The 57,671-nt window shown below is 71.3% G+C and carries 42 protein-coding genes, 2 tRNA genes and 2 pseudogenes (1 of these 46 only partly in view); 28 read left to right on the forward strand and 18 right to left on the reverse strand.

The features are described from left to right. Positions 1-8: 8 nt before the first annotated feature. Positions 9-2,582: an aminopeptidase N gene (gene pepN / locus AC0KTA_RS24750; RefSeq protein WP_481050419.1), complete on the reverse strand. Its 2,574-nt coding sequence runs from the start codon at positions 2,580-2,582 to the stop codon at positions 9-11. A gap of 221 nt (positions 2,583-2,803) precedes the next feature. On the opposite strand from pepN (AC0KTA_RS24750), the gene AC0KTA_RS24755 reads away from it, so the two are divergent. From AC0KTA_RS24755 to AC0KTA_RS24785, 7 genes are all read left to right on the forward strand, one after another. Then, positions 2,804-3,835: an ABC transporter substrate-binding protein gene (locus tag AC0KTA_RS24755; protein ID WP_481050420.1), complete on the forward strand. Its 1,032-nt coding sequence runs from the start codon at positions 2,804-2,806 to the stop codon at positions 3,833-3,835. 118 nt (positions 3,836-3,953) lie between these two features. Beyond that, positions 3,954-4,862 carry an ABC transporter permease gene (locus tag AC0KTA_RS24760; RefSeq protein WP_481050421.1) on the forward strand — a complete coding sequence of 303 codons (909 nt, stop codon included), beginning with the start codon at positions 3,954-3,956 and terminating at the stop codon, positions 4,860-4,862. Continuing rightward, positions 4,859-5,659, forward strand: a complete 801-nt coding sequence (locus tag AC0KTA_RS24765) for an ABC transporter permease (RefSeq protein ID WP_481050422.1) — start codon at positions 4,859-4,861, stop codon at positions 5,657-5,659. Before AC0KTA_RS24760 ends, AC0KTA_RS24765 begins: the two co-directional genes overlap by 4 nt. A gap of 185 nt (positions 5,660-5,844) precedes the next feature. Continuing rightward, a complete protein-coding gene (locus AC0KTA_RS24770) occupies positions 5,845-6,639 on the forward strand; it encodes an ABC transporter ATP-binding protein (protein WP_481050423.1) in 795 nt (264 codons plus the stop codon). After that, positions 6,636-7,940 carry a flavin-dependent oxidoreductase gene (locus tag AC0KTA_RS24775; RefSeq protein WP_481050424.1) on the forward strand — a complete coding sequence of 435 codons (1,305 nt, stop codon included), beginning with the start codon at positions 6,636-6,638 and terminating at the stop codon, positions 7,938-7,940. The genes AC0KTA_RS24770 and AC0KTA_RS24775 overlap by 4 nt, the downstream gene beginning before the upstream one ends. A 443-nt stretch (positions 7,941-8,383) precedes the next feature. Then, positions 8,384-9,436 carry an LLM class flavin-dependent oxidoreductase gene (locus AC0KTA_RS24780; RefSeq protein ID WP_481050425.1) on the forward strand — a complete coding sequence of 351 codons (1,053 nt, stop codon included), beginning with the start codon at positions 8,384-8,386 and terminating at the stop codon, positions 9,434-9,436. 103 nt (positions 9,437-9,539) lie between these two features. Then, positions 9,540-10,046 (forward strand): DUF1203 domain-containing protein, encoded by a 507-nt coding sequence (locus AC0KTA_RS24785; RefSeq protein WP_481050426.1) that lies wholly within the window; start codon positions 9,540-9,542, stop codon positions 10,044-10,046. A 55-nt stretch (positions 10,047-10,101) separates the two neighbouring features. Here AC0KTA_RS24785 and AC0KTA_RS24790 read toward each other — a convergent pair whose 3' ends face one another. Beyond that, on the reverse strand, positions 10,102-10,998 hold the full coding sequence (locus AC0KTA_RS24790; RefSeq protein WP_481050427.1) for a LysR family transcriptional regulator: 897 nt from the start codon (positions 10,996-10,998) through the stop codon (positions 10,102-10,104). Between the two features lie 111 nt (positions 10,999-11,109). Between AC0KTA_RS24790 and AC0KTA_RS24795 the strand changes: the two genes are divergently transcribed. Next, positions 11,110-12,294: an MFS transporter gene (locus tag AC0KTA_RS24795; protein WP_481050428.1), complete on the forward strand. Its 1,185-nt coding sequence runs from the start codon at positions 11,110-11,112 to the stop codon at positions 12,292-12,294. 96 nt (positions 12,295-12,390) lie between these two features. On the opposite strand, the gene AC0KTA_RS24800 is transcribed toward AC0KTA_RS24795, so the two are convergent. Continuing rightward, the gene (locus AC0KTA_RS24800; protein ID WP_481050429.1) at positions 12,391-12,597 is read right to left on the reverse strand and encodes a hypothetical protein; all 207 of its coding nucleotides are present in this window, start codon (positions 12,595-12,597) and stop codon (positions 12,391-12,393) included. A gap of 174 nt (positions 12,598-12,771) precedes the next feature. After that, the gene (locus AC0KTA_RS24805; protein ID WP_481050430.1) at positions 12,772-13,791 is read right to left on the reverse strand and encodes an aspartate-semialdehyde dehydrogenase; all 1,020 of its coding nucleotides are present in this window, start codon (positions 13,789-13,791) and stop codon (positions 12,772-12,774) included. A gap of 207 nt (positions 13,792-13,998) precedes the next feature. On the opposite strand from AC0KTA_RS24805, the gene AC0KTA_RS24810 reads away from it, so the two are divergent. From AC0KTA_RS24810 to AC0KTA_RS24820, 3 genes are all read left to right on the forward strand, one after another. Further along, positions 13,999-14,529 (forward strand): RNA polymerase sigma factor, encoded by a 531-nt coding sequence (locus AC0KTA_RS24810; RefSeq protein ID WP_481050431.1) that lies wholly within the window; start codon positions 13,999-14,001, stop codon positions 14,527-14,529. Next, the gene (locus AC0KTA_RS24815) at positions 14,526-15,338 is read left to right on the forward strand and encodes a hypothetical protein (RefSeq protein WP_481050432.1); all 813 of its coding nucleotides are present in this window, start codon (positions 14,526-14,528) and stop codon (positions 15,336-15,338) included. Before AC0KTA_RS24810 ends, AC0KTA_RS24815 begins: the two co-directional genes overlap by 4 nt. Positions 15,339-15,621: 283 nt before the next feature. Continuing rightward, positions 15,622-17,127 (forward strand): M28 family metallopeptidase, encoded by a 1,506-nt coding sequence (locus tag AC0KTA_RS24820; protein ID WP_481050433.1) that lies wholly within the window; start codon positions 15,622-15,624, stop codon positions 17,125-17,127. An 82-nt stretch (positions 17,128-17,209) separates the two neighbouring features. On the opposite strand, the gene AC0KTA_RS24825 is transcribed toward AC0KTA_RS24820, so the two are convergent. Both AC0KTA_RS24825 and AC0KTA_RS24830 read right to left on the reverse strand, forming a co-directional pair. Continuing rightward, positions 17,210-20,563 carry a S8 family serine peptidase gene (locus tag AC0KTA_RS24825; protein ID WP_481050434.1) on the reverse strand — a complete coding sequence of 1,118 codons (3,354 nt, stop codon included), beginning with the start codon at positions 20,561-20,563 and terminating at the stop codon, positions 17,210-17,212. A gap of 219 nt (positions 20,564-20,782) precedes the next feature. Beyond that, complete coding sequence (locus tag AC0KTA_RS24830; RefSeq protein ID WP_481050435.1) at positions 20,783-21,364, reverse strand: CGNR zinc finger domain-containing protein; 582 nt, start codon at positions 21,362-21,364, stop codon at positions 20,783-20,785. Between the two features lie 110 nt (positions 21,365-21,474). Here AC0KTA_RS24830 and AC0KTA_RS24835 point away from each other — a divergent pair, with 110 nt between their 5' ends. Further along, positions 21,475-21,921, forward strand: a complete 447-nt coding sequence (locus AC0KTA_RS24835; RefSeq protein ID WP_481050436.1) for an NUDIX hydrolase — start codon at positions 21,475-21,477, stop codon at positions 21,919-21,921. A 32-nt stretch (positions 21,922-21,953) separates the two neighbouring features. Here AC0KTA_RS24835 and AC0KTA_RS24840 read toward each other — a convergent pair whose 3' ends face one another. From AC0KTA_RS24840 to AC0KTA_RS24850, 3 genes are all read right to left on the reverse strand, one after another. Further along, entirely contained in the window at positions 21,954-23,159 is a 1,206-nt protein-coding gene (locus AC0KTA_RS24840; protein WP_481056549.1) for a serine hydrolase domain-containing protein, read from the reverse strand. A gap of 113 nt (positions 23,160-23,272) precedes the next feature. Continuing rightward, positions 23,273-25,069: a TIGR03767 family metallophosphoesterase gene (locus AC0KTA_RS24845; RefSeq protein ID WP_481050437.1), complete on the reverse strand. Its 1,797-nt coding sequence runs from the start codon at positions 25,067-25,069 to the stop codon at positions 23,273-23,275. Positions 25,070-25,478: 409 nt separating this feature from the next. Next, positions 25,479-26,561, reverse strand: a complete 1,083-nt coding sequence (locus AC0KTA_RS24850) for a hypothetical protein (RefSeq protein ID WP_481050438.1) — start codon at positions 26,559-26,561, stop codon at positions 25,479-25,481. Between the two features lie 319 nt (positions 26,562-26,880). Here AC0KTA_RS24850 and AC0KTA_RS24855 point away from each other — a divergent pair, with 319 nt between their 5' ends. Beyond that, positions 26,881-27,957 (forward strand): S1 family peptidase, encoded by a 1,077-nt coding sequence (locus AC0KTA_RS24855; RefSeq protein WP_481050439.1) that lies wholly within the window; start codon positions 26,881-26,883, stop codon positions 27,955-27,957. A 229-nt stretch (positions 27,958-28,186) separates the two neighbouring features. On the opposite strand, the gene pepN (AC0KTA_RS24860) is transcribed toward AC0KTA_RS24855, so the two are convergent. Beyond that, on the reverse strand, positions 28,187-30,802 hold the full coding sequence (pepN, locus tag AC0KTA_RS24860) for an aminopeptidase N (RefSeq protein ID WP_481050440.1): 2,616 nt from the start codon (positions 30,800-30,802) through the stop codon (positions 28,187-28,189). 175 nt (positions 30,803-30,977) lie between these two features. On the opposite strand from pepN (AC0KTA_RS24860), the gene AC0KTA_RS24865 reads away from it, so the two are divergent. Next, on the forward strand, positions 30,978-31,631 hold the full coding sequence (locus AC0KTA_RS24865) for a mycothiol-dependent nitroreductase Rv2466c family protein (RefSeq protein ID WP_481050441.1): 654 nt from the start codon (positions 30,978-30,980) through the stop codon (positions 31,629-31,631). Positions 31,632-31,835: 204 nt separating this feature from the next. Here the strand turns inward: AC0KTA_RS24865 and AC0KTA_RS24870 are convergent, their stop codons facing one another. The 3 genes from AC0KTA_RS24870 to AC0KTA_RS24880 all read right to left on the reverse strand — a co-directional run bounded on the left by AC0KTA_RS24870 (position 31,836) and on the right by AC0KTA_RS24880 (position 35,632). Next, entirely contained in the window at positions 31,836-32,486 is a 651-nt protein-coding gene (locus AC0KTA_RS24870; RefSeq protein ID WP_481050442.1) for a superoxide dismutase, read from the reverse strand. 233 nt (positions 32,487-32,719) lie between these two features. Then, complete coding sequence (locus tag AC0KTA_RS24875; RefSeq protein ID WP_481050443.1) at positions 32,720-34,111, reverse strand: amino acid permease; 1,392 nt, start codon at positions 34,109-34,111, stop codon at positions 32,720-32,722. A 204-nt stretch (positions 34,112-34,315) separates the two neighbouring features. Beyond that, complete coding sequence (locus tag AC0KTA_RS24880; protein ID WP_481056550.1) at positions 34,316-35,632, reverse strand: amino acid permease; 1,317 nt, start codon at positions 35,630-35,632, stop codon at positions 34,316-34,318. A 452-nt stretch (positions 35,633-36,084) separates the two neighbouring features. Here AC0KTA_RS24880 and AC0KTA_RS24885 point away from each other — a divergent pair, with 452 nt between their 5' ends. Further along, on the forward strand, positions 36,085-36,675 hold the full coding sequence (locus AC0KTA_RS24885) for a biotin transporter BioY (protein ID WP_481050444.1): 591 nt from the start codon (positions 36,085-36,087) through the stop codon (positions 36,673-36,675). Between the two features lie 24 nt (positions 36,676-36,699). Here AC0KTA_RS24885 and AC0KTA_RS24890 read toward each other — a convergent pair whose 3' ends face one another. Both AC0KTA_RS24890 and AC0KTA_RS24895 read right to left on the reverse strand, forming a co-directional pair. Next, entirely contained in the window at positions 36,700-38,046 is a 1,347-nt protein-coding gene (locus tag AC0KTA_RS24890) for an FAD-binding oxidoreductase (protein WP_481050445.1), read from the reverse strand. A gap of 197 nt (positions 38,047-38,243) precedes the next feature. Continuing rightward, positions 38,244-39,713: an amino acid permease gene (locus AC0KTA_RS24895; protein ID WP_481050446.1), complete on the reverse strand. Its 1,470-nt coding sequence runs from the start codon at positions 39,711-39,713 to the stop codon at positions 38,244-38,246. Between the two features lie 226 nt (positions 39,714-39,939). On the opposite strand from AC0KTA_RS24895, the gene AC0KTA_RS24900 reads away from it, so the two are divergent. Together AC0KTA_RS24900 and AC0KTA_RS24905 are read left to right on the forward strand one after the other, a co-directional pair. After that, a complete protein-coding gene (locus tag AC0KTA_RS24900; RefSeq protein WP_481050447.1) occupies positions 39,940-40,428 on the forward strand; it encodes a ribose-5-phosphate isomerase in 489 nt (162 codons plus the stop codon). Positions 40,429-40,677: 249 nt separating this feature from the next. Continuing rightward, positions 40,678-41,490 (forward strand): annotated as a pseudogene (locus tag AC0KTA_RS24905) (Fpg/Nei family DNA glycosylase); the annotation flags it as partial. A gap of 72 nt (positions 41,491-41,562) precedes the next feature. On the opposite strand, the gene AC0KTA_RS24910 reads toward AC0KTA_RS24905, so the two are convergent. Continuing rightward, positions 41,563-42,798 carry a GNAT family N-acetyltransferase gene (locus AC0KTA_RS24910; protein WP_481050448.1) on the reverse strand — a complete coding sequence of 412 codons (1,236 nt, stop codon included), beginning with the start codon at positions 42,796-42,798 and terminating at the stop codon, positions 41,563-41,565. A gap of 165 nt (positions 42,799-42,963) precedes the next feature. Here AC0KTA_RS24910 and AC0KTA_RS24915 point away from each other — a divergent pair, with 165 nt between their 5' ends. The 4 genes and pseudogenes from AC0KTA_RS24915 to AC0KTA_RS24930 all read left to right on the forward strand — a co-directional run. Then, the gene (locus AC0KTA_RS24915; protein ID WP_481050449.1) at positions 42,964-44,148 is read left to right on the forward strand and encodes a PP2C family protein-serine/threonine phosphatase; all 1,185 of its coding nucleotides are present in this window, start codon (positions 42,964-42,966) and stop codon (positions 44,146-44,148) included. Between the two features lie 342 nt (positions 44,149-44,490). Next, the gene (locus tag AC0KTA_RS24920; RefSeq protein WP_481050450.1) at positions 44,491-45,330 is read left to right on the forward strand and encodes an ABC transporter ATP-binding protein; all 840 of its coding nucleotides are present in this window, start codon (positions 44,491-44,493) and stop codon (positions 45,328-45,330) included. After that, positions 45,327-47,822, forward strand: a complete 2,496-nt coding sequence (locus AC0KTA_RS24925) for an ABC transporter permease (RefSeq protein ID WP_481050451.1) — start codon at positions 45,327-45,329, stop codon at positions 47,820-47,822. The genes AC0KTA_RS24920 and AC0KTA_RS24925 overlap by 4 nt, the downstream gene beginning before the upstream one ends. Further along, positions 47,819-47,941: pseudogene (locus tag AC0KTA_RS24930) on the forward strand (HD domain-containing protein); the annotation flags it as partial. The gene AC0KTA_RS24925 and the pseudogene AC0KTA_RS24930, both read left to right, overlap by 4 nt. Positions 47,942-48,294: 353 nt before the next feature. Here the strand turns inward: AC0KTA_RS24930 and AC0KTA_RS24935 are convergent. Further along, complete coding sequence (locus AC0KTA_RS24935) at positions 48,295-49,602, reverse strand: acyltransferase family protein (protein ID WP_481050452.1); 1,308 nt, start codon at positions 49,600-49,602, stop codon at positions 48,295-48,297. 723 nt (positions 49,603-50,325) lie between these two features. Here AC0KTA_RS24935 and AC0KTA_RS24940 point away from each other — a divergent pair. Together AC0KTA_RS24940 and AC0KTA_RS24945 are read left to right on the forward strand one after the other, a co-directional pair. Further along, entirely contained in the window at positions 50,326-50,520 is a 195-nt protein-coding gene (locus AC0KTA_RS24940; protein WP_037661913.1) for a hypothetical protein, read from the forward strand. Between the two features lie 37 nt (positions 50,521-50,557). Then, positions 50,558-52,669 (forward strand): protein kinase domain-containing protein, encoded by a 2,112-nt coding sequence (locus AC0KTA_RS24945; RefSeq protein ID WP_481056551.1) that lies wholly within the window; start codon positions 50,558-50,560, stop codon positions 52,667-52,669. A 79-nt stretch (positions 52,670-52,748) separates the two neighbouring features. Here AC0KTA_RS24945 and AC0KTA_RS24950 read toward each other — a convergent pair. After that, a tRNA-Gly gene (locus AC0KTA_RS24950) sits at positions 52,749-52,819 on the reverse strand. A gap of 151 nt (positions 52,820-52,970) precedes the next feature. Here AC0KTA_RS24950 and AC0KTA_RS24955 point away from each other — a divergent pair. The 5 genes from AC0KTA_RS24955 to clpX all read left to right on the forward strand — a co-directional run. Continuing rightward, positions 52,971-53,047 (forward strand) — tRNA-Pro (locus tag AC0KTA_RS24955). Positions 53,048-53,231: 184 nt separating this feature from the next. Then, complete coding sequence (gene tig / locus AC0KTA_RS24960) at positions 53,232-54,632, forward strand: trigger factor (protein WP_481050453.1); 1,401 nt, start codon at positions 53,232-53,234, stop codon at positions 54,630-54,632. Positions 54,633-55,145: 513 nt separating this feature from the next. Next, on the forward strand, positions 55,146-55,751 hold the full coding sequence (locus tag AC0KTA_RS24965) for an ATP-dependent Clp protease proteolytic subunit (protein WP_481050454.1): 606 nt from the start codon (positions 55,146-55,148) through the stop codon (positions 55,749-55,751). Positions 55,752-55,805: 54 nt separating this feature from the next. Continuing rightward, a complete protein-coding gene (locus tag AC0KTA_RS24970; RefSeq protein WP_481050455.1) occupies positions 55,806-56,477 on the forward strand; it encodes an ATP-dependent Clp protease proteolytic subunit in 672 nt (223 codons plus the stop codon). Positions 56,478-56,682: 205 nt separating this feature from the next. Beyond that, positions 56,683-57,671: the 5' portion of an ATP-dependent Clp protease ATP-binding subunit ClpX gene (gene clpX / locus AC0KTA_RS24975; RefSeq protein ID WP_164325049.1), read on the forward strand. It continues 298 nt past the right edge of the window; the window shows 989 of its 1,287 coding nt (coding positions 1-989); it begins with the start codon at positions 56,683-56,685; the stop codon falls past the right edge of the window.

Here is a 57,671-nt window from a genome sequence, read left to right on the forward strand (position 1 = left end):
AGAAGGGGCTACGCGTCGGCGGCCTGGGCCCGCAGGGCCCGCTCCACCCCGGCGCGCGACTCAGTGATGAGTCGCCGCAACGCCGCGGTGGGCTCCGCCGACTTGAGCCACGCGTCCGTGGTGTCCAGGGTGCCCTGGGACACCTGGAGCGCGGGGTACAGCCCGACCACGACCTGCTGGGCCATCTCGTGGGAGCGGGACTCCCAGACACCCTTCACGGCGTCGAAGTACTTCTGCGTGTAGGGCGCGAGCAACTCCCGCTGGTCGGTCTGGACGAAGCCGGAGATCACCGCCTCCTGCACCGCGTTGGGCAGCTTGTCGGACTCCACGACCGACGCCCACGCCTCGGCCTTGGCGGCGGCAGCCGGACGCGCGGCCCGCGCGGCGGCGGCGTGCCGCTCACCCGCGGCCGTCTTGTCCCGCTCGAACTCCGCGGTGATCCCCGCCTCGTCGAGCCGCCCGGTCGCCGCGAGCCGCGCCACGAACGCCCACCGGAGCTCGGTGTCCACGGCGAGGCCCGAGATGGACTCCGAGCCATCAAGCAGGCCCTCGAGCAGCGCAAGCTCGGCCTCCGTGCGGGCCGTCGCCGCGAACGCCCGCGCCCACGCGAGCTGGTGGTCGCTGCCGGGCTCGGCCGCCCGCAGGTGCGCGAGCGTGGCCTCGGTCCAGCGCGTCAGCGCCGCCTCGCGGCGGGCCGGGGCCGCGTACAGGTCGAGGGCCAGCTTCACCTGACGGTGCAGCGACTGGACGACGCCGATGTCGGACTCCTTGCCGATGCCGGAGAGGACGAGGGACAGATAGTCCCGCGTCGGCAGCTCCGCGTCGCGGGTCATGTCCCACGCCGACGCCCAGCACAGCGCCCGCGGCAGCGAGGCCTCGAAGTCGCCGAGGTGCTCGGTCACGAAGGCGAGCGACTCCGCGTCCAGGCGGACCTTGGCGTACGACAGGTCGTCGTCGTTGAGCAGGATCACCGCGGGACGGGCGCGGCCCACCAGCTCCTCCACCGCGGTGAGTTCGCCGTCCACGTCCAGCTCGACGCGGTCGGTGCGCACCAGCTTGCCGGTCGCGTCGTCGAGGTTGTAGAGGCCGATGGCGATGCGGTGGGGACGGAGAGTGGGCTCGCCCTTCGCGCCCGCGGGCAGCGCCGGGGCCTCCTGCTTCACGGCGAACGACGTGATCGTGCCGGACGAGTCCACGTCCACCACCGGCCGCAGCACGTTGATGCCCGCCGTCTCCAGCCACTTCTTCGACCAGGTCTTCAGGTCCCGGCCGCTGGTCTCCTCCAGGGCGCCGAGCAGATCGCTCAGCCGCGTGTTCCCGTACGCGTGCCGCTTGAAGTACGCCTGCACACCGCTGAAGAACTCGTCCATGCCGACGTACGCGACGAGCTGCTTCAGGACGCTGGCGCCCTTGGCGTAGGTGATGCCGTCGAAGTTGACCAGCACGTCGTCCAGGTCGCGGATGTCCGCCATGATCGGGTGCGTGGACGGCAGTTGGTCCTGCCGGTACGCCCACGTCTTCATGGAGTTCGCGAACGTCGTCCAGGAGTGCGGCCAGCGCGAGCCGGGGGCGTACGCCTGGCAGGCGATGGACGTGTAGGTCGCGAACGACTCGTTCAGCCAGAGGTCGTTCCACCACTCCATCGTCACGAGGTCGCCGAACCACATGTGCGCGAGCTCGTGCAGGATCGTCTCCGCGCGTGTCTCGTACGCGGCGTCGGTGACCTTGGAGCGGAACACGTACTGGTCGCGGATCGTCACCGCGCCCGCGTTCTCCATCGCGCCCGCGTTGAACTCCGGCACGAAGAGCTGGTCGTACTTCTCGAACGGGTAGGCGTAGTCGAACTTCTCCTGGAACCAGGCGAAGCCCTGCCGGGTGACGTCGAAGATCGCGTCCGCGTCCAGGTACTCCGCGAGCGAGGGACGGCAGTAGATGCCGAGCGGCACGCTCTGCCCGTCCTTGTCGTACGAGGAGTGCACCGAGTGGTACGGGCCGACGATCAGGGCCGTGATGTACGTCGAGATGCGCGGCGTCGGCGCGAAGGCCCACACGTTCTTCTGCGGGCCGCCCGGCTCCGGCGTCGGCGAGTTGGAGATCACCGTCCAGCCCTCGGGCGCCGTCACGGTGAACCGGAACGTGGCCTTCAGGTCCGGCTGCTCGAACGAGGCGAAGACGCGGCGCGCGTCCGGGACCTCGAACTGCGTGTAGAGGTAGGCCTGCTCGTCGACCGGGTCGACGAAGCGGTGCAGGCCCTCGCCGGTGTTGGTGTACTCGCAGTCCGCGACGACCTTCAGCTCGTTCGCGCCCTCGTGCAGATGCTTCAGGGCGATCCGGGAGTCACGGAAGACGGCCGCCACGTCGAGGGCGTGCCCGTTCAGGACGACCTCGTGGACGGCGGGGGCGATCAGATCGATGAAGGTCTCGGCGTTCGCCTCGGCGGAGTCGAAACGGACCGTGGTCACCGACCGGTACGTCCCTCCCTCCTGCGCTCCGGAGAGGTCGAGATCGATCTCGTACGAGTCAACGGTGAGCAGCTTCGCCCGCTGCTGCGCCTCTTCGCGGGTCAGATTGGTGCCGGGCACGCGGTCATCTCCTCGGTACGACTTGCGAAGTTTTTGCGATGTTTCCGGCCATCCTTCCATGCGCCGCCGCGGCCCGCTCCGGGCCATTGTTCTCAGGTCGTGCGGCCGTTAGCATCCGCGCGTCGGCTCAGGTCAGGGAGCGCCCTGCAGCGGCTTTGGGCGGGCTGAAGCGGCCTTGGGCGATCCGGAGCGGTGGGAAAGCGGTCGAGGGGCAGATGTATATGGCAAGCGGTGTGCGGGGCTCGCGCGGGTCCCGGAATCGGGCACGGTTACGCGGCGCCGCGCTGCCCCCGCTCGTCCTGCTGCTCGCGGCCGCCACCGCCACCGCCGGCTGCGGCTCGTCCGGCGACTCCGGCGGCGGCTCGGGCGACGGCAAGGGCCCGGAGAAGACCCGCATCACCGTCGGCACCATGCCCGTCGCCGACACCGCGCCCCTGGAGATGGCGATGCGCAAGGGCTTCTTCAAGGCGGAGGGGCTCACCGTCCGCACGATCACGCTCAGCGGCGGCGCGGAGTCGGTCAGCCGCCTGCGCGCGGGCGCCCTCGACATCTCCTTCGGCAACTACGTCTCGTACTTCCTCGCGCACGCGAACAAGGCCGTCGACGTACGGTTCGTCGCCGACGCCTTCCAGTCCGCGCCCCGCACCCACGCCGTCCTGGTGAAGAAGGACTCCCCGGTCAAGACCCTCAAGGACCTCGAGGGCAAGAAGATCGGCGTCAACACCAAGCGGAACATCAGCGCCCTGCTCGTCAAGAAGGCGGGCAAGGCCGAGGGCGCGTCCTTCGACGACGACAAGAACTTCGCCGAGGTCGACATGCCGAACATGGAGACCGCCCTGAAGTCCGGCAGCGTCGACGCCGTGCAGGCCGTCGAGCCGTTCGTCGGCGCGATCGAGAAGTCCGGCACCGGCCGCGTCGTCGCCGACCTCGGCAAGCCGCCGACCGCGGGGTTCCCGATCGCCGGGTACGCGGCCACGGCGTCGTTCGCCGAGGAGAACCCGAAGACGGTCGCCGCCTTCCAGCGGGCCATGGCTCGCGCCCAGAAGCAGGCCGCCAACCGCTCGACCGTCGTCGACACGCTCCCGGACTACACGAAGATCACCGCCGAGCAGGCGGCTCAGCTCCACCTCGGCGGCTACCCCGTGGCGCTCGATCCGGCCCGGCTGCGCCGGGTGGTCGAGCTGATGCGGGAGTTCGGCTACCTGAAGCGGGACATCGACGTGGAGCCACTGCTGGTGCGTACGGGGCCGTGAGGGTGATGCGGTGAAGCGGGACGCGCGCGTCGGTTCGGGCCTTGGCCCGGGGTTCGGGGTGCGTGCTCGCTCGCGCGTCGTTGCGCGTGTTGCTTCGCGTGTCGCTTCGTACGTCGCTTTGCGCGCGGAGTGGCTGGCTGGGCGCCGGTGGGGGCGGGGCCTGCTGGGGGCGTTCGGCGTCTGCGGTGCCTTTGTTGTCGTCGAACTCGTCGCCCGCAGCGGGGTGTTCGACGCGCAGGCGGTGCCGCCCGCCTCCTCCGTGCTCGCCCGCGCCGCCGAGATGGCAGTCGACGACGGGTTCCTCGGCGACCTGTGGACCACCGTCGCCGCCTGGCTCGGCGGGCTCGGGCTCGCCGTCCTCTTCGCCGTGCCCGCCGGGCTGCTGCTCGGCTCGCTGCCCCGCCTCGACACCGCCGCCCTCGCCGTCGTCGAACTGGCCCGGCCCATCCCCTCCGTCGCCCTCATCCCGCTCGCGATCCTCGTCTTCGTCGAACCCGACCGCGTGGAACGCTCCCTCGTCTGTTACGCCGCGCTGTGGCCCATCCTCCTCAACACTCTGTACGGCCTCCGGGACGTCGACCCCGTCGCCAAGGAGACGCTGCGGTCCTTCGGGTTCGGGGCGCTCGGGGTGCTGTGGCGGGTGTCGCTGCCCAGCGCGGCGCCTTTCGTGGTCACGGGGGTGCGGATTGCTGCTTCTGTGGGGTTGATTGTGGTGGTGAGTGCTGAGTTGCGGGCTGGGGGAGAGGGGGGACTCGGCGTTTATCTGCTGGAGACGCAGTCCGGGGGTGGGCGGCCGGATCTGATGGTGGCGGGGGCTTGTTGGGCGGGGGTGCTTGGTGTTGCGGCCAACGCTGGGCTGGTGTGGGCGGAGCGGTGGTTGTTTCCCCACAGTGCTCAATCAGCGCGCTCCGCGCGCGGGCGCCCCTTCCCGAGGACCGGGGGCTCTGCCCCCGGACCCCCGTATCGGCCTGAACGGCCTCGTCCTCAAACGCCGGACGGGCTGACTACACCGGGCGGGCTGAAATGATCAAGCGTGCCGGGCTCGCCCTCCTCTCCCGCTCCTGGCTGCTCGTCCTGCTCCTGCTCGCCTGGGAGTTGGCTGCTCGGCGCGCCGGGGATCTGTACTTTCCGCCGCCGACCCGGATCGTCTCGGCGATGCGGGAGCTGTGGTGGTCGGGGCCGCCGTCCCGGCTCTGGCTGAGTGAGCGGGCCGTCGACGACTTCGTGCCGAGTCTGAGTCATCTGCTGCTCGGGTGGGCGCTCGCGGGCGTCGTGGGGATCGCCGTGGGCGTGGGGATCGGGTTGTCGCGGGTCGCGTATCTCGTGCTCGACCCGGTACTGCAGTTCGGGCGTGCGGTGCCGCCGCCGACGCTGATCCCGTTCTTCATGGTCGCCTTCGGGCTCGGTACGTCCATGCAGCTCGCGGCCATCGTTTTCGGCGTGGTGTGGCCGGTGCTCCTGAACACCGCCGACGGCGTACGCTCCGTGGAGCCGGTGCAGCTCGACTCGGCCCGTGTCTTCGGGCTCGGGGGCTTCGCCCGGCTGCGGTACGTCGTCCTGCCCGCGGCCGCGCCGAGGATCTTAGCGGGGCTGCGGGTCGCCCTCGGGTTCGCGCTGATCCTCATGGTCATCGCCGAACTGATGGGGTCGGGCGACGGCATCGGAGCGCGGCTGAACGCCGCCGAGCGGGAGTTCCGGCCGGACCAGCTGTGGGCCGGGATCGTGCTCCTCGGCGCCATCGGCTGCGTACTCAACGGACTGTTCCTGCTCGTCGAGCGCAGGGTCCTCGCCTGGCACCGGGGCGCGCGGCGGACGAGCACCTAGACACACAGGATGCACGGGGCACACACGGAACGTACTGGGCCTCGTGACACTCACATCACTTAGAGCACAGGGCAGTTGGCGACAGAGTGACCGGATCAGTGGGCAACTGGACCAGTGGGCATTTGAGCGAGCGGGCAAATGGGCAAGTGGGCAACTGAGCAGCAGGGGGACAGGGGGAACAGGCGATGCTGGAGATCGCGGGGCTCGGTCATCGGTACGCCGACGGGCACCAGGCCGTCGAAGGGGTCGAACTGCATGTGGCGCGCGGCGAGTTGGTGAGCATCGTCGGGCCGTCCGGCTGCGGAAAGTCCACGCTGCTGCGGTGCGTCGCGGGGCTGCAGCGGCCGAGCGAGGGCCGGATAGCGGTCGGGGGCAGACCCGTCGACGGCGTGCCCGACGACCTGGCCGTCGTCTTTCAGGACTACACGCGCTCGCTGTTCCCGTGGCTGACGGTCCGGGACAACGTTGCCCTGCCGCTGCGTCGCCGCGGCCTCGCCCGCGCGGAGCGCCGCGCACGGGCCCTCGGCGCGCTCGCGCAGGTCGGCCTCGACGGCACCGCGGGGAAGTATCCGTGGCAGCTCTCCGGCGGCATGCAGCAGCGCGTCGCCATCGCCCGCGCGCTGGCCTACCGGCCGGCGCTGCTCCTGATGGACGAGCCGTTCGGGTCGGTGGACGCGCAGACGCGGGAGGATCTGGAGGACCTGCTTCTGTCGGTGCGTGGGGGCCGCTCCGGCGACGGGGGCAGCGGGAGTCCCTCCGAGGGCTCCGAGGGCGGGATGACCATCCTCCTCGTCACCCACGACATCGACGAGAGCGTGTACGTCGGCGACCGCGTCGTCGTCCTCACCGGCGCCCCCGGCCGCGTACACAGCGAGATGCGCGTCGAACTGCCCGCGCCGCGCGACCAGATCGTCACGCGCGGCCTGCCGGAGTTCGTGAAGCTGCGCGCCGAGGTCGGGCGGGCGGTGCGGCGGCCATGAGCGCCAGGCACGCGTTGCACGCCCTGCACGCCGACGTGCTGATCGCGGGCGCGGGCATCGGCGGGCTCACGGCGGCGCTGAGCCTGCACGCGATGGGGATCGGCGTGCGGATCGTCGAGCCGGTCCAGGTGCTGCGGCCGGTGGGCGTCGGCATCAACCTGCTGCCGCACGCCGTACGGGAGTTGACCGAGCTGGGCCTCGGCGAGCAGCTCGCCGCGACCGCCGTGCCGACCGCCGAGATGGTCCACTACGACCGGCACGGCAACCGCATCTGGGGCGAGCCGCGCGGGCTCGCGCTCGGCTACCACTGGCCGCAGTACTCCCTCCACCGCGGCGCCCTGCAGATGCTGCTCCTGAACGCGGTGCGCGAACGCCTCGGCGAGCGGGCCGTCGTCACCGGCACCGCCTTCGTGCGGTGCGCGGAGCCGGAGGGGCAGGTCCTTCCGGTGATCCTGCGGGACCTGGCGCGCGGGCGTGAGCACACCGTGCGGGTGCGGGCGCTGGTCGGGGCCGACGGCCTGTACTCGACGGTGCGGGCGCGGCTGCATCCCGGGGAGGGGCCGCCGATGTGGAACGGCATCCGGATGTGGCGGGGCGTCGCCGAGTGGCTCCCCGTGCTGGGCGGGCGCACGGTCGCCGTCGCCGGCAGCAACGCGCACGCCAAGCTCGTCGTCTACCCGATCTCCCGCGAGGCCGAGCAGCGGGGGCGTGCGCTGCTCAACTGGGTGGCGGAGGTGCGGTTTCCCGTCGAGCACGGGCGGATGCCCGGGACGGCCGACTGGAACCGCGGCGGGCGTCTCTCCGACGTCCTTCCGCACTTCGCCGGGTGGCGCATCGGCGACCTCGACGTGCCCGCGCTGTTCGCCGCGACCCGGCGGATCCTGGAGTACCCCATGGTCGACCGGGAGCCACTGCCCTGGTGGGGCCGCGGCCCCGTCACCCTCCTCGGCGACGCCGCCCACCCCATGTACCCCGTCGGCTCCAACGGTGGCTCGCAGGCCGTCCTCGACGCACGGGTGCTCGCCCGGTGCCTCGCCGTCCACGAACCCGACCGGGTCGCGGGGCTGCGGGCGTACGAGGAGGTCCGCCGCGAAGCAACGACCGCCCTGGTCCTCGCCAACCGCCGCATGCCCGCCGACCGCCTCCTCCAGGCCGTCGCCGAACGGGCACCCGACGGGTTCGACCGGGTGGAGGACGTGCTGACGGGGGAGGAGTTGGCCGAGCTTGATGCCGCGTATCGGTGGACGACGGGGACGGATGTGGCGGAGCTGAACGGGAGGGGGTCGTGGGGCGCGGGTTAGGTTTCCCCGCCCACCCGCCCCTTTGCGCTGCGCGCGCTCAGACATTGCCACCGCCCAACCTTCGCCGTGCATGCCCAACTCCTCACCTCTCCACGGGGGTTCACCCATGCCTAACGACGCTGCTCAGTCCTGGGAGTACGTCGTCCACATCCCGCACGATCCGCGTGCCGTGACCCTGTGCCGCCACACGCTCCGAGTGGCACTCACCCTGCACGGTCTGGGCCGCGTCGCGGACGTGGCCGAACTCCTGGCGGCGGAGTGTACGTGTGGTGCGAACTCGGCGCCGCGTAGCGCGTACTGGCCTGTACGGATCTGGAGCAGCTGAACGTGTGGGGTGACCGCGCCCTGCGACACCGCGAGATCACGCGACTCCGCACCGGCCCCGCGCCGGGACCTGCCATGCTGGGCAAGTTCGATTCCGTCCGCACACCTTGGGGGTTGTGATGCGTGCAGGCGTCGTGGTCGAGGCGCGGCCCGGTGTGGAGGATCTCGCCGTGCGGGCCGAGGAGTTGGGCCTGGACAGCTTCTGGGTCAACGACACCCCGATGGTCCACGGTGATCCCTTCGTCGCCTTGAGCCTGTGTGCGAAGGCCACCAGCCGTATCAGGCTCGGCATCGGCGTGACCTCACCGGCGCTGCGCTCGGCCCCGGCCGCCGCGAGCGGGCTCGCCGGCCTCAACGCCCTGGCGCCGGGCCGGATCATCTGCGGCGTCGGCACCGGAAACACCGCCCGGCGCACCCTGGGCATGCGGCCGGCCACGGCGGCCGGGCTGGAGAACTTCACCGCCGCGCTGCAGGACCTGTGCGCCGGACGCTCGACCCAGTACCGCGAAGGTGAGACGGTCCGCGACGTCCGGTTCCTGCACGCCGGGGCGCACGTGAACACCGCCGACCCGATCGAGTTCGTCGTGGCCGCGCTCGGGCCGAAGGCCGCCGCCGTCGCCGGCCGCCGCGGCACCGGCCTCATCTCCTTCGGCCTGCTGGACCCCACCGCCTGGCACGCGCTGCACGACGCCCGCCGCCACGCCGCCCAGGGCACACCCCGCGACCCGGACTCCTACGTGGTCACCGCGCTCCACCTCCTCGACCAGGACGAGGACCCCCACGGCGACCCGGCCCGGGACGCGACCGGCCACCTCGTCCTGTCGCTGCTGGCCTTCGCCGCCGACACCGCCGCCGACACCCCCGCCTTCGCCGATCAACTCGGCCCCGAGGAACGCCAGGCGGTGCGGCGGCTCCTCGACCGGCGCGGCACCACCGCCACCGCGCCGGACCGGCACACCAAGCTCTACCCCAACTACCTCGGCCGCATCGCACCGCAGGACCGGGACCTGGTGCTGCCCTCGCTGATGAACACCCTGGCCCTGGTCGGCACCCGCGACGACCTCCTCGCCCGCATCACCACCCTGGAACAGGCCGGCATCGACGAACTCCTCATCCAGCCGGTGATCGACCCGCCCACCGAGATGGCCCAGCTCGCGAAACTCCTCACCTGAGCGGACCCGCCGCGAAGCGGCGATGCGGCGGGGACGCAGCCGCGAAAACTCCACGTCCGGAAACCGCCAGCCGGAACCCCCGCGCACGCGCGAACCTGGCCCCATGAGCACCGCATTCACCCCACGCGCCATCGACCCCGACACCCTCAAGCAGCTCCGCGACACCGACGACGCGGGCCGCCCCTGCGTGCCGTACACGGAGGCGGAGGGCGGCGATCCGCTGCGCTGCTGTCTCCGGCCCGCCCGCAAGGGCGACCGCGTCGCCCTCGTCTCGTACGCTCCCCTCCGCCGCTGGGCGGCGGAGACCGGCGCCGAGCCGGGCGCGTACGACGAGCAGGGGCCGGTGTTCATCCACGCGGACCCGTGCGAAGGCCCGGAAGCGGTGCGGGAGGAGTATCCGTTCGTCAGGGCGGGCGCACTGCGCGCGTTCCGGCGCTACAACGCCGACGGTCGCATCGTCGGCGGGCGGCTGCTCGAGATCCCCGAGGACACCACGGCGGGTTACGACGAGGCCCTCACGGAGGCGTTCGCCGACCCGCAGGTCGCCCTCGTGCACGTCCGCGCCGTGGAGTACGGCTGCCTCCACTTCGAGGTGCGCCGCCCGCAGTGACCCCAGGCGGCCGGTGACCCCTCAGGCGGCCGGTGACCCCAGGCTGCGGTGACCCTCAGGCGGCCGACGCCTCCACGCCGTCGGCCGCCCCCGCCTCCGCCACCGCCCGCGCGAACGCCCGCACCCGCTCCGTCTCCCCGTCCCGGTGCCACACCATCCCGAGCACCGAGTCCGGCAGCCCCTCCACGGGCACGAACACGACGTCCTGCCGCCCGTGGTACTCCGCCGTCGGCCGGCACAGCAGCATCGCGCCCCGGTCGGCCGCGACGAGCGTCAGGCCCTCCTGGAGCGTGCGCACGGCGGGCGCGGGCACTGTCGACGGGGCGTGCGCCTCGCGCCAGTACGCCGGGGCCGGAGCCGCCGCCGCGATCAGCGGCGTGCCCGTCAGCTCGGCGGCGGCGAGGGACGTACGGGACGCGAAGGGGTGCCGCACGGACACCGCCACCGTCTGCTGCTGCCGGGAGAAGAGCGGGCCGAGGACCAGGTCCGGCTCCGCCACCGGAAGCAGCACGATCGCCGCGTCCACCTCCCCGTGCCGCACCGGCCCGAACGGGTCCGCGAACGGCACCTCCGCGATCTCCGCGACACAGCCCGGATGCCGCTGCTGGAACGCCGTGATCGCCGCCATCAGGCGCGCGTCCGCCGTCCCCTGGAAGCCGATCCTGATCCGGCCCGCCACCCCGCGCGCGGACTCCCGCACCCGCTCCACCACTCCCGCCAACTCCGCGTACGCAGGCGACAGTTCGGCGTGAAATCGCTCACCCAGCGGGGTCAGCCGCACCCGTCGGCTCGTACGCTCCACAAGGCGCGCGCCGACCCGCTGCTCCAGGGCGGCCAGGAGCTGGCTCACCCGGCTCTGCGAGACGTACAGACGCTCGCCCGCCCGGCCGAAGTGCAGCTCCTCGGCCAGGACGAGGAAGCACTCCAGTTCCCGTATCTCGAGCCCGCTCACGCGCGTGCGCCCCCACATCCCTCGGAACCCCCGGATCGATTAGCCACGCTCATTCAAGGATGAGAAGTCCGCCGTTGTTCCCGGTGACCGCGCGGGCGTTGTGTGGAGCCCATGGAAACCGTCACCCAAAGCGCGCCGGCCCCCACCGGACGGCGTTCCCTGCCGCTGTCCGTCGTCGCCGTCGCAGCCGCCACCTTCTCGGTCGTCACCACCGAGATGCTGCCTGTGGGGCTGCTCACCTCCCTCGCCTCGGGACTCCATGTCTCCGACGGCACCGCCGGTCTCACCGTCACCGTGCCCGGCCTCGTCGCGGCCCTCGCCGCACTGCTGCTGCCCGTCGCCGTGCGCCGCGCGGACCGGCGCGCCGTGCTGTGCGGACTCATGCTGCTGCTCGGTGCCGCCAACCTGCTCTCGGCGCTCGCGCCGTCCTTCGCGGTGCTGCTCGGCGCGCGGATCGTCGTCGGCCTGTGCATCGGCGGCGTCTGGGCCGTCGCGGCCTCCCTCGCGGTACGTCTGGTGCGCACCGAATCCGTCGGGCGGGCCACCGCCGTGATCTTCAGCGGCATAGCCGTCGCCTCCGTCCTCGGCGTGCCCGCGGGCACCTTCCTCGGCGAACTCGCGGGCTGGCGCTGGGCGTTCGGCGCCGTCGCCGCGCTCGGCCTCGCCGTCGCCGCGCTGCTCGCCGCCGTGCTGCCGCCGCTCCCCGCCGCCGAGCCGGTGCGGCTCGGCGCCTTCCCGGAACTGCTGCGGCTGCCGCGGCTGCGGGTCGGCCTGATCGCCGTGGCGCTGCTCGTGGTGGGGCACTTCACCGCGTACACCTATGTGCGGCCCGTCCTGGAACGGGTGCCGGACCTGGGCGGAGGGCTCGTCAGCGGGCTGCTGCTCGCCTACGGCGTCGCCGGGATCGCCGGCAACTTCCTGGGCGGCTCGTTCGCGGCCCGCGACCCGCGCCGGGCGCTCCTGATGATCTCGGCGGCCCTCGGGGGCGTGGTGCTCCTGCTGGGACCGGCCGGCGGCTCCCTCGCCGCGACCGTCGTGCTCCTGATCGCCTGGGGGCTCGCCTACGGCGGCGTCTCCGTGTCCTCGCAGAACTGGGTGATGGCGGCCGCGCCGCGCGCCCGGGAAGCGGCGTCCGCGCTGTTCGCGGGCGTGTTCAACGTCGCCATCGCGGTGGGCGCGCTGGCCGGGGGCCGCGTCGCCGACGGCATCGGGGTCACCGCCGTCCTGTGGGTGGGCGGCGGGCTCGCGGTGCTCGCGCTGGGGGTGGTGGTGCTGGCCGGGCGCGAGAAGGCGTGACGCCACGACAACCGCGCCCGCACGGACCTGGTCAGGATCCGTACGGGCGCGGTGATGTCCCCCCCTCGGGCCCCCCTCGGGCCGGAGCCCGTCAGGTCAGGGCGCCAGGCAGGCGGTGCCCGGGATCTCGGTGGGCAGGCCGGGGCTGGCGGGGTCGATGAGGCTCGTGACGTCGCCGGCGGATTGGGTCAGGCAGGTGACGGTGCCTACGGGGTCCGGTACGGCACTCGCCGGGGTGGCGAGCGCACCGGCGAGTGTGAGGGTTCCGACGGCCATGGTGGCCATGGCAGCGATACGGCGCATGAACTTCCCTAGTGTGTGGTGCGGTTGGGGCACCGAAGTACTGCCCGGACACGCCCGGGAAACATGCGCCGTTTCACTCATCCGTGGCTGATGAAACGATCCCCCGCGACCTGGAGGTTTCGGGGCGGCAGGGCCCGGGCCTCAGGCGCCCGGGCCTCCTCCGGAACCCGGGCTTCAGGCGCCCGCGAGCTCCGCCGCCACCAGCTCCGCGATCTGCACCGCGTTCAGCGCGGCACCCTTGCGGAGGTTGTCGTCGGAGATGAAGAACGCGAGGCCGTTCTCGACGGTCTCGTCGCCGCGGATGCGGCCCACGAAGGACTCGTCGCGGCCCGCGGCGCCCAGCGGCGTCGGCACGTCGGTGACGACGACGCCCTCCGCCGAGGACAGGATCTCGGTGGCGCGCTCCGGCGAAAGGGGCCGCGCGAAACGGGCGTTGACCTGGAGGGAGTGGCCCGTGAACACCGGGACGCGGACACAGGTGCCGGAGACCTTGAGGCCGGGGATCTCCAGGATCTTGCGGGACTCGTGGCGGAGCTTCTGCTCCTCGTCGGTCTCGTTCAGGCCGTCGTCGACGATCGAGCCCGCCATCGGCAGGACGTTGTACGCGATCGGCGCGACGTACTTGTCCGGCTCGGGGAACTCGGCCTGGTCGCCGCCGTGCGTCAGCTTCGGCGCGTCCTCGCCGACCTTCTTGACCTGCTCGAACAGCTCCTCGACGCCCGCGAGGCCGGAGCCGGACACCGCCTGGTAGGTGGCGACGACCAGCGAGGTCAGCTCCGCCTCCAGGTGCAGCGGCTTGAGGACGGGCATCGCGGCCATCGTCGTGCAGTTCGGGTTCGCGATGATGCCCTTGGGGCGGTCCGCGATCGCGTGCGGGTTCACCTCGGAGACGACCAGCGGTACGTCGGGGTGGCGCCGCCAGGCCGAGGAGTTGTCGATCACCACGGCGCCCTGCGAGGCGACCTTCTCGGCGAGCGCCTTGGACGTGGCGCCGCCCGCGGAGAACAGGACGATGTCCAGGCCCGTGTAGTCGGCCGTCGAGGCGTCCTCGACCGTCACGCCGTCCAGGACCGAACCGGCCGAGCGGGCCGAGGCGAACAGGCGCAGCTCGTCGAGGGGGAACTTCCGCTCGGCGAGGATCTTGCGCATGACCGTGCCGACCTGACCGGTGGCTCCGACGATTCCGACCTTCACAGGGGTTTCCTCCGTAGTTGCCCGCGCGGCGACGGGTGCCGCTGCCGTTCCATGATGCGTCTGTCCACGACCGACTTGTCCAATCCATTGTCCGAGGTGCGGGACGCCACAGTCGCCGGCGGTGCGGGCCGCCACATTCGCCGACGGGGGAGGCGAACGTTTCCGCCCCCGCCGGCGTCGTAGGGGAAACGCAGGAGGGGGAGGGCATTGCTGCGCAGAAAATCGCGGGCGCCACGCCGTGCCGAGGCGGCCGACCCGCTCGGCCCGGCACAGGAGGACCGGGTGCGGGCCGTCCTGTCGCTCGGCGGAGTGCCGCACGGGGAACTCCAGGACGGGGTGCAGCAGGTCAGGCTGCGGCTCCTGGAGCGGGCGGCGAAGGGGCAGCAGGCGCCGCGTGACGTCTCGGCCTGGGCCGCGGTCGTCGCCTCGAACTGGGCCATGGACTACCACCGCGCCCGCCGCCGCCAGGAACGCCTCGGCGAGCGGCTCGCCGCGCTGCGCCCCGGGGAGCCCGAGGAGGACGGCGCCGAGTCGCGCGTGCTCTCCCTCGCGGTGGCCCAGGGCCTCGACGAGCTGCCCGACAGCCAGCGGCAGGTCGTCGTCCTGCGCTTCTACGCCGACCTGCCCGTCCGCGACATAGCGCACGAACTGGGCATCCCGGAGGGCACGGTCAAGAGCAGGCTGCACGCGGCCGTACGGATGCTGCGCACGCGGCTGCACGAGGGAGAGGTGGTGTGACCGTGGCGCACGAGGAGCCGTACGACGCCGTCGACGCGCTGACGCTGGCGGTCACGGACGCACCGGTGCCCGCGGCGGCGCGCGGCGACGAGCGGTTCATGGCCGAGCACGCCGCGGCCGTCGCCGACGTCGCCCTGCTGCGGGAGCAGCTCAGGATCGTGGGGGACGCGCTGGCGCAGCGTACGGAGCATACGGAGGAGCAGCGTACGGAGACGGAGACCCGGGCCGCTCCCCTCCCGCCGCCCACCCCTGCCCTGCCCCCCGCCGCCCCCTTCCGGCAACCCGGCGCCGCCCGCCGCCGCGCCGTCCTCGCCCTCGCCGCCGCGCTCGGCGCCGGTCTGCTCGGCGGCGTGGTCTGGCTCGGGGTGGACAGCGGGACCGGGGACGGCGGCATGGGCTCGGGCGCGGACACCGCGAAGGGCGCGCCGAGCCAGGAGCAGGGGAGCGGCCCGGCCCAGGAGGACTCCGGCGCCGCCGAGGACGCGCAGCAGTCGCCGGAGGGCTACGTCGCCTGTGCGCGGCTCATCGTCGAGGGCACCGTGGCGCGCGTGGCGGCGCTGCCCGGCGGCACGCAGGACCGGATCACGCTCGACGTGTCCCGCCACTACAAGCCCGCCAAGGGGGAGCGGCAGGTCACGTTCGTGATGGACGTGAACGTGGACCCGCGGCTGCGGGCGGGGGACCACGTACTGATCGGCATCCCCGAGGGCAAGGCGTCGCCCGACATCTGGTCCACCGGGAAGCAGCTCGCCAAGGACCGCAAGTGGATCGAGAAGGCGCTGCCCGGGGCGCGCGGGATGGAGTGCTGAACCCGGGCTGCCCGCCGCCCGCGGAGTGCTGAGCCCCGGCCGCGCGCGGAGTGTCGGATTCCGGTCGGCAGCGGAGTACTGAGTTCCGGTGACAACTGCGTGAAGGCGCGGTTGCAACCCTCGGCGACCCTTCTGAACTGGGGTTTCGCCGGGCTACGGTCCTTCCACCGCTCGCCGGTGATCATCGGCGTACGCAGCACACGTGCGACGTACCGGCCCACGGAGATCACCGACGCAGATCACCGACCACCCATGGTCACTGACCACCCATGGAAGGACCTCCGTGCGCGCACCCCGCAGCCGGACCACGGCCGCCCTGCTCAGCGCGGCCGTCGCCGCCCCCGTCCTGTTCGCCGCCGCGGCCCCGGCCGGCGCCCAGGACGCTCCCCGGCAGGCCAAGCACCACCCGAGCCAGGCCGAGAAGGCGAAGAAGCTGGCCGAGAAGCTGGTGAAGAAGTCCACCGGCAAGAGCGCCCACCGTCACCTGGAGAAGTTCCAGCAGATAGCCGACGCCCACGGCGGCAACCGCGCCGCGGGCACCAAGGGCTACGACGCCTCCGCGAAGTACGTCCACGACCGGTTGAAGAAGGCCGGCTACAAGGTCTCGTACCAGAACTTCACGTTCTACGAGTCGCAGACCGTGCGCGAGGGCGCGAGCGTCCTGTCGCCCGAGGCGCGCAAGCTGAACGCCGTGGCCTTCGACTTCAGCAAGTCGACGCCCGAGGGCGGCATCCAGGCCCCGCTCGCCGCCGCCCGCGTCGACGACACCCCGGGCTGCGAGGCCGACGACTACACGTCCGACACCTTCACCGGCAAGATCGCCCTGGTGAAGCGCGGCGCCTGCACCTTCGCCGAGAAGGAGGCCGCCGCGGCCAAGGCGGGCGCCATCGGCCTCGTCCTCTACAACCACTCCGGCGACCAGCCCGTCAAGGGCAACCTGGAGGTCCCGGAGAACGCGCACATCCCCGCCGTCGGCATCACCAAGGCCGAGGGCGAGAAGCTGGCCGAGCAGCTCGCCAAGGGCGAGGTCAAGCTCTCCGTGGACGTCGCCACCAAGGCCGTCCCGCACAAGACCCGCAACGTCGTCGCCGAGACCCGCGGCGGCCGCGCCGACCGCGTCGTGGCGCTCGGCGCGCACCTCGACTCGGTGCACGAGGGCCCCGGCATCAACGACAACGGCTCCGGCTCGGCCGGTCTGATCGAGGTCGCCGAGAAGCTGGCCAAGGAGACCCGCAAGCCGGGCAAGCAGCCCGCCAACAAGGTCCGCTTCGCCTGGTGGTCGGCCGAGGAGCTGGGCCTGCTCGGCTCGGACCACTACGTCAAGTCGCTGTCGGCGCGGCAGAAGAAGAACATCAAGCTGTATCTGAACTTCGACATGATCGGCTCGCCGAACGGGGCGGAGCTGGTCTACGACGGCGACAACTCCGACAACACCGGCGAGGGCCCGGGCCCGGAGGGCTCCGCCCAGATCGAGGGCCTGATCAACGGCTTCCTGGACAAGAAGAAGGTCCCGCACTGGGGCACCGACTTCGACGGCCGCTCCGACTACGGCGCGTTCATCGCCAACGGCATCCCGGCCGGCGGCACCTTCACCGGCGCCGAGGGCCTCAAGACCGAGGAGCAGGCGGCGAAGGCGGGCGGCACGGCCGGACAGCCGTACGACCCCAACTACCACGGCGCGGGCGACACACTGAAGAACATCGACCGGAAGATCTTCGCGACGAACATCGACGTGATCGCGCACGCGGTGGGCACGTACGCGCATGACCTCAGGTCCCTGAAGGGCTGACGCCGGTCTGAACAGCCGAACGGGGGCGGGCACTTGGTGCCCGCCCCCGTTCTCATGCCGTCAGTACTACGGCCCGTCAGCGCTACGGTGTGACCTTCTCCACCGTCACGCTGCCCGTGCCCGCGACGGACCCGCGCGCGTTCAGGAGGTTCACCTCGCCGAACAGCACGCGCCCGTCGGCGGTGGGCGCGTCCGCGACGACCTCCGCCGAGACGTCCGCGGAGGCACCGTGGGCGAGCTTCACCGTCTTCGTCTCGTCGACCTTGATCTTGCCGAGCGAGGCGGCGAAGAAGACGTCACGGTAGTCGTACGCGGTCGATCCCGACGGGATGGAGTAGCCCGCGACCTCGATGGTGTACGTGCCCGCGGCCGGCTTGCTGAGGCGCACCGACTCCTCCGAGTCGCCGTCCGCCGAACTGCCCACCGGCACACCGTCCTTGAGGACCGTCAGGTCCAGGTCGGCGGCGCTGTCGGCGGTGGAGCCGATCGCCACGTCGAGCCGCTCGGCGCCCGCGGGCACCTCGACCGTGGTGGTCTGCGTCTCGCCCTGCTTGATGGTGGGACGCGTGGTGGCGGCCGAGCCGAGCGTGCCGCCCTTCAGCTTGCCGTCGACGGCGGCGTAGTGGTTCGTCGCCTTCCAGGTGACGGGCGCGGCCTGGCCGGACTTGGCCTCCGCGACCTTCTGCGTCGCCGGGTCGAAGGTCACGCCGAGCGCGGCGACGTCCAGCTTGTACGGGTTGTCGAGCAGCGGCGACGTACGGCGCGACTCGACCTCGATCTCCCAGACGCCCGGTGTCGGGTTCGCGTACGAACGCAGGTCGGGGCGGCAGGTGTTGTCCGGGTTCGGGAAGTTCGGGTAGCAGACCAGCGAGGACGTCGACTCGGCCGGGACGCCGTACGGGTGGACGGAGATGAACCGCGTCTGGCTCTTGTCCTTGAGACCGCCGAGCGCGACCTCCAGGGTCTTCGCGCCCTTCGGCACCGTCACGAAGTACGACTTGGTGGCGTTGCGCTGCACCGAGCCGGAGGCCTCGAAGGTGAAGGAGGGCTTGGCGAGGTCCTTGGCGACGACGACCGTCGTCATGATCTGGTGGTCGATGCCGCGGGTGCGCCGGTCGTTCACGGTCAGCACGGCGCTGGACAGGCCCGCCGCCTCCGGCTTGGCCTGCACCTTGACGGTCACGGCCTTGTTCAGGGGCAGGAACACGTCGTCGTCGCCGAGGAGCCGGAACGTGCCGCCGTGGTTATTGGCGAAGCCCAGCTTGTGCAGCACCGGACGGGTCGGGCCCGACGTACGCGTGATCGTCACGTTGTACGTCTTCTTCTGGCCCGCCTTCAGGCCGCCCTCACGGTCGTAGAGGCCGGTGCCGGGCTTCTTCAGCTCCTGCTCCAGGGCCGTGTCGACGGGCGCCTTGACCGTGTACTCATGGGCCTTCGCGCCGCCCTTGATGGCGTCCCAGGCGTCCACGACGTCGATCAGGCCGGTGCCCTGCTCGTAGGCCTGCACGCCGGGGATCCGGTGCGCGGTCGAGGTGAGCGCGGTCCGCAGCTTCGCCGGGGAGAGCTCGACGCGCTTCTGCTTCGCGGCGGAGAGGAGCAGCGCGGACGCGCCCGCGGCCTGCGGCGACGACATCGACGTACCCTGCAGCATCGAGTAGCCGGCCGGGAGCTGGTAGCCCGCCTCGGCCACCGGGGAGCCCGGCAGCCAGGTCTGCGTGGTGTTGATGGCCGAGCCCGGCGCGGTGACCAGCGGCTGGAAGCCGCCGTCCTCACGCGGGCCGCGCGAGGAGAACGGGAACATGCCGTACTTCTTGGTCACCTCGGAGCCGTAGTTGGCGGCCCAGGTCTCCTTGGAGATGGCGGCGCCCACGGAGACGACCTTGTCGGCGAGGCCGGGGTCGCCGACGGTGTTGGCGCCGGGGCCCGAGTTGCCGGCGGAGATCACCAGCTGCACGCCGTAGGTGTCGATGAGGCGCTTGTACAGCTCGGCGCGGGCGTTGTTGCCGTCGTTGAGCGCGGGCAGGCCGCCGATCGACATGTTGACGATGTCGACGCCGCGCTTCGTCACGAGGTCGATCATGCCCTCGGTGAGCGCGACGTTGGTGCAGCCGCCGGACCAGGTGCAGGCGCGCGAGGACACCAGCTTGGCGCCCGGGGCGGCGCCGTTCATCTTGCCGCCGAACAGCTTGTTGGCGGCCGTGATGCCCGCGACGTGCGTGCCGTGCTCGGACTCGATGAGGCCGATGTTCACGAAGTCGGCCTTCTTGCCGACCCAGTCGCCGCCGTAGGGGTCGGTCGGCACGTCCTTGCGGATCTCCACGACGAACGGGACGCGCTCGGCGACGTCGGTGGCCGGGTCGTCCTTGCCGAAGTAGGCGACCTGGTGCTTGTCCCCGTAGGGCTTCATCGGGGTGTCGTCCGTGAAGTCCTTGTCGCCGTTCAGGTCGACGCGGACGGTGCCGGCGGCCGGGTCGTACAGGACGCCCCAGGTGTCCGTGGTGTCGCCGTCGCGGTTCAGGTCGCCCTTGGCGTCGCCGCCGGTGGTGGCCGCCTCACGGAAGCGGCTGATCTGGAAGGAGCCCGCGGGGGACTTCCAGGTGTCGCCGTCGAAGGTGAACGTGGGCCCGGACACCGGGTTCGTCATCCGCCGCCAGGTCCCGTCGGCGTCCACGATCGGGTCGGTCGCCGTCACCCAGTCGGTGATCTTGCGCTCGCCGGTGGTCGTCTTCTGCAGCGCCGGGTGGCCGAGGTCGACGCCCGAGTCGAGGACGCCGATGGTGATGCCGCGGCCGTCCGCCTTCGGGTTCTTCTTCACGAAGTCGACGGCGCCCGTCTCGAAGGACGGGTTGTACGGGTTTTTGGCGGGCGTGTTCTTGTCCGGCGCCGGATACGCGGCGCGGCCCTGCGCGGACGCGGAGCCGGCGGCTTTGGCGCCGCCCGGCCTCGGGTCGTCCAGCTTGATCTCGTGCCGCAGGTCGATGGCGTGCACGGAGGAGAGCTTCGAGGCGGCCTTGATGGCGGCGTCGGCGCGGGCGGTCGGCACGGCGGCGCGGACGTAGCCGAGCTTGTCGTAGGTGCGGCCCACGGAGCCGCCCTTGACGGCGTCCAGTTCCTCGGCGACCTGCTCGGTCGCGCCGGGCGCGGTGGCGACCATCATCGTGACGGTCTTGTCGCCGTCCGCCTTGGCGTCGGCGAGCAGTTCTGCGTCCGCGGGGCCGAGCTTGGCGGCGGCGTCCTTGGGGGCCGGGGCGGACGGGACGGGGGAGGGGGTGTCGGCGGCGAAGGCCAGCGGGAGCGGGGCCGCCGCGCTGAGGGCGGCGGCCACGCCTATCGCGGTGGCGAGGCGGGCGGTGCGGCGGGCGCCTCGTCCGCCGCGGGCGGCGCGGTCGGAGGGTCTCGCACCGGATATCGGCGCGCGTCGTGGATCGAGGGTCATCAGCATCCCTGTACGTAAAGATCGGCTGGTCGAGCCGATATAGCGAGGGTCCGGAATACGGGGCCGGATGACCGCTCAGCTTTACGTAAGGGGTGCCTGTTTGGGGAGAGTTGCCCGGGACGGGATGCTCCGGTGGCGTACTTCCGCCATACGCCATCGGGAACAAGGCGGCGCATAACGGGACTTGGCGGCCGCGCGCCGTATAGGGCCGGGGCGGGGCTATCCCTCCCGCGAGCGGGCGTAGTGCCGGGACGCCTTCGCGCGGTTGCCGCACACGGCCATCGAGCACCAGCGGCGCGTGCCGTTCCGCGAGGTGTCGAAGAAGTGCAGGACACAGGCCTCGTGGGCGCAGCCGCGAATGCGGTCGGGCGCCCGGGACAACAGCTCCAGATAGTCGCGCGCCGCGAGCCAGGCGGGCCCCCAGGACGGGTCCTCGAACTCCGGCTCCTCGCCGGGCCCGGCCGGCGTCAGCGTCGCCCGGACGCGGCCGTGCGCGAGGACGGCGTCGACGCGGGCGACGGCGACGGGATCGCCGCCCGGCTTGCCCGGCAGGTCGACCAGGCCCGCGAGGGCGTCGCGGGCGCGCAGCAGCTGCTCCAGGGTCCGCTCGTCGGCGGCGAACCGCCCATCGAGGCCGTTCGCCCGCAGCCAGACGGCGAGCCCGTCCCTGTCACTGAGCCCGCCGGTCCCGCCGAGCAGATCCTGCCGGGCGCCGTCCCACATCCAGCGGGTGTTGAGCAGGTCCAGGGAGAGGGGCTCACCGGTGAGGGGACGGGGGTCGGACGGGGGTGCGGCGGACATGGGGGCTCCCTTCGGTGCTAACCACTAAAGAGTACGTGACTGGTTGAAGTCCACCCATTGCCCGGGCAACGGGACGTGCCTATCTCGTGTACGGGGTCTAACGTCGGCCCGTGCACAAGGAGCTCAGGGTGGCGGCCTACGCCGTATGCGTACGCGACGGGTCCGTGCTGCTCGCCCGGTGGGTGGCGGGCGACGGCAGCAAACGGTGGACGCTGCCCGGGGGCGGCATGGACCACGGGGAGGATCCGTACGACACAGTGATCCGGGAGGCCGACGAGGAGACCGGGTACACCGTGGAGCCGGTCGCGCTGCTCGGCGTGGACTCGCTGCGGCGCCGGTATCCACGGCGGCTCGGGGCGGTGGCGGACTTCCACGGCGTACGGATCGTGTACGAGGGGCGGGTGACGGGCGGGACGCTACGGCACGAGACGGCGGGGTCGACGGACCGGGCGGCGTGGCATCCGCTGGACGACGTCCCGGCCCTCGACCGCGTGAGCCTGGTCGACGTGGGCCTCTCCCTCTGGCGGGCCCGCCCGCCCCACGGCCACCTGCCGTAACCCCGGCAGGCCACCTGCCGTAGCCCCCGGCCCTACTTGCGGCAGAACTCCGCGCCCACGATCCGGTCCTGGCCTCCCGCCCAGTCGCCGTTGAAGTTGAACGTGAGCGCGTGCCGGCCGTCCGTCGTGGTCAGCGCCAGCGACTGGGAGCCGTGGATGCCGCCGCCGTGGCCCCAGACCACCGTGCCGCAGGGAAGTTCGAGCCGCAGCAGGCCGAGACCGTAGCGGCCGCCTGCCGCCTCCTTGCCCTCGGCCCGGACGGTCCTCTTCATCTCGGCGAGCTGCTTCTCCGGCAGCAGCCGGCCCCGCAGCAGGGCCGAGTAGAAGCGGTTGACGTCCGCCGCGTCCGAGATCATCTCGCCCGACGCGCCGGCGGCGGAGGGGTTCATCTCCGTCACGTCGTACGTGCGGCCTTCCGGCTTCTCGGACAGCTTCGAGTACGCGCGCGAACTCGGGTCGGGGACGGCCGGGTCGGTGCCGGGCACGGAGGTGGCGTGCAGGCCGAGCGGCTCGATGACGCGGCGGCGGATCTCGTCGCCGTACGGATGCCCGGTGGCCTTCTCGATGACCAGGCCGGCGAGCAGATAGTTGGTGTTGGAGTAGCGCCAGCCCTTGCCGGGCGCGAAGTCCGGCTTGTGCCCCATGGCCACCGCCACCAGTTCGTGCGGGGACCAGGTGCGGTGGCGGTGCTCGAAGAACTCCGGCGTGGACAACATGCGGACGAAGCCCGGGTCGTCGGCGTAGTCGTAGATCCCACTGGTGTGGTTGAGCAGTTGCCGCAGTGAGACCCTGTCACCGTCGTGACCGTTTCCCTCGACCACGTCGGGCAGCCACTCGCCCACCTTGTCGTCCAGGTCGAGCTTCCCCTCGGCCTCCAACTGCAGCACCACCGTCGCCACAAAGCTCTTGGTGATGCTGGCGGTGCGGAAGCGGTCGTGGGCGCCGCGCGGGGTCTGCTCCCGCATATCACCGACACCGGAAGCGGCGTTCCAGGGCCCGTGCTCGTCCCGCGCCTGCGCGGTGATCCCGGGGACGCCGCCGCGCACGGTGGCGTTCATGGCGGCGCGGGTGCGCTCGTGGTTGTGGTCGGTGGCGGGGGAAGCGGGTGCGGGTGCGGGTGTGGCGACAGCGGGGGCGATCAGGGCCCCCACCGCCATGGCCGCCACGACAGCCGCGCCGGCCAATGACCTGCGTACCGGCCCGCGTTGCCCACTGCTCGGCTTCGTCTCTTCGCTCATGTTCGTCTCTTCGCTCATGACGCCCTACCTCCTGTGTCGGCTGCTGTTATGGCGAACGACGCCGAGCCCGGAAGGTCGTTGTCACAGTGAGCGGATTTCGCAGTGAGCGGATGTCAAACCTTTCGAAGGATGAGCTCCGTGTTGCGGTCGCCGGGCTCGCCGCCCAACGTGGGCTTGGCGCCAGGGGCGTTGAACGACAGCTCGCGGTACAGCGCGGCGAGGCCGGTCTGGGACAGGTCGGTGAAGTCCGTGCGGTGCGGGGCGGCGGACTCGATGAGGGTGGTGAACAGGGAGAGCGTGCCGTCGCGGTTGTCGACCAGCTCGATCACCCGGGCGAGCTGCGGGAAGTCGATGTGCGAGGCGGTGGACACCTCCCAGAAGGAGCCGTGTCCGGTGCGGTGCGGGGTGATGGCGTTCTTGTGGCTGTGGCCGTTCACCCAGGCGAGCACCGAGCGGTGCCGGCCGAGGAGTGCCGCGACCTCGTCCCCGCCGTGCCGGGACTCGCGCGGGTGGTTCGGGTCGGTGCGCAGATTCCGCATGGACTTGCTGGTGTGGTGGCTGAAGACGATGACGTACGAGGCATCGCCGCTCTTCTCCACCTCCGTCAGCTGCCGCTCCAGCCAGCGCAGTTGGGCCGTGCCGAGCGAACCCTCGTAGTGGCCGCCCGGGTCGGTGGTGTCCAGGCTGATGCCGAGGACGTCATCGGTGATGCGGAAGGAGTAGTACTGCGTGCGGTCCGCCAGGTTCTCCTCGGTGTAGCCGTGGCCGACCGGGCCGCGGCCCGCGTGCGCCGGGTCGAGGTGGGCCTTGACGTACTCGGCGGGGGTGAAGGGGGCGCGGCCCTCGTCCGGTGTGACGGAACGCATGTGCCGGGCCTCGGACTTGAGCAGGTCCCTGAAGACGGCGCCCTTCGGGTCGTTGCCCTTCTTGACGTTCTTCCACAGGGCCGCGCCGCGCGCCTCGTCGAGCGACATCAGCTTTCTGCCGCCGACGGCGAACTCGGTGAAGTACGAGTCCCCGGGGGCGTAGCAGCCGCCGGGCAGTCCGTCGTGGTTGCCGACCGTGGAGTACCACGGCAGGTTCAGGCCCGGGCTGTTGACCTCGCGGATCGCGGCGTCCAGGAAGCCGGGCAGGTGCGGGAAGCCGACGCTCTTGTCGGCGTCGCGCAGGGCGGCGTCCGGCTGCCAGTAGAGCTTCAGGGCGCTGTCCTGTACGCCCTCGTAGCGGCGCGGATCCCCGGAGTTGGGGGTGACGCGGCCGCCGCTCATCACCTTCAGGAACCAGTCCAGCTCGTTGCGGGAGTTGTTGTCCGTGTTGTCGCCCGTCGTCATGACGAAGTGCAGCGGCGCGCCGGTGGCGGGCGCCCCGCGCAAGCCGTTGACCTGCTCGACCAGCGAGGCGGCGCCGGCCACGGACAGGGCCTCCTGCGGGCGCCAGGCGCTGGCCGTCTGGGCGCGCAAGTACTCGTAGCGGAGCGGGTGCTGTACGTCCACCAGGTGCAGGTCGGTGAACTGGACGAACGCGGCGAGCGGGGTGCGGCGGGACTCCCGGCCCGGCTTGGCCGCGGCCAGGTCCCCGCGTACGACGCGGTCCCAGGCCGGACCGTCGCCGAGGCGGCGGTAGCCGGAGGTGCCGCGGGGTGCCGCGACCGTGGCGAGGGTGGTGCCCGAGCGGTACGGGGCCAGCGGGGCGGAGGGGGCCCTGCGGGACATCGGCACCGGGGCGGCCGCCGCGGGGGCGGCCTTGCCGGAGCCCGCTCCCGGGCCCAGGGCGTATCCGACGCCCGCGGAGAGGGAGACGGCGCCGGTCGCCGCGAGGAACGCGCGGCGGTTCACCGTGGAGACGGCGGACGTGGTGGCGGAGGCGGTGGCAGTGGCTGCTGCGGTGGCGACAGAGCGTATGCGCGGCATGGCGCGTCTCCCCGATTGCGAACGCGTCGGCAGTGGTCGCGGGAGGCCCGGGCAGTGGTTCGCCGGCGGACTTCCCGCTCGTACTGGATCGTTGGCAGCGGGGGTGGCCTGCGCGTTAACGTCGCCACAACGCGCAGCGCCGATCACCGTAAGTGGATCTGGGACTGCCCTGCGTGTGCACGCGGTGCTCGTTGGGGGGTGGGGAGGCGGTTACTCCGTGTTCATCTGCGGGGGTAGGGGGCCCTGCCAGGGCCTCCCCGACCCGTGTACGGGGGCGGCGGGAGGCACGCGTACGGGGCGACGGAAATCACGCGTACGGGGCGGCGGACGTCACGCGTGCGGGGGCGGAACCCCGCCGTCCAGGGTTCCGCCCCCGCACTCCCCTCCTGCGGACGCGCGCAGTGGCCCGCTATCGGGGCAGCACGACGACGTACGCCGCCGGCTCCCGGTCGGCCGCCGCCATGAGCGCCGTCCGCACGACCGTGGCCTGCTGCTCCGCCGCGTCGCGGAGCTTCTTCGGGGTGAGGTGGACGACGGTGATGCCGAGCCGTTCCAAGTGCTCCCGCTTGCGGGCGTACTCGGACCACTCGCCGAGCTCCCGGCTCCGCTCGACCAGCGAGGCGCCGGTGCCGTCCTCGCCCTGGCGCGGCGCCCGGGTGTCGAGTTCGACGGCGACGGCGTGCTCGGGCCAGTAGGCGTCGACGCCGCCGAGGTGCGGGCCGCCGGGCAGCCGCAGGTCGACGTTCCACAGCGGGTCGGGCAGCCCGTGCTCGCGGACCAGCGCGTACAGGCGGTCCTCCGCGATCGCCCGCCCCTCGGCGAGCAGTGAGTCCACGGCGTCCACGACGTGCGGCCGGGCCAGTAGCCGCGCGTTGTTCAACGCCTTCACCACGGCGGCCGGTTCGCAGTGCCCGCCGCGCACCGCCTCGGTCAGCAGCCGCCTGACCGCGCCCGCCTCGGCGAGCAGCGCGACCGCGTCGGCGAGCGCGCGCGGCACCGGGGCGACCGGAAGTCCGGTGATCTGCTGGGGAGTCGGCAGGGTGTGGCTGCGGACGAGGCGGGCGCAGCCGGTGGAGCGCAGGCGTCGGGTGCGGGGCACGAGGACGTCGATGCGGTCCAGGGAGAGCAGCGGGGGCGCGGAGGAGAAGCGGTGCAGCGCGAGCGCGGCAAGCCCGGTGATCATCGCGTCCGCGTACGCGGCGTGCTGTTCGCCCGGGCCCGGCTGCGCGGGGATGGTCCTGGCCTCCTTGGCGGGGGGCCGGCCGGCGTACAGGAGCACGCCGTGCAGCCGTTCCTCGCTGGTCGGCGGGCCCGGGTGGAGCAGGAAGACGCCGGGAAGCAGCTGCTGCCAGGGGCCGCCGGGCCGGCAGTGTGCGGTGGTGGTGGCGCTGGAGACGCCGTGTTCGCGCAGTTGGTCCGCGCTCATGACGCGGCGTTGGGAGGTGGTCAAGTGACACAGGGGGCGGGGAGAGAGTGGGGTGTTGTGGTTCATGCCGGGGCCATTCCCGCGCCCGACGGGACCGCTAACCGCTGTTACAGTCCCGTCGACATAACTGGACAACCCCGTCCTAAAGTACGGGCGTTCGAGGGCCGAAAATGGCTGGTTCGGGGTGCGCGCGGGCGCCCCGGGGGCGTGCGCGGTCATGCGATGCCCTCTTGTGGGCGGGGGACACCGTTGTCATACTCAGCCCGATGTTTGGCATGGACGCGACGTAAGCCGGGCAATCCCTGAGGCGCGCCCGCGCCGGACACCGGTAACTCCCGAGGACCGCACCCCACTTGATCGGTCCATCCCCCCATGGAGGTACTGAGTGAGCACCCAACGAGCGAGCAAGCGACGCCTGACCATCACCGGAGTCGGTGTCGCCGCGCTGGTCGCGGGCACCCTGACGATGGCGAACACCAGCGCCGCCACGCCCGCCCCGACCCCGGACACCCTCACCTCGTCGGCGGCGAGCAAGCTCGCGAACTCCCTGTCCGCCGACCTCAAGAGCGGCACCGCCGGCGCCTACTACGACGCCTCGGCGAAGAAGCTCGTCGTCAACGTCCTCGACAGCGCCACGGCCGGCCAGGTCCGCGAGGCCGGCGCCGAGCCCAGGCTCGTCGAGAACTCCCAGGACGAGCTCAAGGCCGCCCAGAAGTCCCTCGGCGAGCGCGCCGTCCCCGGCACCTCGCGCGGTGTGGACCCCCGCACCAACAAGGTCGTCGTCACCGCCGACAGCACCGTCAAGGGCGCCGCCCTCGGCCAGTTGAAGAAGGACGTCGCCGCGCAGGACGGCAAGGCCGTCCTCCAGCGGGCGCCCGGAAAGTTCAGCACGCTCATCCGCGGCGGCGACGCCATCTACTCCTCCAGCGGCCGCTGCTCGCTGGGCTTCAACGTCGTCAAGAACGGCCAGCCGTACTTCCTCACCGCGGGCCACTGCGCCGCCCTCGCCGGCCGCACCTGGTCGGAGACCCAGGGCGGCTCGGCCATCGGCACGGTCGAGGACTACGGCTTCCCCGGCCGTGACGACGCGATCGTGAAGTACACCGCCAACGTCGCGCACCCGAGCGAGGTCAACCTCTACAACGGCAGCGCCCAGCAGATCACCGGCGCCCGCACGGCCGTCGTCGGCGAGCAGGTCCAGCGCAGCGGCAGCACGACCCGACTGCACGGCGGCACCGTCCAGCGGCTCAACGTCTCCGTCACCTACCCGCAGGGCACCGTCAACGGCCTCATCCAGACCAACGTCTGCGCCGAGCCCGGCGACAGCGGCGGCGCGATGTTCGCCGGCAACAGCGCCCTCGGCCTGACCTCGGGCGGCAGCGGCAACTGCTCCAGTGGCGGCACCACGTTCTTCGCCCCGGTCACCGACGCCCTGTCCCGCTACGGGGCACAGATCGGCTGACGCACAGCCCGTCGCGGGTGCGCTCCCTCAAATCGCGGGTGCACTCCCTCAAACGCCGGGCGGGCATTGACGGCCCGCTCGGCGAAGTCTTAGCCCGTCCGGCGTTTGAGGACGAGCGCGCAGCGCGATGCTCTGAGATCAAGCACAGCGGCGCGACGCATTGAAGACCACCGCGCAGCGCGACGATCGGGGGCCCCGGGGGGCAGGCACCCCCGGGCCCACCTACCCCTCAAACGCGGCCCGCGGCCCCGTCGCAGTCCTGCGCCCGCAGGGACCGCGCCAGATCATCCCGGGCCTCCAGCACAAGCCGCCGCAGCGCAGGCGGCGCCTGCTCGTGCCCGGAGAGCCAGGTGTCCGCCGCGTCCAGCGTCTCCCGGCTGCCCTGGAGATGCGGGAACAGGCCCCGCACCACGTCCATGCCGATCTGGATGGACCGCTCGGCCCAGACCCGCTCGATCACCTCGAAGTACTTCGGTGCGTACGCAGCGGTCAGCTCGCGCTGCGAGGGCTGCTGGAAGCCCGCGATGGTCGCCTCCACCAGCGCGTTGGACAGCGCGTCCGACTCCACCACGGAGGCCCACGCCTGCGCCTTGACCGCCGCCGAGGGCCGCGCGGCCAGGCAGCGGACCTGGTGCCGCTTGCCGGACGCCGTGTCGTCGCGGGCCAGTTCGGCGGCCAGCGCCTGCTCGTCCGCCGCGCCGTGCACCGCGAGCGCGCCGCGGAACGCCCAGCGCAGCTCCTGGTCCACCTCAAGACCGTCGATCTTGGCCGTGCCGTCCAACAGCCCCTGGAGGAGCTGGAGATCGGCCGCCGAGGACGCCATGGAGGCGAAGAACCGCGCCCAGGTGAGCTGGTGCTGGCTGCCCGGCTCGGCCAGGCGCAGCTCCCGCAGGGCACCCTCGGCGAGCGCCCGGCCGCCCTCCTCGCGCCAGTCGGGCGCGGCGTAGTGCGTGCGGGCGGAGCTCGCCCAGGCGTGCAGCATCTGGAGCACGCCGATGTCGGACTCCTGGCCGGCGAAGCGCAGGACGAGGCCGATGAAGTCCCGCGCGGGCATGAGCGCGTCCCGCGTGAGGTTCCACAGCGCCGACCAGCACAGGGCGCGGGCCAACGGGTCCGTGATGTCCCCGAGGTGCTCGCGGAGCGTGGCCAGGGACGTCTCGTCGAAGCGGATCTTGCAGTACGTCAGGTCGTCGTCGTTGACCAGGACCAGCTCCGGCTCCTCGGCCCCGGCGAGCTCGGCGACCGTGGTCCGCGGGCCCTCGACGTCGACCTCCGCGCGGGCATACCGCACGAGGGCGCCGCCCGTCTCCCGGCGGTACAGACCCACCGCCACGCGGTGCGGGCGCAGTTCAGCGGTGCCCGTCGGCGGAGCCGACTGATGCACAGGGCCGGCGGCCTCCTGCACGACGGCCAGCTCCGTGACGCGGCCCTCCGCGTTCAGGATCACCTGCGGGGTGAGGGAGTTGACGCCCGCGGTCTGCAGCCACGCCCGCGACCAGGCCGTCATGTCCCGGCCGCTGGTCTCCTCCAGGACGGAGAGCAGGTCGCCGAGGCGGGTGTTGCCGTACGCGTGCCGCTTGAAGTAGCGCCGGGCGCCCTCCAGGAAGGCGTCCCGCCCGGCGTAGGCCACGAGCTGCTTGAGGACCGAGGCGCCCTTGGCGTACGTGATCCCGTCGAAGTTGAGCTTGGCGTCCTCCAGGTCGCGGATGTCGGCCGTGACGGGGTGGGTGGAGGGGAGCTGGTCGGCGCGGTAGGCCCAGGCCTTGCGGTTGTTGGCGAAGGTGATCCAGCCGCTGGTGAACCGCGTCGCCTCGACCATGGAGAAGGAGCCCATGAAGTCGGCGAAGGACTCCTTGAGCCACAGGTCGTCCCACCACCGCATGGTGACGAGGTCGCCGAACCACATGTGCGCCATCTCGTGCAGGATGACGTTGGCCCGCCGCTCGTACGACGCCTGGGTCACCTTGCCGCGGAAGATGAACTCCTCGCGGAACGTGACACAGCCGGGGTTCTCCATCGCGCCCAGGTTGTACTCCGGGACGAAGGCCTGGTCGTACTTCCCGAAGGGGTACGGGTAGTCGAAGTGGTCGTGGAAGAAGTCCAGGCCCTGTTTGGTGACGAGGAAGACGTCGTCCGCGTCGAAGTGCCTGGCCAGGCCCTTGCGGCACATCGCGCCGAGCGGGATCTCCAGGCGGGTGCCGTCCTCCAGGACGCGCTCGTAGGAATCGGTCACGTAGTGATAAGGGCCCGCGACGACCGCCGTGATGTACGTCGAGATCGGCTTGGTCTCGGCGAACTTCCAGACGCCGTCGGTCAGTTCGCCGACACCATTGCTCCACACCGTCCAGCCCTCCGGCGCCTGCGCGGAGAAGCGGAAGGGGGCCTTCAGGTCGGGCTGTTCGAAGTTGGCGAAGACGCGGCGGGAGTCCGCGGGCTCGTACTGCGTGTAGAGATAGACCTCGCCGTCCTCGGGGTCGACGAAGCGGTGCATGCCCTCGCCCGTGCGGCTGTAGGCGCACTGGGCGTCCACCACGAGCTCGTTCTCCTCGCGCAGGTCCTCGAGGGCGATGCGGGAGCCGTCGAAGACCTCGGAGGGGTCCAGGTCCTTGCCGTTCAGGGACACGGCCGTCACGCTCGGCGCGATCAGGTCGGCGAAGCTCGTGGCACCCGGCTCGGCGCAGCGGAAGCGGAGGGTCGTCACCGACCGGAACGTGCGCGGCGCCCCTTCGTCGCCGTCGCTGTCGCCCACTGCCGAGCGCAGGTCGAGGAAGACCTCGTACCCCTCGACGGACAACAGTGCGGCCCGCTCCTGGGCCTCGTCGCGGGACAGATTCTCACCGGGCACGGGCTGCACTCCCTTGTGGCTCGCGTATGGACCGCATGACTCGTCCATGGATCGCATGGCTCGTCCGAACGCCTCTGATCCTCGCACGCGGCCCGTTCGGCGGACATCCGGGAATGCCCCGGCACACCCCCGACGTTTCCCGGCCAGGTCACGAACGGATTCCCTAGGGAGAGACATGTCCAAGAACGCTGCGAGCGGCAAGACCCCGGTCGACTTCTGGTTCGACCCCCTGTGCCCCTGGGCGTGGATGACCTCGCGCTGGGTGCTCGAAGTCGAGAAGGTGCGCGACATCGAGGTCCGCTGGCACGTGATGAGCCTGGGCGTCCTGAACGAGGACAAACTGGACGAGCTGCCCGAGGAGTACCGCGAGAACATGCTCCCCGGTGGCAAGTCGTGGGGCCCCGTCCAAGTCGCCATCGCGGCCCAGGAGGAGCACGGCCCGGAGGTGCTCGGCGACCTCTACACGGCGATGGGCACCCGCATCCACAACCGCGGCGAGGGCGTCACGAAGGAAGCGGTCGCAGCCGCCCTGGACGAGGTCGGGCTGCCCGCCTCGCTCATGGACCACTGGGAGTCGACGAAGTACGACGCACAGCTGCGCGCGTCCCACAAGGAAGGCATCGACAAGGTCGGCCAGGAGGTCGGCACGCCCGTCATCGCCGTCCCCGGTGCTGACGGCGAACAGATCGCCTTCTTCGGCCCGGTCGTCACCCCCGCCCCCAAGGGCGAGGCCGCGGCCAAGCTCTGGGACGGCACGCTCCTCGTGGCGTCCACGCCGGGCTTCTACGAAATCAAGCGCACGCGCACCCAGGACCCCATTTTCGACTGAGAACCGAGACGCACCGCAGCCACTAATTGAGCAACCCAAGCGGCGAGCAACCACCTCCGCGAGAGCGGCGCCGGTTTAGGCGCAAAAAAAGGCCCCCGTGAGTCACGTCCTCACGGGGGCCTTTCCTTTATCCGCCTGCCCGCATGAAGGTTGAGAAGACGATCACGAGGCAGGACGTTTCACGCGGGCACAGGCCCGCGGGGGTCAGGGAGCCAGCAGCAGGCTGTTCACGCGCTGCTTCGCGGCCTCGTACCGCTTCGCCACGTCCTGCCAGTTCACGACCTGCCACATGGCCTCGATGAAGTCCACCTTCTGGTTCTTGTACTGCAGGTAGAAGGCGTGCTCCCAGGCGTCGAAGACCAGGATCGGGGTGGAGCCCTGGCCGACGTTGCCCTGGTGGTCGTAGACCTGCTCGACGATCAGGCGGTTGCTGAGCGGCTCGTAGGCGAGCACGCCCCAGCCCGAACCCTGCGTCGTCGCGGAGGCCTTGGTGAGCTGGGCCTTGAACTTGGCGAAGGAGCCGAAGGACTCGGTGATGGCGTCCGCGAGGTCACCCACGCCGTCGGCGGCCGTCGGCTCGCCGCCACCGCCGTCCTTCGGGCTGTTCATGTTGTGCCAGTAGATGCTGTGCAGGATGTGCCCGGAGAGGTGGAAGGCCAGGTTCTTCTCCAGGCCGTTGATGGCGCCCCACGACTCCTTGTCGCGGGCCTCCGCCAGCTGCTCCAGGGTGTCGTTCGCACCCTTCACGTACGCGGCGTGGTGCTTGTCATGGTGGAGCTCGATGATCTGCGGGTTGATCACCGGCTCCAGCGCCGCGTAGTCGTACGGGAGTTCAGGAAGCGTGTAAATGGCCATGAGTGAGCCCTCCGACGTGCTCTGCGTGCTGTGCCGCGCCGTGTCGCGCGGCGCCGCCTCGCACCTCTTATTGCGACCTATGTGCAAGTGCAGGCTAGCAGCAGGAGTACGGTGAAGTTGATCAGCCCTTCGTCCTAGGCCGACGGGCCCACGGCCTCGTCGCCGCGAACGGCCGAAGGCCCCGCTCCACAGGGGGGAGCGGGGCCTTCGGGTGCGCGCGGGAACGGGGGCCGTCAGGTGCGGTTCTCCACGGCCTTCTGCCGGGCGAAGCCGACCGCCATGAGGATCAGGGTCAGGCCGCCCGTGTAGTAGAGCTGCGTGCGGGTCTCGGACTCGCGGGCCATCAGGACGAACACCGTCGCCATCCCGGCGAGCGCCACATAGGTGAGCCAGGGGAAGAGCCACATCTTCACGACGAGCTTTTCCGGGGCCTCGCGCTCCATCTTGGTACGCAGCCTCAACTGCGCGGTCGCGATGAAGAACCACACGACGAGGATGATCGCGCCGATGGTGTTGAGCAGCCACTGGAAGATGTCGTCCGGCCGCCAGTAGCTGAGCAGGACGCACACGAAGCCGAAGGCCGACGAGGTGAGGACGGCGATGCGCGGCACGCCGCCGTAGAGCTGCCCGAGCGCCTTCGGGCCCATGCCGCGCGCCACCAGCGAGTTGGACATGCGGGACGCGCCGTAGATGTTGGCGTTCATCGCGGAGAGCAGGGCGATCAGGACGACCACGTTCATGATCTGGCCCGCGCCGTCGATGCCGAGGTGGTCGAGCGTGGCGACGTACGGACCCTTCGCCGCGACCTCCTCGGCCGTCCACGGCAGCAGCGTCACGACGACGGCCATCGAGCCGACGTAGAAGAGCGCGATCCGCCACATCGCCGTGCGCACGGCCTTGGCCACGCCCTGGACGGGGTGTTCGGACTCCGCCGCCGCGATGGTGACGGTCTCCAGGCCGCCGTACGCGAAGACGGAGGCGAGCAGTCCGACGATGAGGCCGTCCACGCCGTTGGGCATGAAGCCCCCGTGCCCGGTCAGGTTGGTCATGCCGGGCGCGTCGGTGTCGGGGAGCCAGCCCAGGATGGCGAGCACGCCGATGCCGAGGAAGAGAACGATCGCGCCGACCTTCAGGGCGGCGAACCAGAACTCGAACTCGCCGAAGTTCTTCACCGCCGCGAGGTTGGTGGCGCAGAACACCAGCATGAAGAGGGCGACCCAGGCCCACTCGGGCACACCCGGCACCCAGCCGTGCACGATCTTCGCGGCGCCGATGCCCTCCAGGCCGACGGCCACGCACAGCAGGAACCAGAACGACCAGCCGGCGGTGAACCCGGCCCACGGGCCCATGGCCCGCTCGGCGTGCACGGAGAAGGAGCCGGACGCCGGGTTGGCCGCGGCCATCTCGCCGAGCATGCGCATCACGAGCATGACCAGGGCGCCGGAGATCGCGTACGCCAGGATGATCGAGGGACCGGCCGCGGCGATGGCCGTCCCGGAGCCCACGAAGAGCCCGGCGCCGATCACACCGCCGAGGGCGATCATCGACAGATGGCGCTGCTTGAGACCGTGTCCGAGGGGAGAGTCGGCCTGGGGTGGTGCGTCCTGCAAGGACGTCCGAGACATGGGCGTGCCCTGTTCAGTAGCAGAGACGGGGAGCGAAGTGGGCCACAGTCTGAGCGTGCGTACCGCTCACAGGGAACAGGTGACCGGTATACGGACACGACGCTCACACATGGTGAAGATTCGTTCACATCGCGAACACAATTGTGTCGGAAGTGTGTGCGCACGTTGCGTGCGCAGAGGTGTAGCAGAGGTATATAGGGGTCATCAACGGCCGCGCACGCGCCGCTCCCGCCACTCCCGTGCCCACGCCACCGCGATCACCGCCGCCGTCGCGCCCGCCGACCACAGCAGCTGCGGCCGCGCCCCGTCGTCCCGCAGCATCAGCACGATCACCACGGCCATCGCCGCGAGCGTCGCCCACGTCAGCCAGGGGAAGAACCACATGCGCAGGGTCAGCTTCTGCGGCGCCTCGCGCTCGATGCGGCGCCGGAGCCGCAGCTGCGACACCGCGATCAGACCCCACACGAACAGCAGCGCCGCGCCCACCGAGTTGAGCATGTAGAGGAAGACGGACTCGGGCCACTTCAGATTCAGCAGTACGGACACGAAGCCGAAGGCCACCGAGGCGAGCACCGCACGCCGCGGCACCCCGCCGCCCGAAACCTTCAGCAGCCCCTTCGGCGCCTCGCCGCGCTCGGCGAGGGAGAAGATCATGCGCGAGGAGCCGTACAGGTTGGCGTTCAGGGACGACAGGAGCGCCACGAACACCACGATGTTCATGAGAGTCCCGGCCGACGGGACGCCGATCGAGTCGAGCACCGTCACATACGGACTGAAGCCTGCCTTCTGTGCCGTCCACGGCAGCACCGTCACGATGACGAGCATCGAACCGACGTAGAAGAAGAGGATGCGGTAGACGGCGCTGCGCACCGCGCGCGCCACCGAGCGCACCGGGTCGTCGGACTCGGCCGCCGCGATCGTCACGATCTCCAGGCCGCCGAAGGCGAAGAGCACCACGACCACCCCGGAGACGACGCCGTCCCAGCCGTACGGCAGGAAGCCGCCGTCGCCGGTGAGGTGCGTGAAGCCGACGGGATCGGTGTCGGGCAGCACTCCGAAGATGGCGAGCAGCCCCAGGACGAGGAAGAGGACGATCGCGAAGACCTTCAGGGCGGCGAACCAGAACTCGAACTCGCCGAAGTTCTTCACGGCCGCGAGGTTGGCGCCGGTGAAGAACACCATGAAGAGGAGCACCCACGCCCACTGCGGCACACCCGGAACCCACTCGTTGGCGATCCGGGCCGCGCCGGTCGCCTCCACGGCGAGCACGACGACGAGCAGGAACCAGTACAGCCACCCGACCGAGAACCCGGCCCACCGCCCGAGCGCCCGCTCGGCGTGCACGGAGAACGCGCCGGACGCCGGCATCGCGGCGGACATCTCGCCGAGCATCCGCATCACGCACATCGCGAGCGCGCCCGCGATCAGATAGGAGAGGACGATGCCGGGCCCCGCGACCTCGATCCCGGCGCCCGACCCCACGAACAGTCCGGCGCCGATGACACCGCCGAGGCCGAGCATGGTGAGGTGGCGCTGCTTGAGGCCGCCGCCGAGGGGTTCGGGCCCCGTGTCCGTCGCGGCGGGGGCGTCGACCGCCGTCGCACCCGTAGGGGGCACCGCCGACCGGGACGGTGAGGAGTCGTGCTTCACGTTCAGTCGGCTCTCGGTGCTCAGGGGCTACAGCGGGAATCCAGGCCCAGAGGTTGAGGCCGGACTCCACGCCCACAGGTTTAGCGGGAATCTACAGTCTCACCGGCAGGCACCCCGGGAGGCAACCGCGTATCCCGACCCCCCTGACCTCAGTGACGAGCGTCACGCCGAATCACGTGTGGCCCCGGCGCTTTGTGCGGAGCCCACCAACGCCGACCCACTCCCTTTGTCACCGGCACCCCCTGAAACGCCGTCGACCCCGGGGATAAGGTCACAACGGTCCCACCCACCTACCCCAGGCCGCCCAGAACCATGGAGTCCCGATGAGTACAGCCGCCATAACCCGTCCGGGCCAGGTCCTGGCCGACCTCCTGCCCGCCTCCCGCGTGAAGGACGCCACGCTCGTCCTCGGCGGCGCCGCGCTCACCGGCATCGCCGCGCAGATCGCCGTGCCGGTCCCCGGCTCCCCGGTCCCGGTCACCGGCCAGACCTTCGCGGCCCTGCTCGTCGGCACCTCGCTCGGCGCCTACCGCGGCGCGGCCTCGCTCGCGGTGTACGCGATCGTCGGCATGGCGGGCATGCCCTGGTTCGCCCAGGGCAAGGCGGGCATGGGCGCGCCGAGCCTCGGCTATGTCTTCGGCATGATGCTGGCCGCCCTGGTCGTGGGCGCCCTCGCCCGCCGCGGCGCGGACCGGAACGTGGCGCGGATGGCGGGCACGATGGTCCTCGGCTCCGCGATCATCTACGCCGTCGGCGTGCCGTACCTGGCCGCGGCCACCGGCATGTCCCTGACGGAGGCGGTCGCGGCCGGGCTCACGCCCTTCCTCATCGGCGACGCGCTCAAGGCGGCGCTCGCGATGGGCGCGCTGCCGCTGGCGTGGAAGCTCGTCAATGGCGCCGCCGACAAGCGCTGACGCGAAGCGCGCTCTGTACGTCCGTCAACGGACGTCGTAGTTCCGCCTGAAGAGGTTCGCCGGGTCGTACGTGGCCTTCAGCCCGGCGAGCCTCTTTCGCGTCTCGGCGTCGTACAGACCTTCCGTACGGTCGCCACTGCCGAAGGTGAAGTTCAGGGACCGTCCGACGGCGTGCCGCTCCACTCCGCTGAGCGCCTCCGCGTAGAACTCCCGCAGGGTCTCGCGGTCCGTGCCGTCCAGCGGCGACAGGATCCGCAGCAGCCAGCGCGCGTCCCGGTGCGGCACGGCGTTGGCGGCTGGCCGGGCGAGGGCGCCGCCCAGGTGGTTGAGCTGCACGACGTGCATGTGGTCGGCGGCGGGACCGGTGAGGGACAGAAGCCGTTCCATCCCTTCCGTCCCGGCGGTGTCGAGGCCGTCCAGCATGCGGCTCTCCCCGTAGTACGCGTGCGGGAAGTCGGGGTCGTTGTGGATGGTGTGGCTCTCGGTGTACGGCAGTTCGCGCAGGGAGTCCGAGGCGGCGGGCCCGATCGCGCGCAGCGGCGCCACGAGCCGCTCGCCCTCCTCCGCGCTGCCGGTGTACGCGACGCGCACGGTCACCTGATAGCTCCCGCGCAGGGCTTCCGGGAGCATCGGGAGGTCGGGGTAGACGAGCGCGGCGACGGAGGACGTCACCTCGTCCGGGACGGTCTCGGTCCAGGCCGTGTACGCGCGCAGGATCACCGCCGGGTCGACCTCGCGCCCGTCGAAGGTGAGCGCGCCCCCGTACAGCCGCGCCACGGGGATCAGGCCGATCTCGAGGGCCGTCACGACGCCGAGGTTCGCGCCGCCGCCGAGCAGCCCCCAGAACAGCTCCGGCTCGCTGTCGGCCGTCACGTGCCGCGGTGTGCCGTCCGCGGTCACCACGTCCAGGGACCGCACATGGTCGGCCGCGTACCCGAACTCCCGCGCCAGGACGCCGAGTCCGCCGCCCAGGGTGTACGACACGGCGCCCACGGAAGGCGCCGAGCCGTTCAGCGGCGCGAGCCCGTGCTCCGCCGCGGCCGCCACGACCTGCCCCCAGCGGACGCCCGCCCCGACCCGGACGGTGCGCGCCGCGGGGTCCACGACGACGTCGTCCATGCGGCGGGTGCTGATCAGTACGCCGCCCTGCGCGGCGTCCGGGAGGCCGTGCCCGGTGGCCTGCACGCCGACCGGCAGCCCGGCCTCGGCGGCGTACGCCACGGCCGCGACGACGTCGTCGGTGCCGGAGGCCGCGTAGATCACGTCGGGGCGCTGGGCGAACCCGGTCTGGAATCCGGCGAGTTCGTCGTCGTACCCGGCGTCGCCGGGGCGGAAGGTGAGCCGCTGGGGGGTGTGGGCGGTGTGGTTCACGGGTTGCCTCCGTCATGCGGTGCGCGGCGCGCGCGGGGTGAGCGGCGCCGCGGATCTTGTCCTTGCGGGGCCCACCCTGTCCTCATAACTTGACAGTTTCCGTCAGGTTTTTCCGGCGGCACACACGACGGCGGGGCGGCCCCGGACTCCCGGAACCACCCCGCCGTATGGGAGCGGGCCTCTGCCTCGCCCTCGGCTCAGGCCTCGAGCCGGGCCGCCTCCTCGGCGGTACGCGGCCGCACCTTCTCGCGCACCAGGGCGAAGCCCAGCACGAGGGCCGCCACGAGCAGCGAGAGGAGCATCTGCTTGCGCCCGGCGTCGTCGTACAGCATGTAGACGATCACGAACGAGATCATCCCGATGGTGACCCAGGTCAGGTACGGGAAGAGCCACATCTTCACGACCAGCTTCTCCGGCTGCTCGCGCAGGATGATGCCGCGCATCTTCAGCTGCGTGAAGCAGATGACGAGCCACACGAAGAGCGCGACGGCGCCGGAGGAGTTGAGCAGGAACTCGAAGACGGTGTCCGGCCACTGGTAGTTGAACCACACGGCGGCGAAGCCGAAGACGACCGAGCTGAGGATCGCGATGCGCGGCACGCCCGCGGCGGTGGTGCGCGCGAACGACTTCGGGGCGTCGCCGCGCTCGCCGAGCGAGAAGGCCATGCGCGAGGCCGTGTACAGGCCGGAGTTGAGACAGGACAGGACGGCCGTGAGGATGATGACGTCCATGACCGTGCCGGCGTGCGCTATGCCGATGGAGTTCAGCGCGGCGACGTAACTGCCGTCTTCGACGATCGACTTGTCGTTCCACGGAAGCAGCGTGACGACGACGAAGATCGAGCCGAGGTAGAAGACGCCGATGCGCCAGATCACGCTGTTCGTGGCCTTCGTCACGGCGCGCTGCGGGTCCTCCGACTCACCGGCGGCGAGCGTGACGATCTCCGAGCCCATGAAGGAGAAGACCACCATCAGCACACCGGTGAGGATGGCGCCCGCGCCGTTGGGCAGGAAGCCGCCCGCGTCCGTGAGGTGCGCGAAGCCGCTGCCCGGGTTGTCCGAGCCGGGCAGGATGCCGAAGACGGCGAGCAGGCCGAGGACGACGAACCCGCCGATCGCCACGACCTTGATGCCCGCGAACCAGAACTCGAACTCGCCGTAGCTGCCGACCGAGACGAGGTTGGTCGCGGTGAGCACCAGCATCACGATGAGTGCCCAGCCCCACTGCGGGACGCCCGGCATCCACCCGTTCAGGATGTCGGCACCCGCGGTCGCCTCGACGGCGAGCACCACGACCCAGAAGAACCAGTACAGCCAGCCGATGGTGAAGCCCGCCCAGCGCCCGAGAGCCTGGTCGGCGTAGGCGGAGAAGGAGCCGGAGGTCGGCCGCGCCACGGCCATCTCGCCGAGCATCCGCATCACGAGCACGACCATGGCGCCCACGAGCGCGTACGACACGAGGATCGCGGGGCCCGCGGCCTTGATGCCGGCGGAGGACCCGACGAACAGACCCGCTCCGATCACGCCACCGATGGCGATCATCGACAGGTGGCGGTTCTTCAGCCCGGCCTGCAGGCCGTCGCCACCGCCGTTCCCACCGCCCGGCTGCGAATTACCGGGTCCTTCGTGGGTGCTGTCTTCCTTCGCAAGGGACGGTTGCGAGGTCATAGGCAGATCCTTTGGTTCGCGGGGCACAAGCTTCCGCATTCAAACTCAGGGGCGTACGGGACGAAAGACCCGTCTCCGGATCGTTGTATTCAGCGGAATGGTGAGTGAACGCGTGCTTACGCTCGATCACCGGCCGGGCGATTGGCCTGCACCAATCGGTCCCCGGAGCCGGTGCCCGGCCGCCCCACAGCGGCTGCCCGCCCCCCTGCATGCCACACTTCGCTCCATGCGCGTGTACCTCGGCTCGGATCATGCCGGCTACGAACTGAAGAACCACCTCGTCGAATGGCTCACCGCCCACGGGCACGAGCCCGTCGACTGCGGGCCCCACATCTACGACGCCCAGGACGACTACCCGCCGTTCTGCCTGCGCGCCGCGGAGCGGACCGCCGCGGACCCCGAGGCCCTCGGCATCGTCATCGGCGGCTCCGGGAACGGGGAGCAGATCGCGGCGAACAAGGTGAAGGGTGTGCGGGCCGCTCTCGCGTGGAGTGAGCAGACCGCCGCGCTCGGGCGTGAGCACAATGACGCCAACGTGATCTCCATCGGGGGGCGGATGCACACCCAGGACGAGGCCACGAAGTTCGTCGAGATCTTCCTCGCCACTCCGTACTCGGGCGAGGCGCGGCACACGCGTCGCATCGAGATGCTCACGCGGTACGAGACCACCGGCGAGCTGCCGGCCATCCCGTCCCACCACCCGCAGCAGGGCTGAGTACTCCCCAACCCCGCCCCTTCCCGAAACCGGGGGCTCTGCCCCCGGACCCCCGCTCCTCAAACGCCGGAGGGGCTATATCCCCCACCCGCCCACCCTTCTAGCCCGTCCGGCGATTGAGGACGAGCCGCGAAGCGGCGATAAGAGGGGGTCCAGGGGGCGGAGCCCCCTGGTTACGGGAAGGGGCGGGATTGGGGAGACCCCGGCAGGGCCCCACCCACCCCAACCCGCCCCCCAGGAGAAACCGTCGTGCCCGAGGGCCACACCATCCACCGTCTCGCGGCCGATCATCGGGAGCGGTTCGAGGGGCGGGAGGTGCGCGCCACCAGCCCGCAGGGCAAGTTCTCCGACGGCGCGGCCCTGGTGACGGGCCGGCCGCTGAGCACGGCGGAAGCCCACGGCAAGCACCTGTTCCTCGGCTTCGCCGAGACCGGCTGGATCCACATCCACCTGGGCCTCTTCGGCAAGGTGGCCTTCGGCGGCACACCCCCGCCCCCACCCACGGACACGGTCCGCCTCCGCCTCGCGAACACCACCGCGTACATGGACCTGCGCGGCCCGACGACCTGCGCCCTGATCACCGACGAGGAGAAGCAGGCGATACACGCCCGCCTGGGCCCGGACCCGCTGCGCCCGCAGGGCGAGGGGAACGACCCGGAGACGGCCTGGCGCCGCGTCTCCCGCAGCCGCACCACCGTCGCGGCCCTGCTCCTGGACCAGAAGGTCGTCGCGGGCGTGGGCAACGTGTACCGCGCGGAGGTCCTGTTCCGGCACGGCATCGACCCGTACACACCAGGCAAGGACCTCACGTACGCCCAATGGACGGCGATCTGGGCCGACCTGGTGTACCTCATGCGCGAGGGCGTCCGGCACAACCGCATCGACACGGTCCGGCCCGAGCACACCCCGGAGGCGATGGGCCGCCCGCCGCGCGTGGACGACCACGGCGGCGAGGTGTACGTGTACCGCAGAGCCCGTCAGGCCTGCCACATCTGTGGCGGCGAGATCCGCACCGCCGATCTCGCCGCCCGCAATCTGTTCTGGTGCCCGGGCTGCCAGCCGGCCGCCCCCCCGGCCGTAACGAGGAAGCACCCCGCAACGGGGAAGCACCCCGCCGGAAGCTGGAACCGGAAGCTAGAAGCCGTGCGGCAGCCAAGGAGCCACCGCCGAGCCGAAGGCAAGCGACGCCTCCGCCACCGCGCCCTCGCGCAACTCCCGCACCCGGCCCGCCCCGGCGAGCTGCGTGAGCGGTACGCCGCCGAGGTAGACGGAGCCCAACTCCCGTACGGAGAGGGCGAGATCGGCCGGGGCGTCGTCGTCCACGCGCTTGCAGGAGGCGTCCTTGGCGTCGCCCGACAGGCGCCAGCGGCCCTGGTTCCAGGGGCAGAAGGCGTCCTCGACGTCCAGGACCAGGTCCACCGGCGCCTGGTACGTACGCGCTTCGAGGGCGGCGCCGACGTCCACCAGACGCACGTGCAGCGAGTCCTTGATCCGCAGGTCGCAGCGGCGCACGTCGGAGACGAGCTGGACCAGCGGGTCGTCGACCGGGCGGCTCAGCGCCAGGACCGTCGACGTCAGGTCGATGCCGAAGAGGAAGCGCCACAGTGCGGCGTACGCGGCCGGGTCCTGGGCCTCCACGTCCTGCACCCGGACCGTGCCCTTGGGGCCCTGGACGTCCCACTCGGGCTTGACCGCGAAGAGGGCGTACCCGACGACGTCGCCGTCGCGCTCCGCGAGCACGCACTGCTGCGGCGACATGCCGTTGCGGTCGCCCGGCGGGTCCAGGGTGATCAGGTTCTCCCAGCCGGGCCGGCGAGCGAGCATGCCGGGGCGTCCCGCCACCCGCTGCGCGTACACCGCCTCGCGGTCGGCCTGGGACTCCGCGGGCGTCGCGTAGCGCAGCCGCACCTCGTCCGCGGCGGCCGGGACGGACAGGTGGACGCGGGTCTTGTCGATCTCGAGGCGGAGCTGGTGCGAGGCGACGCCGTACCCGAACCGGCCGTAGATGCCCGGTTCCGACGCCGTCAGGACGGCCAGCGCCTCGCCGCGCGCCCGCACGTCGTCGAGCTGGTGCCGCATCATCGCCGTGAGCAGGCCGCGCCGCCGGTGCGTGGCGGCGACGCTCACCATGGTCACGCCCGCCGTGTCCACCACGGCGCCGCCCGGCACGGACATGCGGAAGCTGAAGGCGCCCGCCGTGCTCACGCAGGCCTCGCCGTCCCAGAACCCGAACGACCGCTCGTACTCGGTGAGGGCGTTCCACAGCTCGTGCTCCTCGGGCTGCTCGGCGACGCCGCCGAAGGCCCGCTCCAGCGTTCCGTACCAACGGTCCCAGTCGCTCTGGCTCAACTCCCGCAAGTCTGCTGTCATATGCCATGCCTACCAGGGGCTCCACGGGCGCGGCGAACGATTTTCCGCGTACCGGAATGTGCGTGTGGGCGCTGGGCGCGGAGATACGGGTGGGGTGCCCCTGAAGGGGGACAAGAGGTACCTCCCGTGCGAAGCGCCTGGCCCGGTGGATAGGGTCCACGAGCAATGGCGGTACGACGAGAAGGGCGCGAGCGGCGCGAACAGCGTGCGCGACGCGCCGAAGCCGAGACGTTCCCGGCCCGGATGAAGAAGCGGCTGCACCGGGCCCGCATAGGGCTGCGCAAATCCGGTGTCGACTACTTCCGGGGCGACGGCTCCGACTGGGTGGCACTGGCCGCGCTGCTCCTCACCGTCCCCGTCATCACCGCCTGCACGATCATCAACCCCGTGTGGTTCTCCCCGGCGGCGCTCGTCCTGCCGATCGTCGCGGGCGGGCTGTTGTTGCGGCCCTCCAGCCTGCTCGGTCTGTACGCCGCCTCCGCGGCCGCCCTCATCGTGGAGTCCGCCCAGCTCGGCCCGTACACGGAGGGCCCGGCGCGGGTCACCCCCGGCACCGTCCTGACCGTCGCCGCCTGCGGCTTCTTCGGCCTCCTTATCGCCCAGTTCCGCAGCCGGGTCGGCGTGCCCTGGCGCGGGGGCGGGACCATGCTCTTCGACCTGCGCGAGCGCATCCGCGTCCAGAGCAAGCTGCCGAAGCTGCCGCGCGGGTGGCACCGCGAGATGGCGCTCCGGCCGGCCGGCGGGCAGTCCTTCTCCGGCGACTTCGTGGTCGCCGCCCGCACGAACGGCGGGCGCACGCTGGAAGTCGTCCTGACGGACGTCTCGGGCAAGGGCATGGACGCGGGGTCGAGGGCTCTGCTCCTGTCCGGGGCCTTCGGTGGCCTCCTGGGCTCCCTCCCCCCGCACGCCTTCCTGCCCGCCGCCAACGGCTACCTCCTCCGGCAGGACTGGGACGAGGGCTTCGCCACCTCCATCCACCTCGTCCTCGACCTGGAGACCGGCGACTACGAACTCCTCTCCGCAGGACATCTCCCCGCCCTCCAGCTCAGCGCCGGCACCGGCCGCTGGGAGGAGAAGACCGGCGAAGGCCCCCTCCTCGGCGTCTACGACGGCGCCCAGTTCGACCCCGTCAAGGGCTCGTTGCGTCCCGGCGACGTCCTGATGCTCTTCACCGACGGCATCGTCGAGGCCGCCGACCGCGACATCGCGGAAGGCATCGACCGCTTGACCGGCGAGGCCGACCGCTACGTCCCCGGCGGCTTCCACGGCGCCGCGTGGCACCTCATCGAGGCGGTGGCCAGGGACGTGAACGACGACCGGGCTTTGCTGCTGATCTGCCGGGACGCGTGAGCTGGCCGGGGGCCTTGGGCGGTCTTCCCTGCGGGTGGGCCGGGCCGCCGCTGATCGCCGCTTCGCAGCTCGTCCTCAAACGCCGGACGGGCTGAAACTCAGCCGCACCGGCACATTTCAGCCCCTCCGGCGTTTGAGGAGCGGGGGTCCGGGGGTGGAGCCCCCGGTTTCGGGAAGGGGCGGGACTGGGGAGGCCCCCGGCAGGGCCCCCACCAGCCACGACGTCCCCAGGTGGGGGAAACCCCACCCCGGACTGGCCGGGCCGCCTCATGGTCGGGGGCACCCCGCGATCCGTACGTTCGATGCATCGAGCAGGTACGGACGAGGGAAAGGCTGCACGCCATGGGGCTGCGGAAGAAGAAGCAGCGGGCCGAGACCGGAACGCGTCACGGCGACGGCGAGGGCCCGGGCTTCGGCGCCGCGGCGGGCGACTGGGCCGTGGAGCTGCGCGGCGTGCGCCGTCAGTACGGCCGCGGCTCGGGCGCGGTGCACGCGCTGCGGGGCATAGACCTGGCCCTGCCGCGGGGGAGCTACACGGCCGTGATGGGCCCGTCGGGCTCCGGCAAGTCCACGTTCCTGCAGTGCGCGGCGGGCCTGGACCGCCCGACGGACGGCACCGTACGCCTCGGCGGCACGGAGATCACCGGCATGAGCGAGAACAAGCTGACGGCCCTGCGCCGCACCCGCCTCGGCTTCGTCTTCCAGGCGTTCAACCTGCTCCCGTCGCTCACGGTCGAGCAGAACGTGCTGCTCCCGATGCGCCTCGCGGGCCACCGCCCCGACCGCCGCGCGGCCGCCGCGATGCTGGCCCGCGTGGGCCTGGGGGACAAGGGAAAGCGCCGCCCGGGCCAGCTCTCCGGCGGCCAGCAGCAGCGCGTGGCCATCGCCCGCGCCCTGGTGACCTCGCCGGACGTGGTGTTCGCGGACGAGCCGACCGGCGCGCTCGACACCACCACGGCAACCGAGATCCTCGGCCTGCTGCGCTCGGCCGTGGACAGCATGGGGGCCACGGTCGTCATGGTCACCCACGACCCGGCCGCCGCGGCCTGGGCGGACCGCACCCTGTTCCTCGCCGACGGCTCGATCGCCGACCGCCTGGAGCGCGCCCCGGCGGCGCGGATCGCGGAGCGGATGACGGCCCTCACCGCCGCCCCCGCGGCGTATGCGGGGGCGGCGGCATGAGCTTCGTACCCAACGGGCTGGCCCGCGCGGCCGTCCGCTTCAAACCCGCGGGCTTCGTGGGCACGTTCGTGGCGCTCGCGATGGCGGCGCTGATCGTGTCCGCGTGCGGCGTCCTCCTGGAGACGGGTGTGCGCGCCTCCGTGCCGCCGGAGCGGTACGCGGGGGCGCCCGTGGTGGCCGCCGCCGACCAGAAGGCTCACTTCGTCACCGGCGGCGGCGAGGACCGGTCCGACTCGCCCGAGCCCGTGCCGGACCGCGCCCGCCTCGACAACTCGCTGGTGGCGAAGGCGGGTTCGGTGCCCGGCGCGCGTACCGCCGTCGCCGACGTCACCTTCCCCGTCAAGCACGGCGCCACGGCGCTGACCGCGCACAACTGGGGCTCCACCGCCTTCACCGGCGAGAAGCTGTCGGCGGGCCGGGCGCCCGCCGCCGGGGAAGTGGTCCTGTCCGAGGCGGCGAAGGCCCGCGTCGGCGAGCGGGTCACGCTCACCACGGCCGACGGCCCGCGCGAATTCCGGGTGTCCGGACTCACGAAGGGCGCGAAGGGAACAGAGGCAGCGGGAGGCGCGGGAGGCGCGGAGACCGGCCCGACTGCCTGGTTCGCCGACACGGACGCGGTACGTATCTCCGGGCACCCCGACCGCATCGACGCCATCGCCGTCCTGCCCAAGGACGGCGTCACGGACGCGACGCTCAAGTCCCAGGTGGCCAAGGCCCTCGGGGACAAGGCGGAGGTCCACACCGGCGACGGGCGCGGCGGCGTCGAGAACTCCCGCCTTGCGTACGCCAAGGAGATGCTCACCGGCCTCGGCGGCTCCTTCGGCGGCATCGCCGCGATGGTCGCCGTCTTCACGGCCGCCGGCACCGTCGCGCTCTCCGTCGGCCAGCGGGCCCGCGAGTTCGCGCTCCTGCGCGCCATCGGTACGACACCACGTCAGGTCCGCCGTACGATCGCCACGGAGGCGCTCCTCGTCGCGCCGCTCGCGGGCCTGCTCGGCTGTCTGCCCGGAGTCGCCCTGGCGAGCTGGTGGTTCGGGCAGCTCAAGGACAAGGGCGCGATCCCGGAGGCCGTCGACCTCTCCGTCTCGTACATCCCCTTCCTCGCCGCGACGGGCACCGCGCTCGTCACCGCCCTGTTCGCCGGGTACATGTCCGCCCGCCGCCCGTCCCGCATCAAGCCGGGCCAGGCGCTGAGCGAGGCCTCCGTGGAGCGGGCGCAGATCGGCTGGATCCGTACGCCGCTCGGTGTCGCCGCGGTGGTCGGCGGCATCATCTTCGCGCGCTTCGCCGCCACCTCGACCGGCGACGACGCGGCGAACGCGGCGCTCGGCGTCGTCATGCTCTTCATGCTGGCGGTCGCGCTGCTCGGCCCGCTGGTGGCGCGTGGCTGCGCGGCCCTGTTCGGCCTTCCGCTGCGCGGCGCGGGCGCCTCCGCGTCGCTCGCCGCGGCCAACTCCCGCAGCAACTCCCGCCGTATGGCCTCCGCGATCACCCCGATCGTGCTCGCGATGGCGTTCTCCTCGACGCTCGTCTTCATGCACACCAGCGAGGAACGCGTCACCGCGAGCCAGCAGCGGGACGGCATCACGGCCGACCACATCGTCACGGCGGGCGGCGGATTCGGCCCCGAGGCCGTACGCAAGGCGGGGCAGGCCTCCGGCGTCAGCTCCGCCGTGGGCCTGCTGAAGACCTCCGTCCTGATCCCCAAGGGCTCCGGCGGCGACCGCTGGCTGGAGTCGGTGCCCGCGCAGGGCGTGACGGGCACCGCCGCGGACCTGGCCAAGGTGCAGGACCTCAAGCTCAAGTCCGGCGAACTCGCCCTGGGCAAGGGGCAGATCGCGCTGGACGCCATGGTCGCGCAGTCCGCGCACCTGAAGACCGGCGACCGCGTCGAGCTGCGCCTGCCCGACGGCACGAAGGCCCGCCCGAAGGTCACGGCGACGTACGAGCGGGGCCTCGGCCTGTCCCAAGTGACGCTGCCCGCCGCCGACTTGAAGCGGCACGTCACGTCCGCCCTCGACACGGAGATCTGGACGAAGGGCGGCAGCGCCGCCGCGCTGAAGTCCCTGGGCACGGTCAAGGACCGCGACGGCTACACCGCGGCCGCCTCGGTGGACCGCGAGGTCAACGCCTGGGCGAACGGGGTCATGGCGGCCGTACTCGGCGGCTTCGCCGCCGTCGCCGCCGCCAACACGCTGGTGATGACGATCCTGGACCGCCGCCGCGAACTCGGCACGCTGCGTCTGATCGGCTCCACGCGCCGCCAGGTCATGCGGATGGTGCGCTGGGAGGCGCTCCTCGTCACCTGCGCGGGCGTCATCATCGGCACCGGCATCGCCCTCGCCACACTCGTCCCGATGATGAACGGCCTGACCGGCGAGGCTCCCTACATCCCACCCCTGCTGTACGGCACCTTCGCCGGCTCGGCCGTGGCACTCGGCCTGGCAGCCACAGCAATGCCGGCCCGGGCGGCACTAAGGTCGTCGGCATGACGCTGATGACCCTGGCCGAGGTGGAGGCGGTGGCGCGCGCGGCCCACGCCGGGCAGACGGACAAGGCCGGGCGGCCCTACGCCGAGCACCTGGAGGCGGTCGCCGCGGGGCCGCACCGCGGTACGCCCACATGCGGGCTCTGCCCACCGCTCCCTAGCCCGCCGCTCCGCGGCGGATTTCTCCCACCCGCCCGCCCGTTCACCGGAACAAACACGTCCGGGCCGCAGAACACCTCGCGGCCTGCCCAACAGCCTGGGCAGGCCGCACTTCCGGTGCCACGGGGGGGTGTCAGGCGTCGCTGGGGTGGATGGGCGGTTGCCTGGCCCGGTGGGCGGTGCGGCAACGTCTGCGCTAACTGCTGTGGGCAATCGTCCCGCAGGGCGGGACGGGTGGGCACAGCCCAGGTCGACGGTCACCGTCCCGTCAAGCGGTCACCCCGTCTCAGGCCGACGCCCACCGTCCCGTCAGGCGGTCACCCCGCCCCCGGCCGCCGCGCCCGCGCCAAAGCAGCCGCGTCCCGGCGGAACGCCCACTCCATCTTCGGCTCCATCGCGAAGCGGAACGCCCGCTGCACAGGCGGCGTGCACAGCAGCGTCACCACCGCCCCCGCGACCAGCGTCACGACCACCTCACCGGCAGGCTTGTGCAGCCACTCGTACTCCTCGAACCAGCCCCAGAACCGGGACCCCTTGGCGAGGAACCCGTGCAGCAGATACCCGTACAGAGTCCCCGCCCCGAGCACGGTGAACCACATCTTCCGCCGCGGCACCCACGCGAAGAAGCACGCGGTGAGCAGCACCGAGCACCCGAAGAGCGCGAGCGTCATGACCACGCCCACCCACCACGGAACGCCCAGCTCCTGCGCGCTCTCGCGGCGGTAGAACCACACGGACGTCATCCGCGGAGCGGCCCAGTAGGCGAGCACCACCGCGCAGGCGAAGATCGGCAGGGACAGGATCCGCACCTCGCGCCGCCGCACCAGCTGGAAGTGCTCGGGCCTGATGAACAGGCCGAGCACGAAGAACGGCATGAACTGCAGCACGCGCTGGAGGTCGAGGTCGTCGCCGATGTCGGGCGAGATCACCGCGAGCACGGCGACGCACAGGGCCAGCGGCACCGGCCAGCGCACGATCTTCCACAGCGGAGTGGTCAGCCGCCACACGAACAGCGCGATCAGGAACCACGTCAGATACCAGGGGTCGAGCAGGCTGATCGGATGCGTCGGATCGTCGTCGGCCCACCGCTTGAAGAAGGTGTACGCGACCTCGAAGATCACGTACGGCACGGCGACACCGGTCACGAGCCGCTTGAGCCGGTCCGGGCGCATGTCGAAGCTGCGCGAGAAGTAGCCGGAGATCAGGATGAACGCCGGCATGTGGAAGGTGTAGACGGTCATGTACAGCGCTTCGGCGGTGCGGCTGTGATCCGTCAGCGGCTCCCACGCGTGGGCCATCGCGACGAGCACGATCGCCAGGTACTTGGCGTTGTCGAAGAACGCGTCGCGCTGCTTGGCGGGTTTGCCCGCGGCACCGGTGCCGCTCGCGGCGGCGGGTGCGGAATGGTCAGGATGACCGGGATGGCCCGGATGGCCGGGATAGCCGGACTGTGGGGGGTGTGCGGCGTGGCGGCCCGCCGGGCGGGCGGAGGTGGCGGCCGCGGTGGAGTGGGGGACGCGGGGGGCGGGCATTCCGTCGGCCGGTTCCGACACGGAGGGTACGGAGGGCTGTACGGGAGGCAGCGGCGCCCGATGCCGGCCATGCGGTTGAACGGGGTTCGTCACAGGCCCTCCCACCACGAGCTCGGTGAGACGATCCGGGACCGCACTGCGCCTGCGGGGGTCATGGCAGCGTGGAACATCTGAGGCACCCTAGCGTCGCCGTGGTGTTCCCGTAAAACCCTCAACTCATTCGTCCGGTTCATTGCTCCGCGTTCCCGCTGTTTCCCGCGGCGCTCCCCTCCCCGCGCCTTACGGATTTCCGTTATCGCCGCCCGCGGGTACCCCGTGTGACACGACGGATAACTGTCCGGTACGTCATATCTCGTACCGCTTAAATCGCGCATAACGCCCGCAGGCGACTCTGGTGAAATGTCCGGGTTGATCGGACCGTGGTGGGTTATGACGGCCCACTCAATGTGCTCCCGGCAACAATTCGAATTCCTGTGAACGGCTTGTGAGTACGCCGTCGTGTACGGGTGCCGGGGCGGTGTCCGCGCGAGGGCGGTCCGATGGCTGGCCATGGAAACGATCAAGTCGAATTAACCGTCCGACGGAACCGTCGAATTCCCGTACGGGCGCGGGTGGTTGGTGTGCGGCGTATGCCCCGCGGGCCCCGCGCGGCCCCCGGGAGAGGGTGCGCCACTGGTCAACCCTTGGTCATGGCTTGGCCGACGATGTGTCACCGGCCGCATAGCGAGGTCGTGTTGGTGGCACGATGGTTCTGGCGGGGGAGTGCGGGGTCGTACCCCCCGGGCGGGAGAGCGACCGACCTAGGGTGTGATCAGTGTGGCCATTTCGCTGTCAGTGGTGCTGCTGTTGGCGATCGTCCTCGTCATGATGATTCGTCAGGGAAACATCAAGGTATGGCCTGCCATCGTCGCGGCGCTCTTCGGCTTCGTCCTCGCCTCGACGGGAATGGCCGACGACATTCAGGAACTCCTGGACTCCCTCGCGGAGACCATCGGGGACATACAGTTCTGACGACGGGCAGCGGCCGCGGATGGGGGGTCTGCGTCGGATGGCGCTGCGGGACACCGACCCGGCGGAGGCCGGCGGCTATCCGATCGAGGACCGCCTCGGCTCGGGCGGGATGGGCGTCGTCTACCTCGCCCGATCCGCGTCCGGGCGACGTCTCGCCGTCAAGGTCGTGCACGGGCAGTACGCCGACGACCCCGAGTTCCGCATCCGCTTCCGCCGCGAGGTAGCGGCCGCGCGTCAGGTCAGCGGCGCGTTCACCGCCCCGGTCGTGGACGCCGACGCGGACGCCCCGCGCCCCTGGATGGCCACGCTCTACATCCCCGGCGAGAACCTCGGCACCCACGTCCGCCGCACCGGCCCGCTGCCCCTGGACCGCCTCCTGGAGCTCGCCGCCGGCCTCACCGAGGCCCTGCGGGACATCCACCGAGTAGGCGTCGTCCACCGCGACCTCAAACCGGCCAACGTGATGCTGGCCGAAGACGGCCCCCGCGTCATCGACTTCGGCGTCTCCCGCGCGGCCGAGGCCCTTGCCGGCGACCCCCTCACCCAGACCGGCCGCGTCATGGGTACGCCGCCCTATATGTCCCCCGAACAACTCACGTCCCCCCGCGAGGTGGGCCCGGCCTCCGACATCTTCTCCCTCGGCTCGGTCCTCACGTACGCGGCCACAGGCCGGGGGCCCTTCGACAGCGACTCCCCGTACGAGACGGCGACCGGCGTCGTCGAGGACACCCCCGAACTCGACGGCGTCCCCGCCGAGTTGCGCCCCTTTGTCGACCAATGCCTGGCCAAGCACCCGAAGGAACGACCCACGCCGGACGAGCTGTTGGCGTTGCTGCGAGGGGAACCCCTGCCGCCGACACCGCCGCGCGCGGTCGCGGAACCGGCCCCGGCGCGCTCGCGTCCACGCCGCCGCAGACGCGTGATCGCCGTGGCCGCGGCCGGGGCACTGCTCGCGCTCGCGTCGGGGCTCGCGATATGGCGGACGGGGACCGACCCCGAGGCCAGTGACCTGCCCCGGGGGTGGCAGGCCTGGGAATCCAAGGACCTCGACGACATCGGGGACGGGGGCAGCCTGTTCGAGAACTGCGTCGTCGCCGGTGGCGGCCTCGTGTGCGCGGGCGACGACGTGAAGGCGGCAAGGTTCTCGCTGGCCACGGGGGAGTTCGCGTGGAGCTTGCCGGTCGAGAGTTCCCCCGGCCTTTTGGGGAAGGCCGAAGGCCACGTCATAGGCGCCTCCGGCAACCGCGTCTTCGTCTACGACAACGATCAGATCGAGCGTGGCGACACAGGCATCGACAACTACTCCATCCAGGCGCTCGACGCCCGGACGCACCGGGAGCTGTGGAGCACGCCCGCCCAGCGGGGCGAACAAGCCCCGGCCCCGGCCCCGGACGCGGACAGCGGCGGCACGGTGCTGACCGACGCCGGAATCCTCACCGCCCTCGGGGCCAAGGGCGACACATACGCCCTGCTGTCCGTCACCGATGGCGAGGCCGGCTGGCGGCACCCGCTCCCCTCCAGGGACTGCCGGATACGCGCCGCCGACGGGCACGGATACCTGCTCTGTCCCGTCAAGGACGAGCGGGTTCGCGTCACCCGGGTCGACCCGGTCTCGGGGAAGCCGGACTGGGCGGTCACGATCCGCGCCGGGGTGGATCTCCTGGGCCACATGAAGGGGCGTCTCCTGTTCGACGACGACACCCTGGAGGAGCAGTCCCACCACCGGATCGTCGCCCTCGACCTCGCCACTCGCCGTGCGAAGGCCGTCGCCATGGACCACCCGCCCCTCAGCGAGATGGCCGTCACGCTGAGCCGGGGCACCCTCTACTTCACGTACGCCAACGGCAGCATCCGCGCCATCGACGCCGACTCCGGCCGACTCGCCTGGAGCGTCAACTCCACCGTGGAGTCCCCGGGACCGCCGCTCGCCTCCGCGTCCCACGTCTTCGTCGCCTCCCCGAACGGCCGCCTCGCGGCGCTCGACCGCGAGACGGGCGAGGTGGCCTGGACCCACGAGGCGCCCGAGAGCGCGGGCGACGGCCCCTCCGTGGTCTCCGAGACGGGCGCCCCGCCGACCCTCGTCGGCGACGCCCTCTACGTCCCGTACGGAATCCGCTCCGTCTACAGCATCGACGTACGAAACCCCTGACCCGGAGCGGCCCGGGCGCACGAAAAAGCCCCCGGCCCGGCGCACAGAGAAGATCTGCACACCGGGCCGGAGGCCACAGAGCGGGCGACGGGAATCGAACCCGCGTAGCTAGTTTGGAAGACTAGGGCTCTACCATTGAGCTACGCCCGCACAGCTCGCGCAGCACACCCTTCGCAGGTCAGCGTGCGCGGCACGGACAGCATCGTAGCGGGTCGGAGCCGTGCGCCGCACACCCCCTTTCGCGCCCCGATTAACGGGGCGCCGCACCGCGCGCGGGCATGTACCCTACGTGTCGCACCGACGGGGTGTGGCGCAGCTTGGTAGCGCGTCCGCTTTGGGAGCGGAAGGCCGTGGGTTCAAATCCCGCCACCCCGACCAGCACGATTCCCCGCGTCCGTGGCTCGTTCCCCGGCGGGGACCGACGTCTCCACGGCCCCGGCGGTCCGTCTTCCAAGATCGCATTGTGGGTCGGCTCCCGCGTGCCGTTACTATGCAAGCTGCGTGCCCGTGTGTCTCTCAACCGGGCAGAATCCAAGCAGTCAGCCCACAAGGAGACCGAACCGTGAAGAGCGCCGTGGAGACCCTGAACCCGACCCGGGTTCGGCTCACTGTCGAGGTGCCCTTCGAGGAGCTCAAGGACAGCCTCGACGCGGCGTACAAGAAGATCAACCAGCAGGTCACGGTGAAGGGCTTCCGCAAGGGCAAGATCCCGGCCCGCGTCATCGACCAGCGGTTCGGCCGCGGTGCTGTGCTGGAGGAGGCCGTCAACGACGCCCTCCCGAAGTTCTACACCGAGGCGGTCAACGAGGCCGAGCTCAACGTCCTGGGCCAGCCCGACGTGGACATCACCGAGCTGAAGGACAACGAGACCCTCAACTTCACCGCCGAGGTCGACGTCCGCCCGACCATCGAGATCCCGGACTACTCGGGCATCGAGGTCGAGGTCGACGCGGTCGAGATCGCCGACGAGGACATCGACAAGGCCGTCGAGGAGCTGCGCGAGCGCTTCGCCTCCACGTCCCCGGTCGAGCGTGCCGCCGAGGACGGCGACGTCGTGACGATCGACCTGGAGGCCAAGGTCGAGGGCGAGGTCCTGGAGGACGGCGTCGCGTCCGGCGTCTCGTACACCATCGGCTCCGGCGAGCTCCTCGAGGGCATCGACGACGCCGTGAAGGGCCTGGAGGCCGGTGGCGAGGCCACCTTCACCTCCGAGCTCAAGGGCGGCTCGGCGGCCGGCAAGGAGTCCGAGGTCACCGTCAAGGTCACCCAGGTCGCCAAGCGTGAACTGCCGGAGCTGGACGACGACTTCGCGCAGCTCGCGTCGGAGTTCGACACCCTGGACGAGCTGAAGGCCGACAGCCGCAAGCGCCTGGAGACGTCCCGCCAGTTCGACCAGGCCACGCAGGCCCAGGAGCGCGTCCTGGAGAAGCTCCTGGAGCTCGTCGAGGTGCCCGTCCCCGAGAAGCTGCTCGAGGACGAGATCCGCACCCGCAAGCACAACCTGGAGCACCACCAGCTCGGCCAGATGGGCCTCGACCTCGCGAAGTACCTGGAGATCCAGGGCAAGACCGAGGAGGAGTTCGACGCCGAGACCCGCGAGCAGGCGGTCAAGGGCATCAAGACGCAGTTCGTCCTCGACGAGCTCGTCAACAAGGAGAAGCTGAACGTCAACCAGGAGGAGCTCACCGAGCACCTCATGCGTCGCGCGCAGTCCTCCGGCATGAGCCCCGACCAGTTCGCGCAGGCCGTCGTCGAGGGCGGCCAGGTGCCGATGCTCGTCGGCGAGGTCGCCCGCGGCAAGGCCCTCGCGGTCGTCGTCGAGGCCGCCACGGTCAAGGACACCAACGGCGAGGTCGTCGACCTCGACGACGAGGACGACTCCGTCGAGGGTGAGCAGGCGGAGGGTGCCGCCGACGCCGCCGCCGAGGCGGACAAGGCCGACGAGGAGAAGCCGGAGGCCTGACCTCCTCCCCGCCGTATGTGAAGGGCCCCCGGGACGTCTGTCCCGGGGGCCCTTCGCGCCCCACTGGGGCGGCCGGGACTGGGGCGGCCGGGGCAGCGCCCCGTAAGGGGCGCGGGCCTGTATCGACTTGCGGCTCCGCCGCGTGGGCGCGCTCAGCCCCCACGGAGCCGCACCCGGCAAGGATCCCCAGCCGGGCAGACGCGTCTGCCGGGCCCCGCGCCGCCGGCGGCCGCGGGCCGTGGCTGGTTGCTCGCGCAGTTCCCCGCGCCCCTGAAGGGGCGCACAGTCCCCCGGGCCTGACGGGGTGGGCCGCCGCATCCCCGAGTGGGCCCGCGCCCCCCTCGGGGGCGCTACCTGCGCTCACAGCGAACAGTTGGCTCTGCGGGATTCACCGAAGGGACCCGCGCGTTAGGGTCCATGAATACGGGGGCAGTGGAGTCCTTGCCCTCAGAACGAAGATGATGAGACGGCCGGTGCCGTCAGAGACGAGCAGGTGGATACGTGACGAATCTGATGCCTAACGCAGCCGGTGAGCCGTCCATCGGTGGTGGCCTCGGCGACCATGTGTACAACCGGCTGCTCGGCGAGCGCATCGTCTTCCTCGGCCAGCAGGTCGACGACGACATTGCGAACAAGATCACGGCGCAGATGCTCCTCCTCGCGGCCGACCCGACGAAGGACATCTACCTCTACATCAACAGCCCGGGCGGCTCGGTGACCGCCGGCATGGCGATCTACGACACCATGCAGTACATCCCGAACGACGTCGTCACCATCGGCATGGGCATGGCCGCCTCCATGGGCCAGTTCCTGCTGACGGGCGGCACCGCGGGCAAGCGCTTCGCCCTGCCGCACACGGACATCCTGATGCACCAGGGCTCCGCCGGCATCGGCGGCACCGCGTCCGACGTCAAGATCCAGGCCGAGTATCTGCTGCGTACGAAGAAGCGCATGGCCGAGATCACCGCCCACCACTCCGGTCAGACGGTCGAGACGATCATCCGTGACGGTGACCGCGACCGCTGGTTCACCACCGACGAGGCCAAGGAGTACGGCCTCATCGACGAGATCATCAGCGCCGCTTCGGGTGTTCCGGGCGGCGGCGGCACGGGCGCCTGACACAGGCACCCCGCCGGACCAGCCCACGCTCACACCCAGGACGGAACACCTCAGATGAACACCTTCCCCGCCAGCGGCCAGCCCACGGGCCTGCACACCGGCCCTCAGGTGGACAACCGCTATGTGATCCCGCGCTTCGTCGAGCGCACCTCGCAGGGCGTGCGTGAGTACGACCCGTACGCGAAGCTCTTCGAAGAGCGTGTGATCTTCCTCGGTGTCCAGATCGACGACGCCTCCGCCAACGACGTCATGGCGCAGCTCCTGTGCCTGGAGTCGATGGACCCCGACCGGGACATCTCGGTCTACATCAACAGCCCCGGCGGCTCCTTCACGGCGCTCACCGCGATCTACGACACCATGCAGTTCGTGAAGCCCGACATCCAGACGGTCTGCATGGGCCAGGCGTCCTCCGCGGCCGCCGTGCTCCTCGCCGCCGGCACCCCGGGCAAGCGCATGGCCCTGCCGAACGCCCGCGTGCTGATCCACCAGCCGTCCGGCGGAACGGGCCGCGAGCAGCTCTCCGACCTGGAGATCGCGGCCAACGAGATCCTCCGCATGCGTACGCAGCTCGAGGAGATGCTGGCCAAGCACTCCACGACGCCGATCGAGAAGATCCGCGACGACATCGAGCGCGACAAGATCCTCACCGCCGAGGACGCGCTGGCGTACGGCCTGATCGACCAGATCATCTCCACCCGGAAGATGAACAACGCCTCGGTCCTCTGAGTACCGCAGGGGCCCCGGACGAGACCACCTGCCGGCCTTCGTCCGGGGCGCCGCGGCACCATCCGCCCGTCCCGGGGTACGGTCCAGGTCGAAGCGAACCGCGCCAAGGGGGGCCCGAACGGGGGGCCAGGCAAGGTACCGTCGGATACAAGGCACCAGGAGCCGCTGGACCAACGGCGTCTCCCAGGCGAAGGGGAAGCACACCGTGGCACGCATCGGTGACGGCGGCGATCTGCTCAAGTGCTCGTTCTGTGGCAAGAGCCAGAAGCAGGTCAAGAAGCTCATCGCAGGCCCCGGCGTGTACATCTGCGATGAGTGCATCGATCTCTGTAACGAGATCATCGAGGAAGAGCTCGCCGAGACGAGCGAGGTCCGCTGGGAGGAACTGCCCAAGCCCCGCGAGATCTACGAGTTCCTCGAGGGGTACGTAGTCGGTCAGGAGCCCGCCAAGAAGGCCCTCTCCGTCGCCGTCTACAACCACTACAAGCGCGTCCAGGCCGGGGAGAACGGCGGCGCGCAGGGCCGCGAGGACGCCATCGAGCTGGCGAAGTCCAACATCCTGCTGCTCGGCCCCACCGGCTCCGGCAAGACGCTGCTCGCCCAGACGCTCGCCCGCATGCTGAACGTCCCCTTCGCCATCGCGGACGCGACGGCGCTCACGGAGGCGGGCTATGTCGGCGAGGACGTGGAGAACATCCTCCTCAAGCTCATCCAGGCCGCCGACTACGACGTCAAGAAGGCCGAGACGGGCATCATCTACATCGACGAGATCGACAAGGTAGCCCGCAAGAGCGAAAATCCGTCGATCACGCGTGACGTTTCGGGTGAAGGCGTCCAGCAGGCCCTCCTCAAGATCCTTGAGGGCACGACGGCCTCCGTCCCGCCGCAGGGCGGCCGCAAGCACCCGCACCAGGAATTCATCCAGATCGACACGACGAACGTGCTCTTCATCGTGGGCGGCGCCTTCGCCGGCCTGGAGAAGATCATCGAGTCGCGGGCCGGAGCGAAGGGCATCGGCTTCGGCGCCACGATCCGCTCCAAGCGGGAGCTGGAGGAGAAGGACCAGTTCGAGGACATCATGCCGGAGGACCTGGTGAAGTTCGGGATGATCCCCGAGTTCATCGGCCGCCTGCCCGTCATCACCTCGGTCCACAACCTCGACCGCGAAGCGCTCCTCCAGATCCTGGTCGAGCC

Source organism: Streptomyces sp. Y309, from assembly GCF_056712025.1.

Coding starts and splice junctions, on each gene's coding strand:
- AC0KTA_RS24925 (WP_481050451.1), top strand. CDS start 45,327: ATGAGCTTCGTACCCAACGGGCTGGCCCGCGCGGCCGTCCGCTTCAAA.
- AC0KTA_RS24910 (WP_481050448.1), bottom strand. CDS start 42,798: ATGACAGCAGACTTGCGGGAGTTGAGCCAGAGCGACTGGGACCGTTGG.
- AC0KTA_RS24920 (WP_481050450.1), top strand. CDS start 44,491: ATGGGGCTGCGGAAGAAGAAGCAGCGGGCCGAGACCGGAACGCGTCAC.
- AC0KTA_RS24770 (WP_481050423.1), top strand. CDS start 5,845: ATGCTGGAGATCGCGGGGCTCGGTCATCGGTACGCCGACGGGCACCAG.
- AC0KTA_RS24780 (WP_481050425.1), top strand. CDS start 8,384: ATGCGTGCAGGCGTCGTGGTCGAGGCGCGGCCCGGTGTGGAGGATCTC.
- AC0KTA_RS24845 (WP_481050437.1), bottom strand. CDS start 25,069: ATGCCGCGCATACGCTCTGTCGCCACCGCAGCAGCCACTGCCACCGCC.
- AC0KTA_RS24775 (WP_481050424.1), top strand. CDS start 6,636: ATGAGCGCCAGGCACGCGTTGCACGCCCTGCACGCCGACGTGCTGATC.
- AC0KTA_RS24865 (WP_481050441.1), top strand. CDS start 30,978: ATGTCCAAGAACGCTGCGAGCGGCAAGACCCCGGTCGACTTCTGGTTC.
- AC0KTA_RS24880 (WP_481056550.1), bottom strand. CDS start 35,632: ATGCTCGGCCTCGGCGGTGTCATCGGCGCCGGACTGTTCGTGGGGTCG.
- AC0KTA_RS24870 (WP_481050442.1), bottom strand. CDS start 32,486: ATGGCCATTTACACGCTTCCTGAACTCCCGTACGACTACGCGGCGCTG.
- AC0KTA_RS24830 (WP_481050435.1), bottom strand. CDS start 21,364: ATGTCCGCCGCACCCCCGTCCGACCCCCGTCCCCTCACCGGTGAGCCC.
- AC0KTA_RS24800 (WP_481050429.1), bottom strand. CDS start 12,597: ATGCGCCGTATCGCTGCCATGGCCACCATGGCCGTCGGAACCCTCACA.
- AC0KTA_RS24765 (WP_481050422.1), top strand. CDS start 4,859: ATGATCAAGCGTGCCGGGCTCGCCCTCCTCTCCCGCTCCTGGCTGCTC.
- AC0KTA_RS24795 (WP_481050428.1), top strand. CDS start 11,110: ATGGAAACCGTCACCCAAAGCGCGCCGGCCCCCACCGGACGGCGTTCC.
- AC0KTA_RS24885 (WP_481050444.1), top strand. CDS start 36,085: ATGAGTACAGCCGCCATAACCCGTCCGGGCCAGGTCCTGGCCGACCTC.
- AC0KTA_RS24785 (WP_481050426.1), top strand. CDS start 9,540: ATGAGCACCGCATTCACCCCACGCGCCATCGACCCCGACACCCTCAAG.
- AC0KTA_RS24850 (WP_481050438.1), bottom strand. CDS start 26,561: ATGAACCACAACACCCCACTCTCTCCCCGCCCCCTGTGTCACTTGACC.
- AC0KTA_RS24945 (WP_481056551.1), top strand. CDS start 50,558: ATGGCGCTGCGGGACACCGACCCGGCGGAGGCCGGCGGCTATCCGATC.
- AC0KTA_RS24875 (WP_481050443.1), bottom strand. CDS start 34,111: ATGTCTCGGACGTCCTTGCAGGACGCACCACCCCAGGCCGACTCTCCC.
- AC0KTA_RS24900 (WP_481050447.1), top strand. CDS start 39,940: ATGCGCGTGTACCTCGGCTCGGATCATGCCGGCTACGAACTGAAGAAC.
- AC0KTA_RS24825 (WP_481050434.1), bottom strand. CDS start 20,563: ATGACCCTCGATCCACGACGCGCGCCGATATCCGGTGCGAGACCCTCC.
- AC0KTA_RS24755 (WP_481050420.1), top strand. CDS start 2,804: ATGGCAAGCGGTGTGCGGGGCTCGCGCGGGTCCCGGAATCGGGCACGG.
- AC0KTA_RS24965 (WP_481050454.1), top strand. CDS start 55,146: ATGCCTAACGCAGCCGGTGAGCCGTCCATCGGTGGTGGCCTCGGCGAC.
- AC0KTA_RS24840 (WP_481056549.1), bottom strand. CDS start 23,159: ATGAGCGAAGAGACGAAGCCGAGCAGTGGGCAACGCGGGCCGGTACGC.
- AC0KTA_RS24895 (WP_481050446.1), bottom strand. CDS start 39,713: ATGACCTCGCAACCGTCCCTTGCGAAGGAAGACAGCACCCACGAAGGA.
- AC0KTA_RS24970 (WP_481050455.1), top strand. CDS start 55,806: ATGAACACCTTCCCCGCCAGCGGCCAGCCCACGGGCCTGCACACCGGC.
- AC0KTA_RS24915 (WP_481050449.1), top strand. CDS start 42,964: ATGGCGGTACGACGAGAAGGGCGCGAGCGGCGCGAACAGCGTGCGCGA.